This window comes from Escherichia sp. E13S3 (assembly GCF_004212325.1).
Lineage (GTDB): Bacteria > Pseudomonadota > Gammaproteobacteria > Enterobacterales > Enterobacteriaceae > Escherichia.
Genome location: NZ_RHJR01000003.1, coordinates 57672 through 115342, shown reverse-complemented (window position 1 = coordinate 115342; position 57671 = coordinate 57672). Strand labels below are relative to the sequence as shown.

The 57671-nt window shown below is 50.5% G+C and carries 52 protein-coding genes and 1 pseudogene (2 of these 53 cut by a window edge); 23 read left to right on the top strand and 30 right to left on the bottom strand.

Translation table 11 applies throughout. The annotated features are described in order from the left end of the window. From ftsZ to mutT, 5 genes are all read left to right on the top strand, one after another. A protein-coding gene (gene ftsZ / locus D9597_RS03500) for a cell division protein FtsZ (protein ID WP_064525175.1) crosses the window boundary here: on the top strand, positions 1-340 show its final stretch. The gene continues 812 nt to the left of window position 1, outside the view; 340 of the gene's 1152 nt are visible here — the last part of the coding sequence; its start codon lies off the left edge, out of view; the stop codon is at positions 338-340. A gap of 100 nt (positions 341-440) precedes the next feature. Further along, positions 441-1358, top strand: coding sequence for a UDP-3-O-acyl-N-acetylglucosamine deacetylase (lpxC, locus tag D9597_RS03495; RefSeq protein ID WP_000595482.1), 918 nt, complete (start codon positions 441-443; stop codon positions 1356-1358). A gap of 230 nt (positions 1359-1588) precedes the next feature. Next, the gene (gene secM / locus D9597_RS03490; RefSeq protein WP_130221630.1) at positions 1589-2101 is read left to right on the top strand and encodes a secA translation cis-regulator SecM; all 513 of its coding nucleotides are present in this window, start codon (positions 1589-1591) and stop codon (positions 2099-2101) included. A 61-nt stretch (positions 2102-2162) separates the two neighbouring features. Then, positions 2163-4868: a preprotein translocase subunit SecA gene (gene secA, locus D9597_RS03485; RefSeq protein ID WP_130204928.1), complete on the top strand. Its 2706-nt coding sequence runs from the start codon at positions 2163-2165 to the stop codon at positions 4866-4868. Positions 4869-4927: 59 nt separating this feature from the next. Then, positions 4928-5326 carry an 8-oxo-dGTP diphosphatase MutT gene (mutT, locus tag D9597_RS03480; protein WP_130221629.1) on the top strand — a complete coding sequence of 133 codons (399 nt, stop codon included), beginning with the start codon at positions 4928-4930 and terminating at the stop codon, positions 5324-5326. A gap of 89 nt (positions 5327-5415) precedes the next feature. Here the strand turns inward: mutT and yacG are convergent, their stop codons facing one another. From yacG to coaE, 3 genes are read right to left on the bottom strand one after another with little or no spacing between them, the layout of a single operon-like run. Continuing rightward, entirely contained in the window at positions 5416-5613 is a 198-nt protein-coding gene (gene yacG / locus D9597_RS03475; protein WP_000005046.1) for a DNA gyrase inhibitor YacG, read from the bottom strand. 9 nt (positions 5614-5622) lie between these two features. After that, positions 5623-6366 (bottom strand): cell division protein ZapD, encoded by a 744-nt coding sequence (gene zapD, locus D9597_RS03470; protein WP_130217398.1) that lies wholly within the window; start codon positions 6364-6366, stop codon positions 5623-5625. Beyond that, positions 6366-6986, bottom strand: a complete 621-nt coding sequence (coaE, locus tag D9597_RS03465; RefSeq protein WP_130221628.1) for a dephospho-CoA kinase — start codon at positions 6984-6986, stop codon at positions 6366-6368. Before coaE ends, zapD begins: the two co-directional genes overlap by 1 nt. A 224-nt stretch (positions 6987-7210) precedes the next feature. Here coaE and guaC point away from each other — a divergent pair, with 224 nt between their 5' ends. Beyond that, a complete protein-coding gene (gene guaC, locus D9597_RS03460) occupies positions 7211-8254 on the top strand; it encodes a GMP reductase (RefSeq protein WP_130204936.1) in 1044 nt (347 codons plus the stop codon). A gap of 34 nt (positions 8255-8288) precedes the next feature. On the opposite strand, the gene hofC is transcribed toward guaC, so the two are convergent. The 4 genes from hofC to nadC form a co-directional block, all read right to left on the bottom strand. Beyond that, positions 8289-9491: a protein transport protein HofC gene (gene hofC, locus D9597_RS03455; protein ID WP_130221627.1), complete on the bottom strand. Its 1203-nt coding sequence runs from the start codon at positions 9489-9491 to the stop codon at positions 8289-8291. Continuing rightward, the gene (gene gspE / locus D9597_RS03450) at positions 9481-10866 is read right to left on the bottom strand and encodes a type II secretion system protein GspE (protein WP_130221626.1); all 1386 of its coding nucleotides are present in this window, start codon (positions 10864-10866) and stop codon (positions 9481-9483) included. The genes hofC and gspE overlap by 11 nt, the downstream gene beginning before the upstream one ends. 9 nt (positions 10867-10875) lie before the next feature. Then, positions 10876-11316 (bottom strand): prepilin peptidase-dependent pilin, encoded by a 441-nt coding sequence (ppdD, locus tag D9597_RS03445; RefSeq protein ID WP_130204940.1) that lies wholly within the window; start codon positions 11314-11316, stop codon positions 10876-10878. A 202-nt stretch (positions 11317-11518) separates the two neighbouring features. After that, positions 11519-12412, bottom strand: a complete 894-nt coding sequence (nadC, locus tag D9597_RS03440; protein ID WP_130204942.1) for a carboxylating nicotinate-nucleotide diphosphorylase — start codon at positions 12410-12412, stop codon at positions 11519-11521. A gap of 87 nt (positions 12413-12499) precedes the next feature. On the opposite strand from nadC, the gene ampD reads away from it, so the two are divergent. Further along, complete coding sequence (gene ampD / locus D9597_RS03435) at positions 12500-13051, top strand: 1,6-anhydro-N-acetylmuramyl-L-alanine amidase AmpD (protein WP_130221625.1); 552 nt, start codon at positions 12500-12502, stop codon at positions 13049-13051. Continuing rightward, positions 13048-13902 (top strand): beta-lactamase regulator AmpE, encoded by an 855-nt coding sequence (gene ampE, locus D9597_RS03430; protein WP_130221624.1) that lies wholly within the window; start codon positions 13048-13050, stop codon positions 13900-13902. Before ampD ends, ampE begins: the two co-directional genes overlap by 4 nt. Before the next feature lie 42 nt (positions 13903-13944). On the opposite strand, the gene aroP is transcribed toward ampE, so the two are convergent. Next, positions 13945-15318 carry an aromatic amino acid transporter AroP gene (aroP, locus tag D9597_RS03425; protein ID WP_165383528.1) on the bottom strand — a complete coding sequence of 458 codons (1374 nt, stop codon included), beginning with the start codon at positions 15316-15318 and terminating at the stop codon, positions 13945-13947. 540 nt (positions 15319-15858) lie between these two features. Here aroP and pdhR point away from each other — a divergent pair. The 4 genes from pdhR (at position 15859) to lpdA (ending at position 22986) form a co-directional block, all read left to right on the top strand. After that, a complete protein-coding gene (pdhR, locus tag D9597_RS03420; RefSeq protein ID WP_000331776.1) occupies positions 15859-16623 on the top strand; it encodes a pyruvate dehydrogenase complex transcriptional repressor PdhR in 765 nt (254 codons plus the stop codon). Between the two features lie 160 nt (positions 16624-16783). Further along, entirely contained in the window at positions 16784-19447 is a 2664-nt protein-coding gene (gene aceE, locus D9597_RS03415) for a pyruvate dehydrogenase (acetyl-transferring), homodimeric type (RefSeq protein ID WP_000003821.1), read from the top strand. Between the two features lie 14 nt (positions 19448-19461). After that, on the top strand, positions 19462-21354 hold the full coding sequence (gene aceF, locus D9597_RS03410; RefSeq protein ID WP_130221623.1) for a pyruvate dehydrogenase complex dihydrolipoyllysine-residue acetyltransferase: 1893 nt from the start codon (positions 19462-19464) through the stop codon (positions 21352-21354). A gap of 207 nt (positions 21355-21561) precedes the next feature. Beyond that, entirely contained in the window at positions 21562-22986 is a 1425-nt protein-coding gene (lpdA, locus tag D9597_RS03405; protein WP_130205068.1) for a dihydrolipoyl dehydrogenase, read from the top strand. A gap of 69 nt (positions 22987-23055) precedes the next feature. Here lpdA and D9597_RS03400 read toward each other — a convergent pair whose 3' ends face one another. Continuing rightward, entirely contained in the window at positions 23056-24909 is a 1854-nt protein-coding gene (locus tag D9597_RS03400) for a DUF3300 domain-containing protein (RefSeq protein WP_130221622.1), read from the bottom strand. Between the two features lie 354 nt (positions 24910-25263). Between D9597_RS03400 and acnB the strand changes: the two genes are divergently transcribed. Beyond that, positions 25264-27861 carry a bifunctional aconitate hydratase 2/2-methylisocitrate dehydratase gene (acnB, locus tag D9597_RS03395; RefSeq protein WP_130221621.1) on the top strand — a complete coding sequence of 866 codons (2598 nt, stop codon included), beginning with the start codon at positions 25264-25266 and terminating at the stop codon, positions 27859-27861. 174 nt (positions 27862-28035) lie between these two features. After that, the gene (gene yacL / locus D9597_RS03390) at positions 28036-28398 is read left to right on the top strand and encodes a protein YacL (protein WP_000384306.1); all 363 of its coding nucleotides are present in this window, start codon (positions 28036-28038) and stop codon (positions 28396-28398) included. A gap of 37 nt (positions 28399-28435) precedes the next feature. Here the strand turns inward: yacL and speD are convergent, their stop codons facing one another. The 3 genes from speD to D9597_RS03375 all read right to left on the bottom strand — a co-directional run bounded on the left by speD (position 28436) and on the right by D9597_RS03375 (position 30564). Beyond that, a complete protein-coding gene (gene speD, locus D9597_RS03385; protein WP_072651535.1) occupies positions 28436-29230 on the bottom strand; it encodes an adenosylmethionine decarboxylase in 795 nt (264 codons plus the stop codon). Positions 29231-29245: 15 nt separating this feature from the next. After that, positions 29246-30112, bottom strand: a complete 867-nt coding sequence (gene speE / locus D9597_RS03380) for a polyamine aminopropyltransferase (protein WP_130221620.1) — start codon at positions 30110-30112, stop codon at positions 29246-29248. 104 nt (positions 30113-30216) lie between these two features. Further along, the gene (locus D9597_RS03375) at positions 30217-30564 is read right to left on the bottom strand and encodes a YacC family pilotin-like protein (protein ID WP_000846617.1); all 348 of its coding nucleotides are present in this window, start codon (positions 30562-30564) and stop codon (positions 30217-30219) included. Between the two features lie 164 nt (positions 30565-30728). Here D9597_RS03375 and cueO point away from each other — a divergent pair, with 164 nt between their 5' ends. Continuing rightward, the gene (gene cueO / locus D9597_RS03370; protein WP_130221619.1) at positions 30729-32279 is read left to right on the top strand and encodes a multicopper oxidase CueO; all 1551 of its coding nucleotides are present in this window, start codon (positions 30729-30731) and stop codon (positions 32277-32279) included. 194 nt (positions 32280-32473) lie between these two features. Here the strand turns inward: cueO and gcd are convergent, their stop codons facing one another. Continuing rightward, positions 32474-34864, bottom strand: coding sequence for a quinoprotein glucose dehydrogenase (gcd, locus tag D9597_RS03365; protein WP_130221618.1), 2391 nt, complete (start codon positions 34862-34864; stop codon positions 32474-32476). A gap of 205 nt (positions 34865-35069) precedes the next feature. On the opposite strand from gcd, the gene hpt reads away from it, so the two are divergent. Next, a complete protein-coding gene (gene hpt, locus D9597_RS03360; protein ID WP_000683335.1) occupies positions 35070-35606 on the top strand; it encodes a hypoxanthine phosphoribosyltransferase in 537 nt (178 codons plus the stop codon). 40 nt (positions 35607-35646) lie between these two features. Here hpt and can read toward each other — a convergent pair whose 3' ends face one another. Then, positions 35647-36309, bottom strand: coding sequence for a carbonate dehydratase (can, locus tag D9597_RS03355; protein WP_130204959.1), 663 nt, complete (start codon positions 36307-36309; stop codon positions 35647-35649). A 108-nt stretch (positions 36310-36417) separates the two neighbouring features. Between can and D9597_RS03350 the strand changes: the two genes are divergently transcribed. From D9597_RS03350 to D9597_RS03335, 4 genes are all read left to right on the top strand, one after another. Then, positions 36418-37344: an ABC transporter ATP-binding protein gene (locus D9597_RS03350; RefSeq protein WP_000150637.1), complete on the top strand. Its 927-nt coding sequence runs from the start codon at positions 36418-36420 to the stop codon at positions 37342-37344. Continuing rightward, the gene (locus D9597_RS03345) at positions 37341-38111 is read left to right on the top strand and encodes an ABC transporter permease (RefSeq protein ID WP_064525104.1); all 771 of its coding nucleotides are present in this window, start codon (positions 37341-37343) and stop codon (positions 38109-38111) included. The genes D9597_RS03350 and D9597_RS03345 overlap by 4 nt, the downstream gene beginning before the upstream one ends. A 104-nt stretch (positions 38112-38215) precedes the next feature. Next, positions 38216-38656 (top strand): PTS sugar transporter subunit IIA, encoded by a 441-nt coding sequence (locus tag D9597_RS03340; protein ID WP_130204961.1) that lies wholly within the window; start codon positions 38216-38218, stop codon positions 38654-38656. A 56-nt stretch (positions 38657-38712) separates the two neighbouring features. Then, positions 38713-39939 (top strand): polysaccharide deacetylase family protein, encoded by a 1227-nt coding sequence (locus D9597_RS03335; RefSeq protein ID WP_130221617.1) that lies wholly within the window; start codon positions 38713-38715, stop codon positions 39937-39939. Positions 39940-39942: 3 nt separating this feature from the next. Here D9597_RS03335 and panD read toward each other — a convergent pair whose 3' ends face one another. Beyond that, positions 39943-40323 carry an aspartate 1-decarboxylase gene (panD, locus tag D9597_RS03330; RefSeq protein ID WP_000621508.1) on the bottom strand — a complete coding sequence of 127 codons (381 nt, stop codon included), beginning with the start codon at positions 40321-40323 and terminating at the stop codon, positions 39943-39945. Positions 40324-40596: 273 nt separating this feature from the next. Between panD and D9597_RS03325 the strand changes: the two genes are divergently transcribed. Both D9597_RS03325 and D9597_RS03320 read left to right on the top strand, forming a co-directional pair. Continuing rightward, positions 40597-41469 (top strand): Rpn family recombination-promoting nuclease/putative transposase, encoded by an 873-nt coding sequence (locus D9597_RS03325; RefSeq protein WP_130221616.1) that lies wholly within the window; start codon positions 40597-40599, stop codon positions 41467-41469. Positions 41470-41537: 68 nt separating this feature from the next. After that, positions 41538-41807: a hypothetical protein gene (locus tag D9597_RS03320; RefSeq protein WP_130221615.1), complete on the top strand. Its 270-nt coding sequence runs from the start codon at positions 41538-41540 to the stop codon at positions 41805-41807. Between the two features lie 72 nt (positions 41808-41879). On the opposite strand, the gene panC is transcribed toward D9597_RS03320, so the two are convergent. The 15 genes and pseudogenes from panC to thpR all read right to left on the bottom strand — a co-directional run bounded on the left by panC (position 41880) and on the right by thpR (position 55955). Beyond that, positions 41880-42731 (bottom strand): pantoate--beta-alanine ligase, encoded by an 852-nt coding sequence (gene panC / locus D9597_RS03315; protein ID WP_000905368.1) that lies wholly within the window; start codon positions 42729-42731, stop codon positions 41880-41882. Between the two features lie 11 nt (positions 42732-42742). Further along, positions 42743-43537 (bottom strand): 3-methyl-2-oxobutanoate hydroxymethyltransferase, encoded by a 795-nt coding sequence (gene panB / locus D9597_RS03310; protein WP_130221614.1) that lies wholly within the window; start codon positions 43535-43537, stop codon positions 42743-42745. Positions 43538-43649: 112 nt separating this feature from the next. Continuing rightward, positions 43650-44891, bottom strand: a pseudogene (locus D9597_RS03305) (fimbrial-like adhesin); the annotation flags it as partial. 46 nt (positions 44892-44937) lie between these two features. After that, on the bottom strand, positions 44938-45534 hold the full coding sequence (locus D9597_RS03300) for a fimbrial-like protein (protein WP_130217362.1): 597 nt from the start codon (positions 45532-45534) through the stop codon (positions 44938-44940). A gap of 26 nt (positions 45535-45560) precedes the next feature. Further along, positions 45561-46166 carry a fimbrial-like protein YadL gene (gene yadL / locus D9597_RS03295; protein ID WP_130217360.1) on the bottom strand — a complete coding sequence of 202 codons (606 nt, stop codon included), beginning with the start codon at positions 46164-46166 and terminating at the stop codon, positions 45561-45563. A 14-nt stretch (positions 46167-46180) separates the two neighbouring features. Further along, positions 46181-46750, bottom strand: coding sequence for a fimbrial protein (locus D9597_RS03290; RefSeq protein ID WP_130221613.1), 570 nt, complete (start codon positions 46748-46750; stop codon positions 46181-46183). A gap of 16 nt (positions 46751-46766) precedes the next feature. Continuing rightward, the gene (gene htrE / locus D9597_RS03285; RefSeq protein ID WP_130221612.1) at positions 46767-49367 is read right to left on the bottom strand and encodes a Yad fimbria usher protein HtrE; all 2601 of its coding nucleotides are present in this window, start codon (positions 49365-49367) and stop codon (positions 46767-46769) included. Positions 49368-49401: 34 nt separating this feature from the next. Beyond that, entirely contained in the window at positions 49402-50142 is a 741-nt protein-coding gene (locus D9597_RS03280) for a fimbrial chaperone (RefSeq protein WP_130221611.1), read from the bottom strand. Between the two features lie 104 nt (positions 50143-50246). Then, a complete protein-coding gene (locus tag D9597_RS03275) occupies positions 50247-50831 on the bottom strand; it encodes a fimbrial protein (RefSeq protein WP_130217352.1) in 585 nt (194 codons plus the stop codon). A 345-nt stretch (positions 50832-51176) separates the two neighbouring features. After that, positions 51177-51656: a 2-amino-4-hydroxy-6-hydroxymethyldihydropteridine diphosphokinase gene (folK, locus tag D9597_RS03270; RefSeq protein ID WP_130221610.1), complete on the bottom strand. Its 480-nt coding sequence runs from the start codon at positions 51654-51656 to the stop codon at positions 51177-51179. Beyond that, a complete protein-coding gene (gene pcnB, locus D9597_RS03265) occupies positions 51653-53050 on the bottom strand; it encodes a polynucleotide adenylyltransferase PcnB (protein ID WP_205712856.1) in 1398 nt (465 codons plus the stop codon). The genes folK and pcnB overlap by 4 nt, the downstream gene beginning before the upstream one ends. Before the next feature lie 59 nt (positions 53051-53109). Then, positions 53110-54006 carry a tRNA glutamyl-Q(34) synthetase GluQRS gene (gluQRS, locus tag D9597_RS03260; RefSeq protein ID WP_205712903.1) on the bottom strand — a complete coding sequence of 299 codons (897 nt, stop codon included), beginning with the start codon at positions 54004-54006 and terminating at the stop codon, positions 53110-53112. Between the two features lie 66 nt (positions 54007-54072). Further along, the gene (dksA, locus tag D9597_RS03255) at positions 54073-54528 is read right to left on the bottom strand and encodes an RNA polymerase-binding protein DksA (protein ID WP_001155227.1); all 456 of its coding nucleotides are present in this window, start codon (positions 54526-54528) and stop codon (positions 54073-54075) included. A gap of 177 nt (positions 54529-54705) precedes the next feature. Beyond that, positions 54706-55410: a DNA/RNA nuclease SfsA gene (gene sfsA, locus D9597_RS03250; protein WP_130204989.1), complete on the bottom strand. Its 705-nt coding sequence runs from the start codon at positions 55408-55410 to the stop codon at positions 54706-54708. Between the two features lie 14 nt (positions 55411-55424). Next, entirely contained in the window at positions 55425-55955 is a 531-nt protein-coding gene (thpR, locus tag D9597_RS03245) for an RNA 2',3'-cyclic phosphodiesterase (protein ID WP_130221608.1), read from the bottom strand. A gap of 73 nt (positions 55956-56028) precedes the next feature. On the opposite strand from thpR, the gene hrpB reads away from it, so the two are divergent. Next, positions 56029-57671 carry the 5' portion of an ATP-dependent helicase HrpB gene (gene hrpB / locus D9597_RS03240; RefSeq protein WP_130221607.1) on the top strand. Its footprint extends 787 nt past the window's final position, so the window shows 1643 of its 2430 coding nt (coding positions 1-1643); it begins with the start codon at positions 56029-56031; the stop codon falls past the right edge of the window.

The following is a 57671-nucleotide window of genomic DNA, read 5'->3' as shown; positions in this document are numbered from 1 at the left end:
TCTGGATGAATTCGAAACCGTAGGTAACACCATCCGTGCATTTGCTTCGGACAACGCGACCGTGGTTATCGGTACTTCTCTTGACCCGGATATGAACGATGAACTGCGTGTAACCGTGGTTGCGACAGGTATCGGTATGGACAAACGTCCTGAAATCACCCTCGTGACCAATAAGCAAGTTCAACAGCCAGTGATGGACCGCTACCAGCAGCATGGTATGGCGCCGCTGACGCAAGAGCAGAAGCCCGTGGCCAAAGTGGTGAACGACAATACGCCACAAACCGTGAAAGAGCCGGATTATCTGGATATCCCGGCATTCCTGCGTAAGCAAGCTGACTAAGAATTAGCTGGAATTTGGGTTGCGAGGCTCTTTGTGCTAAACTGGCCTGCCGAATGTATAGTACACTTCGGTTGGATAGATAATTTGGCGAGATAATACGATGATCAAACAAAGGACACTTAAACGTATCGTTCAGGCGACGGGTGTCGGTTTACATACCGGCAAGAAAGTCACTCTGACCTTACGCCCTGCGCCGGCCAACACCGGGGTCATCTATCGTCGCACCGACTTGAATCCACCGGTAGATTTCCCGGCCGATGCCAAATCTGTGCGTGATACCATGCTCTGTACGTGTCTGGTCAACGAGCATGATGTACGGATTTCAACTGTTGAGCACCTGAACGCAGCGCTCGCGGGCTTAGGCATCGATAACATTGTTATCGAAGTTAACGCGCCGGAAATCCCAATCATGGACGGCAGTGCCGCTCCGTTTGTTTACCTGCTGCTTGATGCTGGTATCGACGAGCTGAACTGCGCCAAGAAATTTGTTCGCATCAAAGAGACTGTTCGCGTCGAAGATGGCGATAAGTGGGCTGAATTTAAGCCGTACAATGGTTTTTCGCTGGACTTCACCATCGATTTCAACCATCCGGCAATCGATTCCAGCAATCAACGCTATGCGATGAACTTCTCTGCTGATGCGTTTATGCGCCAGATCAGCCGTGCGCGTACGTTTGGTTTCATGCGTGATATCGAATATCTGCAGTCCCGTGGCCTGTGCCTGGGCGGCAGCTTCGATTGTGCCATCGTTGTTGACGATTATCGCGTACTGAACGAAGACGGCCTGCGTTTTGAAGACGAGTTTGTGCGTCACAAAATGCTCGACGCGATCGGTGATTTGTTCATGTGTGGTCACAACATTATCGGCGCATTTACCGCTTATAAATCCGGTCATGCACTGAATAACAAACTGTTGCAGGCTGTCCTGGCAAAACAGGAAGCCTGGGAATATGTGACCTTCCAGGACGACGCAGAACTGCCGTTGGCCTTCAAAGCGCCTTCAGCCGTACTGGCATAACGACATCTATACTGTCGTATAAAATTCGACTGGCAAATCTGGCACTCTCTCCGGCCAGGTGACCCAGTCGTTTTTTTTTGAGTTTTTACAGCGTCGTAAGAAATCGGTGCGAACGCTGTTTTCTTAAGCACTTTTACGTGTTACTTATCTTGAATACTGCTGTGGACTTCTGGCTTTAATGATAAGATTTGTGCGCTAAAAACGTTGAATACGATCGGGATGGCAATAACGTGAGTGGAATACTGACGCGCTGGCGACAGTTAGGTAGACGCTACTTCTGGCCGCATCTCTTATTAGGGATGGTCGCGGCGAGTTTAGGTTTGCCTGCGCTCAGCAACGCCGCCGAGCCAAACGCGCCCGCAAAAGCGACAACGCGCAATCACGAGCCTTCCGCCAAAGTTAACTTTAGTCAGTTGGCCTTGCTGGAAGCAAACACGCGCCGCCTGAACTCTAACTATTCCGTTGATTACTGGCATCAACATGCTATTCGCACGGTAATTCGCCATCTCTCCTTTGCAATGGCGCCGCAAACGCTGCCCGTTGCCGAGGAATCTTTACCGCTTCAGGCGCAACATCTTGCTTTACTGGATACGCTCAGCGCGCTGCTGACCCAGGAAGGCACGCGGTCTGAAAATGGTTATCGCATTGATTATGCGCATTTTACCCCTCAAGCAAACTTCAGCACGCCCGTCTGGATAAGCCAGGCGCAGGGCATCCGTGCTGGCCCTCAACGCCTCAGCTAACAACGGAAAACCTTTACTTCATTTTATTTACTCCGCAATGCGGGGTGTTTGAGATTTTATTATGCTAATCAAATTATTAACTAAAGTTTTCGGTAGTCGTAACGATCGTACCCTGCGCCGGATGCGCAAAGTCGTCAACATTATCAATGCCATGGAACCGGAGATTGAAAAACTCTCCGACGAAGAACTGAAAGGAAAAACGGCAGAGTTCCGCGCGCGTCTGGAAAAAGGCGAAGTGCTGGAAAACTTGATTCCGGAAGCCTTCGCTGTCGTGCGTGAAGCCAGTAAGCGTGTTTTTGGCATGCGCCACTTCGACGTACAGCTGCTCGGCGGTATGGTTCTTAATGAACGTTGCATCGCGGAAATGCGTACAGGTGAAGGTAAAACCCTGACCGCAACGCTGCCTGCTTACCTGAACGCATTAACCGGTAAAGGTGTGCACGTTGTTACCGTCAACGATTATCTGGCGCAACGTGACGCCGAAAACAACCGTCCGCTGTTTGAATTCCTCGGCTTGACCGTCGGCATCAACCTGCCGGGCATGCCAGCACCGGCAAAGCGTGAAGCTTACGCGGCTGACATTACTTACGGTACTAACAACGAATACGGCTTTGACTACCTGCGCGACAACATGGCGTTCAGCCCTGAAGAACGTGTACAGCGTAAACTGCACTATGCGCTGGTGGACGAAGTGGACTCCATCCTGATCGATGAAGCGCGTACACCGCTGATCATTTCCGGCCCGGCGGAAGACAGTTCGGAAATGTATAAGCGCGTAAACAAAATCATTCCGTACCTGATCCGTCAGGAAAAAGAAGACTCCGAAACCTTCCAGGGCGAAGGCCACTTCTCGGTGGATGAAAAATCTCGCCAGGTGAACCTGACCGAACGTGGTCTGGTGCTTATTGAAGAGCTGCTGGTGAAAGAAGGCATTATGGATGAAGGTGAGTCGCTGTACTCTCCGGCCAATATTATGCTGATGCACCACGTAACGGCGGCGCTGCGTGCTCACGCGCTGTTTACTCGCGATGTCGATTACATCGTTAAAGATGGTGAAGTTATCATCGTTGACGAACATACCGGTCGTACCATGCAGGGCCGTCGCTGGTCTGATGGTCTGCACCAGGCTGTGGAAGCGAAAGAAGGTGTACAGATCCAGAACGAAAACCAGACACTGGCTTCGATCACCTTCCAGAACTACTTCCGTCTGTATGAAAAACTGGCGGGGATGACCGGTACGGCTGATACCGAAGCCTTCGAATTCAGTTCCATCTACAAGCTGGATACTGTAGTCGTTCCGACCAACCGCCCGATGATTCGTAAAGATCTGCCAGATCTGGTCTACATGACCGAAGCGGAAAAAATTCAGGCGATCATTGAAGATATCAAAGAACGTACTGCGAAAGGCCAGCCAGTGCTGGTGGGTACTATTTCAATCGAGAAATCGGAACTGGTATCAAACGAGCTGACCAAAGCCGGTATCAAACATAACGTTCTGAACGCTAAATTCCACGCCAACGAAGCGGCAATCGTTGCTCAGGCGGGCTATCCGGCTGCGGTGACCATCGCGACCAACATGGCGGGTCGTGGTACTGACATCGTGCTTGGTGGTAGCTGGCAGGCAGAAGTTGCCGCGCTGGAAAACCCGACCGCAGAGCAAATTGAAAAAATTAAAGCCGACTGGCAGGTGCGTCACGACGCGGTACTGGAAGCAGGTGGCCTGCATATCATCGGCACTGAGCGTCACGAATCTCGTCGTATCGATAACCAGCTGCGTGGCCGTTCTGGTCGTCAGGGTGATGCCGGTTCTTCCCGTTTCTACCTGTCGATGGAAGATGCGCTGATGCGTATTTTTGCCTCTGACCGCGTATCAGGGATGATGCGTAAACTGGGTATGAAACCCGGCGAAGCCATTGAGCATCCGTGGGTAACTAAAGCAATTGCCAATGCTCAGCGTAAAGTTGAAAGCCGTAACTTCGACATTCGTAAACAGCTGCTGGAATACGATGACGTAGCTAACGATCAGCGTCGTGCCATTTACTCCCAGCGTAACGAACTGCTGGATGTCAGCGATGTGAGCGAAACCATCAACAGCATTCGTGAAGATGTGTTCAAAGCAACCATCGATGCCTACATTCCACCACAGTCACTGGAAGAAATGTGGGACATTCCCGGTTTGCAAGAACGTCTGAAAAACGACTTCGACCTTGATTTGCCGATTGCCGAGTGGCTGGACAAAGAGCCAGAACTGCATGAAGAGACGCTGCGTGAGCGTATCCTGGAGCAGTCCATCGAAGTGTATCACCGTAAAGAAGAAGTGGTTGGCGCTGAGATGATGCGTCACTTCGAGAAAGGGGTGATGCTGCAAACGCTGGACTCCCTGTGGAAAGAGCACCTGGCGGCGATGGATTATCTGCGTCAGGGTATCCACCTGCGTGGCTATGCACAGAAAGATCCGAAGCAGGAGTACAAACGTGAATCGTTCTCCATGTTTGCGGCGATGCTTGAATCGTTGAAATATGAAGTCATCAGCACGTTAAGCAAAGTACAAGTACGCATGCCGGAAGAAGTTGAAGAACTGGAGCAGCAGCGTCGTATGGAAGCTGAGCGTTTAGCGCAAATGCAGCAGCTTAGCCATCAGGATGACGACTCTGCAGCTGCGGCTGCGCTGGCAGCGCAAACCGGCGATCGTAAAGTTGGACGTAACGATCCTTGCCCATGCGGTTCTGGTAAAAAATACAAGCAGTGCCATGGTCGCCTGCAATAAAAGCTAAGTGTTGAAATAAAAGGCGCAGGATTCTGCGCCTTTTTTATAGGCTTAAGACAATGAAAAAACTGCAAATCGCGGTAGGTATTATTCGCAACGAAAACAACGAAATCTTTATAACCCGTCGCGCCGCAGATGCGCACATGGCAAATAAGCTGGAGTTTCCGGGCGGTAAAATAGAAACGGGAGAAACGGCAGAACAAGCGATGGTACGGGAGCTTCAGGAAGAAGTCGGGGTTACCCCGCAACGTTATTCGCTGTTTGAAAAGCTGGAATATCAGTTCTCTGACAGGCATATCACACTGTGGTTCTGGTTGGTCGAAAGCTGGGAAGGGGAACCGTGGGGGAAAGAGGGACAGCCCGGTGAGTGGATGGCGCTGGCCAGCCTCAATGCAGAAGATTTTCCGCCAGCCAATGAACCGGTAATTGCGAAGCTTAAGTGTCTGGAGGTCGGATAAGGCGTTTATGCCGCATCCGACATTTGCACAAGATGCCTGATGCGACGCTGGCGCGTCTTATCAGGCCTACGTGCGGCATCAGACAAATGTCACTGCTTTGGCTCTTCGCTCCAGTCATCGCTCTCAGAAAGATCGCCACTGCTGGGGATTCGTTTTTCTTCCGCAGCCCATTCTCCGAGGTCGATCAACTGGCAGCGTTTGGAACAAAATGGCCGAAATGGGCTGACTTCACCCCACACCACCGTTTTCCCGCAGGTGGGACAATTCACCGTAATAGTTTCTGACATTTTTACTCCTTAGCAACAAGCCAGTTCGAAATCCAGACGTTCCGGTACTTGTCCATTTTCACTGTCCAGCGGCATAAAGCGAATGGCAAAACGGCTCTTATGACCGGATATTTGCGGATAAAGCTGTGAATCGAGTGCCAGATTCAGCCGTAACAAATCGGCGTCTTCGCCGTTATCCTGATAAAAACCGTTCAGACTGGTCAGTTTGCGGAACGGTGCCGACTGACGAATCAAATCCAACACCATTGTAAGTGCCTGTGTCAGCGGGCTCAGGCTGGCAATCCAGGTTTCTACCTGACTGTCGCGCTGCGACTGGGGTAAATGCAACCAGATATGCAACGTAGGTAAATCAAAGCTGCAACAACCACCGGGAATGCTCAGACGCTGGCGCACCAGGGCAATCATCCTGTCTTCACGCAGAAATTGCCCGATACGCGGCGCGGAAATCAGCACGCTACCTGCGGCCTTCAACTGCTGAATTAATGCTTCAATACGGGTCTGGTCCACGCCAGGCACACCAATCCAGGTCTGGAGTTTACGCTGTTGACGTTCCAGCTCTTTCAGTAGTTCGGTACGAACTTCTCCACGCTCGAACACATCCAGCAATTCACTAACATTACGGAAGAAATGCAGAGCACCAGCGTAGTCAGCAATAGGCAAATTTACGGTGAGTTGTTGAATTAAAAACTCAATGCGCAGCCATGTACGCATTTTTTCATTTAGTGGATGTTCAAAAAGGACCTGGGTCTGCATTAAGTTTTTTCCTGTGAGACAAACTGCGACGCGAGCTGCAAATAGTGTGCGTGCAGGCGGGCAACATCTGATGCAATAGCATCTGGTGTGCCGTTATTATCAATGACGTCATCTGCCACCGCAAGACGGGCTTCGCGCGTTGCCTGGGCAGCAAGAATTTGTTCGACATGCTCGCGAGTAACATCATCGCGCTGCATGGTGCGCTTAAGCTGCGTTTCTGGGCTGACATCCACCACCAGCACTCGATTCGCTTTTTTATACAGTGAGTTTTCTACCAGCAATGGCACAACCCATAACACATAAGGTGAAGTTGCTTGCTGGATCTGGCGTTGCGTCTCCTGCTGAATCAGAGGATGCAGCAGGGCATTAAGCCAGTTTTTCTCTTCCGGATAGGCAAAGATCCGCTCGCGCAAGGCGCGACGTTGCAATGTTCCATCAGCAGCAATCATATCCGCGCCAAAGTGTTCAGCAATGGCACGCAGTGCAGGTGTACCCGGTTCAACCACCTGACGCGCAATAATATCGGCATCAATGACATTAATTCCGAGGTCAGCAAATGCATTTGCAACGGTACTCTTGCCACTGCCAATGCCGCCTGTTAAGGCAACTGTATACCTCATAATCTATATTCCTGGGAATTCATCATGATTATCAAAATGTTAATAAAGAGCGCGCGAAAGCGAAATTGATGAAACGTTCGCCCACTATTTACCAGGTAAATTTATGGGATTGTAGCGTAAAAAAAGACAATTTCGCAGTCTTGCGCCATATCGATTAGTGCGTATGATAGCGTCACTGGAGTTGCGCTCTTACCCTTATAGCCATTAACCCCAGGAATCTGCACATGCGTATCGAAGAAGATCTGAAGTTAGGTTTTAAAGACGTCCTCATCCGCCCTAAACGCTCTACTCTTAAAAGCCGTTCCGATGTTGAACTGGAACGTCAATTCACCTTCAAACATTCAGGTCAAAGCTGGTCCGGCGTGCCGATTATCGCCGCAAATATGGACACCGTAGGCACTTTTAGTATGGCTACGGCACTGGCTTCTTTCGATATTTTGACCGCTGTACATAAACATTACTCTGTTGAAGAGTGGCAAGCGTTTATCAACAATTCTTCTGCTGATGTGCTGAAACATGTGATGGTTTCTACCGGTACGTCGGATGCCGATTTCGAAAAAACTAAACAAATTCTCGACCTGAACCCGGCATTAAACTTCGTTTGTATTGATGTTGCGAATGGATATTCTGAGCACTTCGTGCAGTTTGTTGCGAAGGCGCGTGAAGCGTGGCCGACCAAAACTATTTGTGCAGGCAATGTGGTAACTGGCGAAATGTGTGAGGAGCTTATCCTCTCCGGTGCCGATATCGTTAAAGTTGGCATTGGTCCTGGCTCTGTTTGTACAACTCGCGTGAAAACGGGCGTCGGTTATCCGCAGCTTTCTGCGGTGATCGAATGCGCCGATGCCGCGCACGGTCTGGGCGGGATGATCGTCAGCGATGGCGGCTGTACCACACCGGGCGATGTCGCGAAAGCTTTTGGTGGCGGTGCCGATTTCGTAATGCTTGGCGGAATGCTGGCTGGTCACGAAGAGAGCGGCGGCCGTATTGTTGAAGAGAACGGCGAGAAATTTATGCTGTTCTACGGTATGAGCTCCGAGTCTGCGATGAAACGTCACGTTGGCGGCGTTGCGGAATATCGCGCTGCAGAAGGTAAAACCGTTAAGCTTCCTCTGCGCGGTCCGGTTGAAAATACCGCGCGTGATATTTTAGGCGGTCTGCGTTCAGCCTGCACTTACGTTGGGGCTTCACGCCTGAAAGAGCTGACCAAACGCACCACGTTTATCCGCGTACTGGAACAAGAAAACCGCATCTTCAATAATCTGTAATCTCCCAATGCTGGCGTGGAGCAACACGCCAGCATTATCCCACCCCACTCATCGCATCGCCCAGATGGAAAATTGGCAGATACATTGCCACCACCAATGTACCGATAATTCCTCCAGTAATGACCAGCAACGCCGGTTCCAGTAAGGCGGCAAGGTTATCTGCCAGCGCCAGCGTGTTATCCCGATGATGATGGGCAAGATTCTCCAGCATGAGATCCAGCGACCCGGATGTCTCTCCTGTCCTCACTAACTGCAAACAGAGCGGGCTAAACTCCCCGGCATTTTTTAGCGCCAGCCAGATGGGGTGACCGTTACTGATATCATGCTGAATTTGTGTCAGAAGTTGCGCCCAGTACGGGCAGCGCATCGTCTCCCTGACGCTCTCCACTCCCTGCAAAAAAGTAATCCCTGCACTTTGTGTCAGCGCCAGAATCGTAAAGATCTGCGTGAGTTTTTGTCCCCGCATCAGGGCTCCCATTATCGGGATGCGTAATAACCATTTCTGCCGCGCAATAAGCCAGGTATGGCGACGCATCAGCAGTTTGTTGGCTATCGCTAGCAGAAAGCCGAGCACTATCAGCAGCCAGCCCCATTTGCCACTAAAGTCTGCCAGCGTCATGATCCCCTGCGTTAGCGCCGGTAGTGGGGTGTTGAAGGTCTTATAGATAGCGGCAAACTCCGGCAGCACAAAATGCAGCATTGCCACAACCACCATGATTGCCATCGCTAAAATGATGATGGGATAACGCAACGCTGATTTCACTTTGTCGGCCAACTGGCGCTGGGCTTTTTGCTGACGCGCCAGTTCAAAGCAGCATTCATCCAGCTTACCGGTCACTTCCCCCGTACGGATCATCGACTGGTAAAGCGGCGGAAAAACCTCTGACCAGGGCGATAAGGCACTGGAAAAGGCCACGCCCTGTTCGAGATCGTGCGCCAGCGATTGCAACAATGCCTGCCATTGCTTACTTGGATGCTGTTCCGCCAGCAGTGCCAGCCCTTCAGAAAGCGTTAACCCGGCTTTGAGTAGCGTCGCCAGTTGATGAATGACTTCCGCGCTTTTATCTCCTCGCCAATGCGCAGAATTGATGGCGATTCGCTTCAGGCTTAGTGGGGTAACCCTTTGCTGCTGTAGAGCCAAAAGTAGCAAAGCACGGCTCTCTGACCATTGCATCCCATCTTGCGCATTGCCGTCGCCGGTTATGCCATGCCATCGCCAGAGTTGCTTATTCGCCATGTGGCATCCCCAGCACGCGGATTAACTCTTCAAAGGTGGTTAAGCCCTGTTCCACGGCCAGGCAGCCGTTTTCAAAAAGTGTGCGCATACCTGTCCGCCTGGCGTGCGTTTCCAGCGATTCAACTTCAGTATTAGAGGAAATAAGCTGGCGTATGGCTGGTGTAATGGGCAGGACTTCAAACAAGGCGGTACGACCATAAAAACCGTGGTAGCAATGTTCACAACCCGGTGCCTGCCAGCGGGACAGCGGAGATGACCATACATTGTCCGGAAGGCGGATCGGTTCCCCTTGCCGCTGGCGGCAATGCGGACAAAGTTTACGTACCAGGCGCTGGGCTATTACCAGAGTGAGGGCCGACGAGAGCATCCAGCGAGCAACGCCCATTTGCTGTAAACGCACCAGCGTTTCGCAGGTGGAGTTGGTGTGTAGCGTGGACAATACCAGATGACCCGTTTGCGCGGCTTTAATGGCAATTTCTGCCGTTTCGCCATCGCGGATCTCTCCGATCATGATGACGTCAGGATCCTGGCGCAATAACGCACGCAAAACGCCCTGAAAGGTGAGTCCGGCACGCGGATGGATTTGTGTCTGGTTTAGCCCAGCGATGGGGATCTCAACCGGATCTTCCACGCTGCAAAAATTAATATCGGCGGTATTCAGCGTTTGCAGTGCGCTATACAGCGTGACTGTTTTGCCGCTGCCGGTAGGGCCAGTTACCAGCACCAGTCCCTGTGGTTGCTGCAAGGCGTGGGTAAAGTCCGTCAGTTGTGATGGTTGCATTCCCAGCGTGTTGACATCCAGCGCCTGGTCCACCTGCTGTAACAACCGTAATACCACCTTTTCACCGCCGCGACATGGCAAGGTAGCAATACGAAATGAGACGGCGTTCCCGGCCAGTTCGACAGTGAATTGCCCGTCCTGCGGCAGGCGATGTTCCGCAATATCCAGGCTTCCAAGCACTTTTAACCTGGCGGTTAAAGCGACTCCGGCATCCAGTGAAACATCAGGTAAAGGATGCAGCACGCCGTCGATACGTAAGCGGATACGATAGCTATTGTCCGCTGGTTCGATATGAATATCTGACGCGCGTTGTTCCAGTGCAGATTGCAACGTATGAGCCAGCAATTCTGCTTTAGGCTGATGTTTCTCCTGAACGGCTACGGGCAATGTCTGTTGTGTGCGACTGGCGTGACCTTCCATCTGTTGGCGCGTCCAGCAGGTGATCTCAATACGTTTGGTGGTAGCGAAATGCAATGCGTCCAGCAACTCATGTGAGGGGGCATCGACCACCGCAACATGAACCACTTCTTCGCTGGCATCCAGTAAGACCCCCTGGTAACGCAAACACAGGGCGGTGAGCTGTGAAATATTCATCGCCGCTCCTTAGTTGGCGTCATCAAAGCGGAAGACATCTTCGCAGGCTTGCTGCAATGCGCTGTCACTTTGAATATTGCAGTTGCGCGTCCAGCCGGTGACACCGTTAGCGTTATCCCAACCGGGTGTCATAACGATGCTTAGCCCATTGAGACTCTCTTGCCCGGTCAGTGACACCACGCCCTTTGCCACACTCATGGCTGAAACATAGCGGGTGGTGGTAGGCGAGGGGATGCCATTGCTGCCGCCGTCGCAGGTGTCCAGTCCGCCATGTTCCAGCGCGCACAATTCTACGGCGGTACGGTAAGGCACAAAGGTTTGTAGCATGTCGGTAAGTGCGGCTTTGCGCAGGTAGTTTTGATAAGCGGGAATACCAATGGCGCTTAAAATGGCAATGATGCCAATAACCACCATCAGTTCGATAAGTGTAAAACCGCGTTGCTTGTCCATCTGTTTCGCTCCTTGATTTGGTTGGCGCTACTTTGGCAAACGCCATCAGCACAGGCGAGGGGCAAAAAACGAAACGGGAAGGCGGCTTCCGAGGTTTTTTATTACGTTGCAGCGAAAGACAAGAAATTTGCGAGGCGTTACGAAGAAAGTTGGGGAAGGGGAAATTATCCGCCCGCGATGGAGCGGATAAATCTGTCAGCAATTAGCGAAAACGCATTGAAAGGTCGAGTGCCTGTACGTGTTTAGTTAGCGCACCGACGGAGATAAAGTCCACGCCCGTTTCAGCAAACTCGCGCAGCGTTTTGTCGGTGACGTTGCCAGACACTTCCAGCAGCGCCTTGCCGTTGGTGCGTTTAACGGCTTTGCGCATCTGTTCTGTGTCGAAGTTATCCAGCATGATGATATCGGCACCTGCTTTCAGTGCTTCATCAAGTTCTTCCAGATTCTCGACTTCAACTTCTACTGGCGCATCCGGGTGCAGCCAGGACGCTTTTTCGACCGCCTGGCGCACTGAGCCGGAGGCAATAATATGGTTTTCTTTGATCAGGAAGGCGTCAGAAAGCCCCAGACGATGGTTAGCCCCGCCGCCGCAAAGTACCGCGTATTTCAGGGCAGAACGCAGGCCGGGTAAGGTTTTTCGCGTATCCAGCAACTGCGTATCGGTGCCTTCCAGCAACTCAACATAGTGGCGAACCTTACTGGCTACGCCAGAAAGAGTTTGTACAAAATTAAGCGCAGTACGTTCGCCGGTTAACAGCACGCGAGATGGGCCTTCGAGTTCGAAAAGGAGTTGATTGGCGTTAATGACATCACCGTCATCCACATGCCAGGTAATGGTGACATCGTCGCCTGCCAGTTGAATAAACACTTCTTCAACCCAGCGTTTACCACAAAATACGCCCTCTTCGCGGGTGATCACCGTGGCATGAGAGCGTGAATTTTCCGGTAAAAGTTTTGCCGTAATGTCGTTGTTGGCATCGACTGTTCCGCCTAAATCTTCTCGCAGCGCCTGGGCCACCGCGCCGGGGATATCGAGATTAATGCGTTCCAGCAGCTCGTCACGTCGGGTGTCAGGGTTATAGCGGCGAGGCGGCATGTTAAAACTCCAGATAGCTAACGAATCATAAGGTAGAAACATGCTACTCTGAACCGGGTATTAGCACCACATATAAGGAGATCCTGCATGTTGTTAGAACAGGGGTGGCTGGTCGGCGCGCGCCGCGTTCCCTCACCACATTACGATTGTCGCCCGGATGACGAAACTCCCACCTTGCTGGTGGTGCACAATATTAGCCTGCCGCCAGGCGAGTTTGGCGGTCCGTGGATTGATGCATTATTCACCGGAACTATTGATCCGCAGGCACATCCCTTCTTTGCAGAGATTGCCCATTTGCGCGTCTCCGCTCACTGTTTGATTCGCCGTGATGGTGAAATTGTCCAGTATGTTCCTTTCGATAAACGCGCCTGGCATGCGGGTGTTTCCATGTATCAGGGGCGCGAACGCTGTAATGATTTCTCCATTGGGATTGAGCTGGAAGGCACTGATACGCTGGCGTATACCGATGCGCAGTATCAGCAACTGGCGGCGGTCACGCGGGCATTGATTCATCGCTATCCAGCCATTGCCAGTAATATGACGGGACATTGTGATATTGCGCCGGAGCGTAAAACCGATCCCGGCCCTGCCTTTGATTGGGCACGGTTTCGCGCCCTGGTCAGCAAGGAGACAACATGACGCTGTTTACAACCTTACTGGTGTTAATTTTCGAGCGCCTGTTTAAGTTGGGCGAGCACTGGCAGCTTGATCACCGCCTCGAGGCGTTTTTCCGTCGGGTGAAACATTTCTCGCTGGGGCGCACATTAGGAATGACCATTATCGCGATGGGAGCGACCTTTTTACTGTTGCGCGCGTTGCATGGGCTATTGTTCAACGTCCCGACGCTGGTGGTGTGGCTGTTGATTGGTTTGTTGTGTATTGGCGCAGGAAAAGTTCGTCTCCATTATCATGCTTATCTGACCGCAGCTTCTCGTAACGACAGCCATGCCCGTTCCACGATGGCTGGCGAGTTAACCATGATTCATGGCGTCCCCGCAGGCTGCGATGAGCGTGAGTTTTTGCGTGAACTGCAAAATGCCCTGCTGTGGATTAACTTTCGTTTTTACCTTGCGCCACTGTTCTGGCTAATTGTAGGCGGTATCTGGGGACCCGTTACCCTGATGGGCTATGCATTCTTGCGTGCATGGCAATACTGGCTGGCGCGCTACCAGACGCCGTATCATCGTTTACAGTCGGGGGTTGATGCCGTGCTTCATGTAGTGGATTGGGTGCCAGTTCGCCTTGCGGGCGTAGTTTATGCCTTGATTGGTCACGGTGAGAAAGCGTTACCAGCCTGGTTTGCTTCACTGACCGATTTCCATACATCGCAATACCAGGTGTTAACGCGTCTGGCACAGTTCTCACTGGCGCGTGAACCGCATGTCGATAAGGTTGAGACACCGAAAGCAGCGGTTTCAATGGCGAAGAAAACCTCGTTCGTGGTTGTGGTGGTGATTGCGCTACTGACGATTTATGGGACATTGGTGTAAATATTGCTGCCCTCACCCAGAACGGGTGAGGGCGTAGAGAGATTAATGTGCTTTTATGGCTTTTGCGGTTTTCTCTTTGAACAGATAACCGATACCTAACACAACCAGCCATACCGGGATCAGGTAAACCGAAATCGCCATCCCCGGCGTCATCAGCATTATCACCAGTACCGCCGCCATAAACAGCAGGCAGATCCAGTTACCCAGCGGATAGAGCAGGGCAGGGAAACGAGTTGCCACACCTTGTTCTTGCTTAGCGCGACGGAACTTCATATGTGCCAGGCTAATCATCGCCCAGTTAATAACCAGTGCAGAAACCACCAGCGCCATTAACAGTCCGAAAGCGGACTCTGGGGCAAGGTAGTTAATCAGTACGCACAATGCCGTAACCAGCGCAGATACCAGAATGGTATTTACTGGTACGCCGCGTTTATCGACGGAAGCGAGCATTTTCGGTGCGTTACCCTGTTGTGCCAGACCGAACAGCATACGGCTGTTGCAATATACGCAGCTGTTGTACACGGAGAGCGCAGCCGTCAGTACCACGATGTTCAGCGCATTTGCCACAAAGGTATCGCCTAACTCGTGGAAGATCAGCACAAACGGGCTGGTGTCAGCGGTAACGCGTGTCCACGGCATCAGTGAGAGCAGAACGGCTAACGAACCAATGTAGAAAATCAGGATGCGGTAGATAACCTGATTAGTTGCTTTCGGGATGCTTTGCTCCGGGTTATCAGCTTCTGCAGCGGTGATCCCCACCAGTTCCAGACCACCGAACGAGAACATGATAATCGCCATCATCATCACCAGCCCGGTGAAGCCGTGCGGCAGGAAGCCACCCTGATCCCACAGGTTACTAACACTTGCCTGCGGGCCACCGTTGCCGCTGAACAGCAGCCAGCCGCCGAAGATGATCATCGCTACCACCGCGATAACTTTGATAATGGCAAACCAGAACTCCATCTCACCAAACACTTTAACGTTAGTCAGGTTGATGGCGTTAATCACCACAAAGAATACGGCGGCAGAAGCCCAGGTGGGGATTTCCGGATACCAGAACTGAATGTATTTGCCGACAGCCGTAAGTTCTGCCATGGCAACTAAAACGTACAGTACCCAATAGTTCCAGCCAGAAGCGAATCCGGCAAAGCTGCCCCAGTATTTATAAGCAAAGTGGCTAAAGGAGCCTGCGACAGGTTCTTCGACCACCATTTCACCCAGCTGACGCATGATCAGAAAGGCGATAAAACCAGCAATGGCATAACCCAGGATAATCCCTGGCCCTGCGGACTGAATTACGGAGGCGCTACCCAGGAATAGCCCTGTCCCTATCGCGCCACCCAGCGCGATAAGCTGAATATGGCGGTTTTTAAGGCCGCGCTTTAGCTGCTCGCCGTGCTGTTGACCTTCCATCATGAAACCTCGTGCGGTGATTGTTTTTTTGATCTACGCAATGATGCGTGTGTAAGTTTGCAATTCCGTTTGTTGTATTAATTTGTTTACATCAAAGACGTTTGAATTGTTACAAAAAGACTTCCGTCAGATCAAGAATAATGGTATGCGGCGGCGAATGCACCCGCTTTATGCATGGTTGAAGATGAGTTGCTTAAAAAGGAATCGTTTGTAAAGATCAGCCTCAAATCCACTCAATATATAAAATGAATATAAATTCATTATTTTTGAATTAAAAACCGATAAATTGGTAAGTGAATCGGTTCAACTCGGATTTTTATAGTTTAATAATCGTTAAAAAATCCCTTTCTTACGTAAAGTCTACATTTGTGCATAGTTACAACTTTGAAACGTTATATATGTCAAGTTGTTAAAATGTGCACAGTTTCATGATTTCAATCAAAACCTGTATGGACATAAGGTGAATACTTTGTTACTTTAGCGTCACAGACATGAAATTGGTAAGACCAATTGACTTCGGCAAGTGGCTTAAGACAGGAACTCATGGCCTACAGCAAAATCCGCCAACCAAAACTCTCCGATGTGATTGAGCAGCAACTGGAGTTTTTGATCCTCGAAGGCACTCTCCGCCCGGGCGAAAAACTCCCACCGGAACGCGAACTGGCAAAACAGTTCGATGTATCCCGTCCCTCATTGCGTGAGGCGATTCAACGTCTCGAAGCGAAGGGCTTGTTGCTTCGTCGCCAGGGTGGCGGCACGTTTGTTCAGAGCAGCCTCTGGCAAAGCTTCAGCGATCCGCTGGTGGAGCTGCTCTCCGACCATCCTGAATCACAGTATGACTTGCTCGAAACACGACACGCCCTGGAAGGTATCGCCGCTTATTACGCCGCGCTGCGTAGTACCGATGAAGACAAGGAACGCATCCGTGAACTCCACCACGCCATAGAACTGGCGCAGCAGTCTGGCGATCTGGACGCGGAATCAAACGCCGTACTCCAGTATCAGATTGCCGTCACCGAAGCGGCCCACAATGTGGTTTTGCTTCATCTGCTAAGGTGTATGGAGCCGATGTTGGCCCAGAATGTCCGTCAGAACTTCGAATTGCTCTATTCGCGTCGCGAGATGCTGCCGCTGGTGAGTAGTCACCGCACCCGCATATTCGAAGCGATTATGGCCGGTAAGCCGGAAGAAGCGCGCGAAGCATCGCATCGCCATCTGGCCTTTATCGAAGAAATTTTGCTCGACAGAAGCCGTGAAGAGAGTCGCCGTGAGCGTTCTCTGCGCCGTCTGGAGCAACGAAAGAATTAGTGATTTTTCTGGTAAAAATTATCCAGAAGATGTTGTAAATCAAGCGCATATAAAAGCGCGGCAACTAAACGTAGAACCTGTCTTATTGAGCTTTCCGGCGAGAGTTCAATGGGACAGGTTCCAGAAAACTCAACGTTATTAGATAGATAAGGAATAACCCATGTCAGAACGTTTCCCAAATGACGTGGATCCGATCGAAACTCGCGACTGGCTCCAGGCGATCGAATCGGTCATCCGTGAAGAAGGTGTTGAGCGTGCTCAGTATCTGATCGACCAACTGCTTGCTGAAGCCCGCAAAGGCGGTGTCAACGTAGCCGCAGGCACCGGTATCAGCAACTACATCAACACCATCCCCGTTGAAGAACAACCGGAGTATCCGGGTAATCTGGAACTGGAACGCCGTATTCGTTCAGCTATCCGCTGGAACGCCATCATGACGGTTCTGCGTGCGTCGAAAAAAGACCTCGAACTGGGCGGCCACATGGCGTCCTTCCAGTCTTCCGCAACCATTTATGATGTGTGCTTTAACCACTTCTTCCGTGCACGCAACGAGCAGGATGGCGGCGACCTGGTTTACTTCCAGGGCCACATCTCCCCGGGCGTTTACGCACGTGCTTTCCTGGAAGGTCGTCTGACTCAGGAGCAGCTGGATAACTTCCGTCAGGAAGTTCACGGCAATGGTCTCTCTTCCTATCCGCACCCGAAACTGATGCCGGAATTCTGGCAGTTCCCGACCGTATCTATGGGTCTGGGTCCGATTGGTGCTATTTACCAGGCTAAATTCCTGAAATATCTGGAACACCGTGGCCTGAAAGATACCTCTAAACAGACCGTTTACGCGTTCCTCGGCGACGGTGAAATGGACGAACCGGAATCCAAAGGTGCGATCACTATCGCTACCCGTGAAAAACTGGATAACCTGGTCTTCGTTATCAACTGTAACCTGCAGCGTCTTGACGGCCCGGTCACCGGTAACGGCAAGATCATCAACGAACTGGAAGGCATCTTCGAAGGTGCTGGCTGGAACGTGATCAAAGTAATGTGGGGTAGCCGTTGGGATGAACTGCTGCGTAAAGATACCAGCGGTAAACTGATCCAGCTGATGAACGAAACCGTTGACGGCGACTACCAGACCTTCAAATCGAAAGATGGCGCGTACGTTCGTGAACACTTCTTCGGTAAATATCCTGAAACCGCAGCACTGGTTGCAGACTGGACTGACGAGCAGATCTGGGCACTGAACCGTGGTGGTCACGATCCGAAGAAAATCTACGCTGCATTCAAGAAAGCGCAGGAAACCAAAGGCAAAGCGACGGTAATCCTTGCTCATACCATTAAAGGTTATGGCATGGGCGACGCGGCTGAAGGTAAAAACATCGCGCACCAGGTTAAGAAAATGAACATGGACGGCGTGCGTCACATCCGCGACCGTTTCAATGTGCCGGTGTCTGATGCAGATATTGAAAAACTGCCGTACATCACCTTCCCGGAAGGTTCTGAAGAGCATACCTATCTGCACGCTCAGCGTCAGAAACTGCACGGTTATCTGCCAAGCCGTCAGCCGAACTTCACCGAGAAGCTTGAGCTGCCGAGCCTGCAAGACTTCGGCGCGCTGCTGGAAGAGCAGAGCAAAGAGATCTCTACCACTATCGCTTTCGTTCGTGCCCTGAACGTGATGCTGAAGAACAAGTCGATCAAAGACAGACTGGTACCGATCATCGCCGACGAAGCGCGTACTTTCGGTATGGAAGGTCTGTTCCGTCAGATTGGTATTTACAGCCCGAACGGTCAGCAGTACACCCCGCAGGACCGCGAGCAGGTTGCTTACTATAAAGAAGACGAGAAAGGTCAGATTCTGCAGGAAGGGATCAACGAGCTGGGTGCAGGTTGTTCCTGGCTGGCAGCGGCGACCTCTTACAGCACCAACAATCTGCCGATGATTCCGTTCTACATCTATTACTCGATGTTCGGCTTCCAGCGTATCGGCGATCTGTGCTGGGCAGCTGGCGACCAGCAAGCGCGTGGCTTCCTGATCGGCGGTACTTCCGGTCGTACCACCCTGAACGGTGAAGGTCTGCAGCACGAAGATGGTCACAGCCATATTCAGTCGCTGACTATCCCGAACTGTATCTCTTACGACCCGGCTTACGCTTACGAAGTTGCTGTCATCATGCATGACGGTCTGGAGCGTATGTACGGTGAAAAACAAGAGAACGTTTACTACTACATCACTACGCTGAACGAAAACTACCACATGCCGGCAATGCCGGAAGGTGCTGAGGAAGGTATCCGTAAAGGTATCTACAAACTCGAAACCATTGAAGGTAGCAAAGGTAAAGTTCAGCTGCTGGGCTCCGGTTCTATCCTGCGTCACGTCCGTGAAGCGGCAGAGATCCTGGCGAAAGATTACGGCGTAGGTTCTGACGTTTATAGCGTGACCTCCTTCACCGAGCTGGCGCGTGATGGTCAGGATTGTGAACGCTGGAACATGCTGCACCCGCTGGAAACTCCGCGCGTTCCATACATCGCTCAGGTGATGAACGACGCTCCGGCAGTGGCATCTACCGACTATATGAAACTGTTCGCTGAGCAGGTCCGTACTTACGTACCGGCTGACGACTACCGCGTACTGGGTACTGATGGCTTCGGTCGTTCCGACAGCCGTGAGAACCTGCGTCACCACTTCGAAGTTGATGCTTCCTACGTGGTTGTAGCGGCGCTGGGCGAACTGGCTAAACGTGGCGAAATCGATAAGAAAGTGGTTGCTGATGCAATCGCCAAATTCAACATCGATGCAGAAAAAGTTAACCCGCGTCTGGCGTAAGAGGTAAAAGAATAATGGCTATCGAAATCAAAGTACCGGACATCGGGGCTGATGAAGTTGAAATCACCGAGATCCTGGTCAAAGTGGGCGACAAAGTTGAAGCCGAACAGTCGCTGATCACCGTAGAAGGCGACAAAGCCTCTATGGAAGTTCCGTCTCCGCAGGCGGGTATCGTTAAAGAGATCAAAGTCTCTGTTGGCGATAAAACCCAGACCGGCGCACTGATTATGATTTTCGATTCCGCCGACGGTGCAGCAGACGCTGCACCTGCTCAGGCAGAAGAGAAGAAAGAAGCAGCTCCGGCAGCAGCACCCGCGGCTGCGGCGGCAAAAGACGTTAACGTTCCGGATATCGGCAGCGACGAAGCTGAAGTGACCGAAATCCTGGTGAAAGTTGGCGACAAAGTTGAAGCTGAGCAGTCGCTGATCACCGTAGAAGGCGATAAAGCTTCTATGGAAGTTCCTGCTCCGTTTGCAGGCACCGTGAAAGAGATCAAAGTGAACGTGGGTGACAAAGTGTCTACCGGCTCGCTGATTATGGTCTTCGAAGTCGCGGGTGAAGCAGGCGCGGCAGCTCCGGCGGCTAAACAGGAAGCGGCTCCGGCAGCGGCCCCTGCACCAGCCGCTGGCGTGAAAGAAGTTAACGTTCCGGATATCGGCGGTGACGAAGTTGAAGTGACTGAAGTGATGGTGAAAGTGGGCGACAAAGTTGCCGCTGAACAGTCACTGATCACCGTAGAAGGTGACAAAGCTTCTATGGAAGTTCCGGCTCCGTTTGCAGGCGTCGTGAAGGAACTGAAAGTCAACGTTGGCGATAAAGTGAAAACTGGCTCGCTGATTATGATCTTCGAAGTTGAAGGCGCAGCGCCTGCGGCAGCTCCTGCGAAACAGGAAGCGGCAGCCCCGGCTCCGGCAGCAAAAGCTGAAGCCCCGGCAGCAGCTCCGGCTGCGAAAGCTGAAGGCAAATCTGAATTTGCTGAAAACGACGCTTACGTTCACGCGACTCCGCTGATCCGCCGTCTGGCACGCGAGTTTGGTGTTAACCTGGCGAAAGTGAAGGGCACTGGCCGTAAAGGTCGTATCCTGCGCGAAGACGTTCAGGCTTACGTGAAAGAAGCTATCAAACGTGCAGAAGCGGCTCCGGCGGCGACTGGCGGCGGTATCCCGGGCATGTTGCCGTGGCCGAAGGTGGACTTCAGCAAGTTTGGTGAAATCGAAGAAGTGGAACTGGGCCGCATTCAGAAAATCTCTGGTGCTAACCTGAGCCGTAACTGGGTGATGATCCCGCACGTTACCCACTTCGACAAAACTGATATCACCGAGCTGGAAGCGTTCCGTAAACAGCAGAACGAAGAAGCTGCGAAACGTAAGCTGGATGTGAAGATAACCCCAGTTGTCTTCATCATGAAAGCCGTTGCTGCGGCGCTTGAGCAGATGCCTCGCTTCAACAGTTCGCTGTCGGAAGACGGTCAGCGTCTGACCCTGAAGAAATACATCAACATCGGTGTGGCGGTGGATACCCCGAACGGTCTGGTAGTTCCGGTATTCAAAGACGTCAATAAGAAAGGCATCATCGAGCTGTCTCGCGAGCTGATGACTATTTCTAAGAAAGCGCGTGACGGTAAGCTGACTGCGGGCGAAATGCAGGGCGGTTGCTTCACCATCTCCAGCATCGGCGGCCTGGGTACTACCCACTTCGCGCCGATTGTGAACGCGCCGGAAGTGGCTATCCTCGGCGTTTCCAAGTCCGCGATGGAGCCGGTGTGGAATGGTAAAGAGTTCGTGCCGCGTCTGATGCTGCCGATTTCTCTCTCCTTCGACCACCGCGTGATCGACGGTGCTGATGGTGCCCGTTTCATTACCATCATTAACAACACGCTGTCTGATATTCGCCGTCTGGTGATGTAAATAAAAGAGCCGGCCCAACGGCCGGCTTTTTTCTGGTAATCTCATGAATGTATTGAGATTATTAGCGAATAGACAAATCGGTTGCCGTTTGTTGTTTAAAAATTGTTAACAATTTTGTAAAATACCGACGGATAGAACGACCCGGTGGATAATGGGCGTCATAAAAAAAACGTCAGACCCGCCGGAGATAAATATATAGAGGTCATGATGAGTACTGAAATCAAAACTCAGGTCGTGGTACTTGGGGCAGGCCCCGCAGGTTACTCCGCTGCCTTCCGTTGCGCTGATTTAGGTCTGGAAACCGTAATCGTAGAACGTTACAACACCCTTGGCGGTGTTTGCCTGAACGTCGGCTGTATCCCTTCTAAAGCACTGCTGCACGTAGCAAAAGTCATCGAAGAAGCCAAAGCGCTGGCTGAACACGGTATCGTCTTCGGCGAACCGAAAACCGATATCGACAAGATTCGTACCTGGAAAGAGAAAGTGATCAATCAGCTGACCGGTGGTCTGGCTGGTATGGCGAAAGGCCGCAAAGTCAAAGTGGTCAACGGTCTGGGTAAATTCACCGGGGCTAACACCCTGGAAGTTGAAGGTGAGAACGGTAAAACCGTGATCAACTTCGACAACGCGATCATTGCAGCGGGTTCTCGCCCGATTCAACTGCCGTTTATTCCGCATGAAGATCCGCGTATCTGGGACTCCACTGACGCGCTGGAACTGAAAGAAGTACCAGAACGCCTGCTGGTAATGGGCGGCGGTATCATCGGTCTGGAAATGGGTACCGTATACCACGCGCTGGGTTCACAGATTGACGTGGTTGAAATGTTCGACCAGGTTATCCCGGCGGCGGACAAAGACATCGTTAAAGTCTTCACCAAGCGTATCAGCAAGAAATTCAACCTGATGCTGGAAACCAAAGTTACCGCCGTTGAAGCGAAAGAAGACGGTATTTATGTGACGATGGAAGGCAAAAAAGCACCCGCTGAACCGCAGCGTTACGACGCCGTGCTGGTAGCGATTGGTCGTGTGCCGAACGGTAAAAACCTCGACGCAGGCAAAGCTGGCGTGGAAGTGGACGACCGTGGTTTCATCCGCGTTGACAAACAGCTGCGCACTAACGTGCCGCACATCTTTGCTATCGGCGATATCGTCGGTCAGCCGATGCTGGCACACAAAGGTGTTCACGAAGGTCACGTTGCCGCTGAAGTTATCGCAGGTCAAAAACACTACTTCGATCCGAAAGTTATCCCGTCCATCGCCTATACCGAACCAGAAGTTGCATGGGTAGGTCTGACTGAGAAAGAAGCGAAAGAGAAAGGCATCAGCTACGAAACCGCCACCTTCCCGTGGGCTGCTTCTGGTCGTGCGATCGCTTCCGACTGCGCAGACGGTATGACCAAGCTGATTTTCGACAAAGAATCTCACCGTGTGATCGGTGGTGCGATTGTCGGTACCAACGGCGGCGAGCTGCTGGGCGAAATCGGTCTGGCAATCGAAATGGGTTGTGACGCTGAAGACATCGCGCTGACCATCCACGCGCACCCGACTCTGCACGAGTCTGTGGGCCTGGCAGCAGAAGTGTTCGAAGGTAGCATCACCGACCTGCCGAACCCGAAAGCGAAGAAGAAGTAATTTTCGTTTGCCGGAACATCCGGCAATTAAAAAAGCGGCTAACTACGCCGCTTTTTTTATGCCTGCAATTTACCTTTCCAGTCTCCTTGCTCCACGCTCAGACAACCGTTCGCGTACCGCTGACCGTTGCTCATTATTCAATCGGGCAGTATGGTTATTGTCGTTCAGACGTTGCGGGCGGCTCTCCTGAATTTTCTCCCGCGCAACCTGACGCTGCTCAGGCGAGGCAGACTGGATACGCTGACGTGCTGCATCTCTTTGCTGTTGATTCTGCGGGCTAGTCTGCATTTTCTCGCGGGCCGCCTGGCGCTGCTCAGGAGAGGCAGACTGGATACGCTGACGCGCTGCCTCTCTTCGCTGCTGGTTCTGCGGGTTAGTCTGCATTTTCTCGCGAGCCGCCTGGCGCTGTTCAGGCGAGGCAGATTGATAACGCTGACGCGCCGCCTCTCTTCGCTGCTGGTTGTGCGAGTTAGTCTGCATTTTCTCGCGGGCCGCCTGGCGCTGCTCAGGCGAGGCAGACTGATAACGCTGGCGAGCGGCGTCCTTTTGCTGCTGGGTCAGTGGTTGGTGGCGGCTGAACTCGCGGAAGTCGTCATAATTACCATAGTGTTCCGCTTCATTAAACCGCTGTGCCGCAGCCTGACGCTGGGTATCTCGCGTAGTGACTGGTGCTGCGTGTGTTCGTTGCTGAAACTGGCTTGCTGCCGCCTGGCGCTGGCTGTCGCGCGTTGGGGCAGGTAACTGTGTGGCACTCATGCCACCTTTAACATCGGTTTGGTGAAACCGTTTTGCCATATCCTGATCATGATAAGGCACACCATCGCGGTAATTCGGATTGTGCCGCCATGCCATATTCTTGTCAGTAAGATGCTCACCAGTAATGCGGTTGAAATTGTTGACGTCGATATTGATGTTGTCGCCGTTGTGTTGCCAGCCATTACCGTCACGATGACCGCCATCGTGGTGAATATAATCATCATCGTCATGATGATGATGGTCATGATCGTCGTCATCCCAGTCTATGCTGCTGAATAGTGCGTACGTGGTAGCAACGCCCATGCTATAGCCGAATCCACGCACAAAGCTGTCAACAAACGGTTCCCCGGCTGGCGGCGGCAGGTAAACCGGCGGGTAAGCGGTATTGGCCCAACTGCCGTAAACCACGGTGGGGTTGTAGTTGGGAATATAAACTACATCCGGATTGGCGGGCTCAATGGTTATTACGGTCGGCGCAGGTTCTGCGACGACGGGGCTGGACGTTGAAACGGTATTTGATTGTGTGACAGGGGCGCTGGCGGGCTGATTTGCCGGTACGACTTTTTTCGTTGTCGTGATGACCTTTTGTTCAGTTGATGACTTCAGTGACCCGGTTTGTTGCGCCAGTTGCCGCAAACGTTGTACCGAGTCCATCACATCCTGCGGCTGCGCCAGAAATGCGTCGCCAAGATTTTGTACCCATTGCGGGTTTTCCCCCATCAACGCCATCAATTGCGGAAAAGCCACCAGCGATTTGACGCTGGCATCCCACGGCTGGTCGGATACTGCCTGAATAGCGGCATCACCTTGCTTGAGCGGGTTGTCGTGCGACCACTGCACGGCCTGGGCGACATTTGCCGGATAGGTCGATGCCATCAGCACCTGCGAAAGCAGGGCGTCGGGATATAGCGCGACGGGCGCGACCCATTGATCGATTTGTGCAGTGCTGAATGCGGATTTGACGACGGCAGGCGTTACGGGGGGCGCGGAAACCGTTGCAGGAAGCGTAACTGCGGTGATGTCAGGCGCAGTCTGTTGTGTCGATTGCGCTTCCACAGGCGCTTCCACTGTGCGGCTTTTTATATATAGCCCGGCAGAGGCGGCACAAAGCCCGGCACTGCAAATTAGCGCCAGCACATGGGGTTTAAACGGCAAAGTCATTTTCATAATTCGGATCTCAAGGAAATCGCAATGGTCGGCGAACTGCCACCCGCAGGTGCTGTAAATCTGAGTATAAAGAGGCGGTAGTTTAAATTTTGACTAATCTTGGGATTCGTTGAGAAAGGTGATTATCACTATGCGAATTAACGAAGTTTTTACGGAGGGAAACAATCTCTAGACCATCCTTAACGATTCAGCCACTTTTTTATGTTGCTTTTTTGTAAACAGATTAACACATCGTCAAAATCCTGCTATTCTGCCCGTTGCGGTACTGGGCATTTACCCTACAAACTGCTGTCTCACAGGAGCGTGAAGAGAATCGCCTGCCGCACTATGACAATGAGAGCGAGGAGAACCGTCGTGCTAGAAGAATACCGTAAGCACGTAGCTGAGCGTGCCGCTGAGGGGATTGCGCCCAAACCCCTGGATGCAAACCAAATGGCCGCGCTTGTAGAGCTGCTGAAAAACCCGCCCGCGGGCGAAGAAGAATTCCTGTTAGATCTGTTAACCAACCGTGTTCCCCCTGGCGTCGATGAAGCCGCCTATGTCAAAGCAGGCTTCCTGGCTGCTGTCGCCAAAGGCGAAGCCAAATCCCCACTGCTGACTCCGGAAAAAGCCATCGAACTGCTGGGTACCATGCAGGGTGGTTACAACATTCATCCGCTGATCGACGCGCTGGATGATGCCAAACTGGCACCGATCGCTGCCAAAGCACTGTCCCACACGCTGCTGATGTTCGATAACTTCTATGACGTAGAAGAGAAAGCCAAAGCAGGCAACGAATATGCGAAGCAGGTAATGCAGTCCTGGGCGGATGCCGAATGGTTCCTGAATCGCCCGGCGCTGGCTGAAAAACTGACCGTTACCGTCTTCAAAGTCACTGGCGAAACCAACACCGATGACCTTTCTCCGGCACCGGATGCGTGGTCACGCCCGGATATCCCATTGCACGCGCTGGCGATGCTGAAAAACGCCCGTGAAGGTATTGAGCCAGATCAGCCAGGCGTTGTTGGTCCGATCAAGCAAATCGAAGCTCTGCAACAGAAAGGTTTCCCGCTGGCGTACGTCGGTGACGTTGTGGGTACGGGTTCTTCGCGTAAATCCGCCACCAACTCCGTTCTGTGGTTTATGGGTGATGATATTCCACATGTGCCGAACAAACGCGGCGGTGGTTTGTGCCTCGGCGGCAAAATTGCGCCAATCTTCTTTAACACGATGGAAGACGCAGGTGCACTGCCAATCGAAGTCGACGTTTCTAACCTGAATATGGGCGATGTGATTGACGTTTACCCGTACAAAGGTGAAGTGCGTAACCACGAAACCAACGAGCTGCTGGCAACCTTCGAACTGAAAACCGACGTGCTGATTGATGAAGTGCGTGCTGGCGGTCGTATTCCGCTGATTATCGGTCGTGGCCTGACCACCAAAGCGCGTGAAGCACTTGGTCTGCCGCAGAGCGATGTGTTCCGTCAGGCGAAAGATGTCGCTGAAAGCGACCGTGGCTTCTCGCTGGCGCAGAAAATGGTAGGTCGCGCCTGTGGTGTGAAAGGTATTCGTCCAGGCGCGTACTGTGAACCGAAAATGACTTCTGTAGGTTCTCAGGATACCACTGGCCCGATGACCCGTGATGAACTGAAAGACCTGGCGTGCCTGGGCTTCTCGGCTGACCTGGTGATGCAGTCTTTCTGTCACACAGCTGCTTATCCGAAGCCAGTTGACGTTAACACGCACCACACGCTGCCGGACTTCATTATGAACCGTGGTGGTGTGTCGCTGCGTCCGGGTGACGGCGTAATCCACTCCTGGCTGAACCGTATGCTGCTGCCGGATACCGTGGGTACGGGTGGTGACTCCCATACCCGTTTCCCTATCGGTATCTCTTTCCCGGCGGGTTCTGGTCTGGTGGCGTTTGCTGCTGCCACTGGCGTAATGCCGCTGGATATGCCGGAATCCGTTCTGGTGCGCTTCAAAGGCAAGATGCAGCCAGGCATTACCCTGCGCGATCTGGTACACGCCATTCCGCTGTATGCGATCAAACAAGGTCTGCTGACCGTTGAGAAGAAAGGCAAGAAAAACATCTTCTCTGGCCGCATTCTGGAAATTGAAGGTCTGCCGGATCTGAAAGTTGAGCAGGCCTTTGAGCTGACCGATGCGTCCGCCGAGCGTTCTGCCGCTGGTTGTACCATCAAGCTGAACAAAGAGCCGATCATCGAATACCTGAACTCCAACATCGTCCTGCTGAAGTGGATGATCGCGGAAGGTTACGGCGATCGTCGCACCCTGGAACGTCGTATTCAGGGCATGGAAAAATGGCTGGCGAATCCTGAGCTGCTGGAAGCCGATGCAGATGCGGAATACGCGGCAGTGATCGACATCGATCTGGCGGATATTAAAGAGCCAATCCTGTGTGCTCCGAACGACCCGGATGACGCGCGTCCGCTGTCTGCGGTACAGGGTGAGAAGATCGACGAAGTGTTTATCGGTTCCTGCATGACCAACATCGGTCACTTCCGTGCTGCGGGTAAACTGCTGGATGCGCATAAAGGCCAGTTGCCGACCCGCCTGTGGGTGGCACCGCCAACCCGTATGGACGCCGCACAGTTGACTGAAGAAGGCTACTACAGCGTCTTCGGTAAGAGCGGTGCTCGTATCGAGATCCCGGGCTGTTCCCTGTGTATGGGTAACCAGGCGCGTGTGGCAGACGGTGCGACGGTGGTTTCCACCTCTACCCGTAACTTCCCGAACCGTCTGGGTACTGGTGCGAACGTCTTCCTGGCTTCTGCGGAACTGGCTGCTGTTGCGGCGCTGATTGGCAAACTGCCGACGCCGGAAGAGTACCAGACCTACGTTGCGCAGGTGGATAAAACTGCCGTTGATACTTACCGTTATCTGAACTTCAACCAGCTATCTCAGTACACCGAAAAAGCCGATGGGGTGATTTTCCAGACTGCGGTTTAATAAGTAAGCGCACGCGCTGCGTATAAACGACACAATGCCCGGTGAATGAGATTCCCGGGCATTTTTTATTTCTAAACCATCGCCGTTCCGCTGTTTTTCTCCGGTAAGGCTGCGATAATTACATCAATGGCGCAATGCGATTTCGGCGCATTGCCGGGAGCAGAGGAACACACTATGGATTACGAATTTCTGCGCGATATTACCGGAGTGGTAAAGGTGCGCATGTCCATGGGGCATGAAGTGGTCGGGCACTGGTTTAATGAAGAGGTGAAAGAAAACCTGGCCTTGCTTGATGAAGTGGAACAAGCAGCGCACGCACTGAAAGGTAGCGAACGGTCCTGGCAACGGGCAGGGCATGAATACACCCTGTGGATGGACGGTGAAGAGGTGATGGTTCGCGCCAATCAACTGGAATTCGCTGGCGATGAAATGGAAGAGGGGATGAACTACTACGACGAAGAAAGCCTGTCGCTATGCGGCGTTGAGGATTTTCTGCAGGTCGTGGCGGCTTACCGCAATTTCGTGCAGCAGAAGTAAATAAATCTGGCGGAGCCTGGGAGCTCCGCCAGAGCCGTTAAACAGCTGGCATATTGCGCCCGTAATAAATCTCGCGCATTTCTTTCCACAGCGCAGCGGTAATTTCCTGGCGCTCGCTGTCGGTTAAATCTTCCGGTTTGGTGTGGAACATGTAGTGCTTAAGGTCGAACTCTTTAAGCAACATCTTGGTATGGAAGATATTTTCCTGATAGACGTTTACATCCACCATGTCATACAGCGCCTTCATATCGTCAGACATAAAGTTCTGAATCGAATTAATCTCATGGTCGATAAAGTGCTTCATACCGTTAATGTCGCGGGTAAAACCGCGCACGCGATAATCAATGGTTACGATATCGGACTCAAGCTGGTGGATCAGGTAATTCAGCGCCTTCAGCGGAGAAATCACGCCGCAGGTAGAGACTTCAATATCGGCGCGGAAGGTACATAAACCGCCTTCAGGATGACTTTCCGGGTAGGTATGTACGCAAATATGACTTTTATCGAGATGGGCAACGACCGTTTCTGGCAGTGGGCCGGGGTGTTCTGTTTTGTCGATGAGTTTCGGGTCGATCGGTTCTTCACTCACCAGGATAGTGACGCTGGCACCCTGTGGTTCGTAATCCTGGCGGGCGATGTTAAGAATATTGGCCCCGATAATGGAACAGGTTTCTGACAGGATTTCGGTCAGACGGTTGGCATTATAGAGTTCATCGATATAAGCAATATAACCGTCGCGCTCTTCGGCAGTTTTGGCGTAGCAGATATCGTAAATACAAAAACTCAGACTTTTGGTCAGATTATTAAAGCCATGCAGTTTCAGTTTTTTCAATTTCTTATCTTCTCCTTAGGACGGCTGTGAAGCCAGAGCGTCTTGCAGATACTGAGGTAAGGCAAAAGCTGCCGTATGGACTGCCGGATTGTAATAACGGCATTTCAGGCCAGAGGCGAGAAAACGCGCCTGAATAATTTCGGTTGAGAGATGGCGTAAGGCGTCGTTATCTGTTGCCCATGCAAAGGTCATGATGCCGCCGTAATAGGTCGGGATCGCGGCCTGATAAAAGCCAACGTCGCTGAAGTAATGGCTGAGTTTGCGATGACTGTCGATAGCTTCTTCCTGCTGTAAAAAGCAGACGCCGTTTTGTGCGACGAAGATACCGCCAGGATTCAGGCAACGTTTGCAGCCTTCATAAAATGCTGAGGTGAACAGACTTTCGCCGGGGCCGATAGGATCGGTGCAGTCGGAGATAATGACATCAAAGGTCTGGCTGGTTTGATTCACGAAATTGACGCCATCGTCGATCACCAGCTTAAAGCGCGGATCGTCGTAGCTACCGGCGTTATGGTTGGGCAAATACTGACGGCAGAACGATACGACACCCGCATCGATTTCCACCATCGTGATTGACTCAACGCTTTTGTGCCGGGTCACTTCACGCAGCATGGCACCATCACCGCCGCCGATAATCAGCACATGTTTCGCGTGACCGTGGGCCAGTAGCGGAACATGGGTCATCATCTCATGATAGATAAACTCGTCGCGCTCGGTGGTTTGTACTACGCCATCCAGCGCCATCACGCGACCAAATGCGGCGTTCTCAAAAATGATCAGATCCTGGTGATCGGTCTTTTCATGATACAGAACGTTATCTACAGCAAAGTACTGCCCAAACTGGTCGTGTAGCGTTTCATGCCACAGTTTATTTTCGGCCACGGGTTGATACCTCCTTTGTTAACACTCGTAAAAAAAGAGCGCAACATAATAGCTAACATTGACCGTGGTTGCACGGTCAATATTTCTACAAAAAGGAGCTGTGATTATTTAACGTAGGCAAGCAGGCTTAAGGAATCGCGGGCCAGGGCTTTGCACTTTTTCGCGACGGGAATGCCGATACCGCTGAGATCGCGGTAGCTGTCTTCACCGAGAGATTTCATGTCGAAGGTGTCGTAGTTGCTGAGATCCCACTGGTTTTGCTGGGCGAAAAAGACCAGTGCGCGACGAATTTGTCCATTAGGTAAGTTCTGGTAACCACAATCGTTCTTCAGAAAAACAAAAACTGCCGTTAAATCGGCCATATCTTCGGCTTCAGACTCGCTGAGCGCGTAACTGTTTGCGCAAACGGCCATCAGGCTGCCGAATAACACTGTTCTGAAAAACGTCTTCATTGCTTCTACCAGGACTTAAAGAAGATAAACGTTAGCACACTGTGAGCGAGGCGACGACCATTATTGTCGATTAAATTGTGTCTGCGGCTTGACCTTCCCGTAAGGGGAAGGACTATGCTCAACGTTTGATTTTGTTTCGCCTGCTTGAGAATAAGGAAATAACTATGCAACGCCGTGATTTCTTAAAATATTCCGTCGCGCTGGGCGTGGCTTCGGCTTTGCCGCTGTGGAGTCGAACAGTTTTTGCCGCCGAACGTCCAACACTGCCGATCCCCGAACTCCTCACTTCTGATGTTCGTGGCCGCATAAAATTATCGATAATGCCAGGTCAGTCCACCTTTGCCGGGAAAACGGCGACCACCTGGGGCTATAACGGTAATCTGTTAGGGCCTGCGGTGAAGTTACAGCGTGGCAAAGCGGTAACGGTTGATATCTATAACCAACTGACGGAAGAGACGACGTTGCACTGGCACGGGCTGGAAGTACCGGGTGAAGTGGACGGCGGCCCGCAGGGGATTATTCCGCCAGGCGGTCAACGCACGGTGACGCTGAACGTCGATCAACCTGCCGCTACCTGCTGGTTCCATCCGCATCAGCACGGCAAAACTGGGCGTCAGGTGGCGATGGGGTTGGCTGGTCTGGTGGTGATTGAAGATGACGAGATCCTGAAATTAATGCTGCCAAAACAGTGGGGTATCGATGATGTTCCGGTGATCGTTCAGGATAAAAAATTTAACGCCGACGGACAGATTGATTATCAACTGGATGTGATGACCGCCGCCGTGGGCTGGTTTGGCGATACGTTGCTGACCAACGGTGCAATCTACCCGCAACATGCTGCCCCCCGTGGTTGGCTGCGCCTGCGTTTGCTCAATGGCTGTAACGCCCGCTCGCTCAATTTCGCCACCAGCGACAATCGCCCGCTTTATGTGATTGCCAGCGATGGTGGTCTGCTGCCTGAACCGGTGAAGGTGAGCGAGCTTCCCGTGCTGATGGGTGAGCGTTTCGAAGTGCTGGTGGAGGTTAACGACAACAAACCGTTTGACCTGGTGACGCTGCCAGTCAGCCAGATGGGGATGGCGATCGCGCCGTTTGATAAGCCGCATCCGGTAATGCGGATTCAGCCGATTGCTATTAGTGCCTCCGGTGCTTTGCCAGATACGTTAAGTAGCCTGCCTGCTTTACCTTCGCTGGAAGGTTTGACGGTACGCAAGCTGCAACTTTCTATGGACCCGATGCTCGATATGATGGGGATGCAGATGCTGATGGAGAAATATGGCGATCAGGCGATGGCCGGGATGGATCATAGCCAGATGATGGGCCATATGGGGCATGGCAATATGAATCATATGAACCACGGCGGGAAGTTCGATTTCCACCATGCCAATAAAATCAACGGTCAGGCGTTTGATATGAACAAGCCGATGTTTGCGGCGGCGAAAGGGCAGTACGAACGTTGGGTTATTTCTGGCGTGGGCGACATGATGCTGCATCCGTTCCATATTCACGGCACGCAGTTCCGTATCTTGTCAGAAAATGGCAAACCGCCAGCGACGCATCGCGCGGGCTGGAAAGATACCGTTAAGGTAGAAGGTAATGTCAGTGAAGTGCTGGTGAAGTTTAATCACGACGCACCGAAAGAACATGCTTATATGGCGCACTGCCATCTGCTGGAGCATGAAGATACGGGGATGATGTTAGGGTTTACGGTATAAAAAGACCATATTCGGAAATATGCCCGGATCTCTCCGGGCATTAAACTGATGACAAACGCAAATCTGCCTGATGCGCTACGCTTATCGGGTCTACGTGAACTCCGCAATCTACTGAATTTGCAGGGTTTTGTAGGCCGGATAAGGCGTTCACGCCGCATCCGGCATGAACAACGCGCACGCAATCTGAGCGAATCTTACTTCATATCATCCGGCAACGCATAAGCCACAATATAGTCGCCCATCTTCGTACCAAATGAACCGTGACCGCCTGCGGAGATCACCACATACTGCTTGCCATTCACTTCATAGGTCATTGGTGTAGCCTGACCACCCGCCGGTAAACGGCCCTGCCACAGTTTTTCACCGTTGCTCATGTTGTAAGCGCGCAGGTAGTTATCTGCCGTAGCAGCGATAAACAGCACGTTACCCGCTGTGGAGATTGGCCCGCCCAGCATCGGCATACCCATATTGAACGGCACCGGAACAGGCATCGGGAACGGCATGCTGTCCTGCGGCGTACCAATACGTTTCTTCCACACCACTTCGTTGGTTTTCAGATCCAGCGCCGAGATATAACCCCATGCTGGCTGTTTACACGGCAGACCAAACGGTGAAAGGAATGGATTGAGCGTGACGCCATACGGTACACCGTACTGCGGCTGAATGCCGGATTCTGTACCCGTGCCTTTGGCATCTTTCGGCTGCTCCATCGGGTTGCCAGGACCGCGTGGGATCAGTTTCGAAACAAACGGCAGTGCCATTGGGTTGGCAATCGCCACTTCACGATTCGGATCAACGGAAATCCCGCCCCATTCGAACATCCCCAGGTTACCCGGGAAGACCAGCGTACCCTGTTCAGATGGCGGGGTGAAAATGCCTTCATAGCGCATCTGGTGGAACATCACGCGGCACACCAGCTGGTCAAACATGGTGGCGCCCCACATATCCGCACCGCTCAAATCTTTTGTCGGACGGAAGCTCAGTTCAGAGAACGGTTGAGTAGGGGTAACGTAATCGCCTTTCGCTGCACCTTGGGGAACCGGTTTTTCCGGGGCCGGAACCACCAGTTCACCATTACGACGATCGAGCACAAAAATGTTGCCGGTTTTCGCCGGAGCGTAAATAACCGGCACTTTCTGACCATTAACGGTGATATCCGCCAGCGTCGGCTGTGCCGGAAGATCCATATCCCACAGGTCGTGGTGAACGGTCTGGTAGCTCCACGCCAGTTTCCCGGTAGTGGCATTCAGCGCCAGAATCGAGCTGGCATAACGTTCCTGTTCCGGTGTGCGGTTACCACCCCAGATATCCGGCGTGGTCACGCCCATCGGCAGATAGACCAGATCCAGCTTCGCGTCATAGGCCGCAGGAGCCCACGAATTTGGCGAGTTAAAGGTAAAGGTGTGCTCGTCAGACGGGATCGCGTTCGGATCTTTTGCGCCCGGATCAAAGGCCCACAGCAGCTCACCAGTGTTGACATCAAAACCACGGATCACGCCAGACGTTTCGCGGGTTGAGAAGTTGTCGGTAACTGAACCGGCCATCACGATGGTTTTATCGGTGATAATCGGCGGCGAAGTCGGTTCATACAGACCCGGTTTGGTGTCCGGCATATTGCTTTGCAGATTGAGCACGCCTTTATTGGCGAAGGTTTCGCACAGTTTGCCGTTTTCAGCGTTAATCGCAATCAGGCGACCATCATTCACCGGAAGAATGATACGACGCGGGCAATCCGCCATCACTTCTGGCGAAGCGGTTTCTGCTTTGGCTTCATGATAAGAGACGCCACGACAGGTTACGTGCTGGAAGGACTCGTTGGTTTTCAGCTCAGGATCGTAATGCCATTTCTCTTTGCCGCTGGCGGCATCAAGCGCAAACAGACGCTGGTGAGCGGTACACAGGTAAAGGGTGTCGCCCACTTTAATTGGCGTCACTTCATTGGTGATTTCGCCCGGATCGTTCGGCTGTTTCACATCGCCTGTACGGAACACCCAGACTTCTTTCAGGTTGTGGACGTTATCGGCGTTAATTTGTTTCAGTGGTGAAAAGCGTTGACCTTCCTGATTGCGGCCATAGGCAGGCCAGTCCTGATCGGCAACGGGTGAGATAGCTTCGGCAGGTGTGGCATCGGCGCTTAAAGTGCCATTGATTTCCTGCGGATCGTTAAATCCGGCCCAGGTCAGGATACCGCCACTAATCAGCAGTGCCACCACCAGTGCGGCAACTGCGCCGCTGGCAGGAATAACCAGGCGACGCCAGACAAACGGCAGGATCAGCCAGATGCCGAAGAAGACCAGAATGTCGCTGCGCGGAGTCAGCGCCCAGAAGTCGAAACCAACTTCCCAGACGCCCCAAATCATGGTGCCGAGCAGCAGGGCGGCGTACAGCCAAAGCGCGGCACGTTTACTGCGCCACAGCATCCAGGCGACGCCGAGCATCACAAGGCCAGCGATAGGGTAATACCAGGAGCCGCCAATCGCGACCAGCCAGCCTCCGCCAATAAGTAGATACAGCCCGCAAAGCGCTGCAAATAGGGCTGTTAGCGTGACGAGTAATCGTCGCGAGCCTGTATTGTTAATTGCCATAAAGAAACACCATTTCAATTCATTAATATTTTAGTAGCAATTAATTATAGGTTTTAACATGTGTGATCGTCATCACAATTTGAGCTTTATTAACAGATTCCGCCAATGAATAGTTTTACTGGTATACTGCATGTCTTGCGCTTTGTTGCGGTGCTGAATCCCGCCCGTGCGAAGTGATTTGTTTTTAAATCATATGGTTAGAGATATGAAACATACTGTAGAAGTAATGATCCCCGAAGCGGAGATTAAAGCGCGTATCGCCGAACTGGGTCGTCAGATTACTGAGCGTTACAAAGACAGCGGCAGCGATATGGTGCTGGTAGGTCTGCTGCGTGGCTCATTTATGTTTATGGCGGACCTGTGCCGTGAAGTTCAGGTATCTCATGAAGTCGATTTTATGACCGCCTCCAGCTACGGTAGCGGCATGTCCACCACCCGTGATGTGAAAATCCTCAAAGATCTGGATGAAGATATCCGTGGCAAGGACGTGCTGATTGTTGAAGATATCATCGACTCGGGGAATACACTGTCGAAAGTGCGTGAGATCTTAAGCCTGCGCGAACCGAAGTCGCTGGCGATTTGTACGCTGCTCGATAAACCGTCCCGTCGTGAAGTGAACGTCCCGGTAGAATTTATCGGTTTCTCGATCCCGGATGAGTTTGTGGTGGGTTACGGCATTGATTACGCACAGCGTTACCGTCATCTGCCATATATCGGCAAAGTGATTCTGCTGGACGAGTAAGTGTGAAGTTGCCGGATGTATTGCATCCGGCATGGCATTTTTATTTGTGGTTGGCGTGTTTCAGCTTGAGGTTGGAAATCCCGTGACGGTAACGTTGCTCAAGGGTTTCGCGGTTGGTGGCGGTAACATCCAGATCACGCAGCAAGCCGTCGTGAATGCCGTAGGCCCAGCCGTGAATGGTCACTTTCTGCCCGCGTTTCCACGCTGATTGCATAATGGTGGAGTGGCCCAGGTTATACACCTGTTCCATTACGTTCAGTTCACACAAGGTATCCAGACGGCGCTCTGGCGGCATTTCGCCGAGCAATGAGCTATGTTTGAACCAGATATCGCGGATGTGCAGCAGCCAGTTGTTGATAAGCCCCAGTTCCGGGTTTTCAACTGCGGCTTGTACGCCGCCGCAACCGTAGTGGCCACAGATAATAATGTGTTCAACTTCGAGAACATCCACTGCATACTGAACCACGGAAAGGCAGTTCAGGTCGGTGTGAATGACCAGGTTAGCAACATTACGGTGAACAAAGAGTTCGCCCGGCTCAAGACCGGTTAAACGTTCTGCAGGAACGCGACTGTCGGAACATCCAATCCATAGAAAGCGCGGTTTTTGCGCTTGTGCCAGTTTCTCAAAAAACCCGGGATCCTCTTCCACCAGCATTTTTGACCATAGTGCATTATTGCTGATGAGTGTATCTATGTCTTTCATGGAGGTTAACGACCTGTAACCAAATAATTACGTTTGGCTAATATAGGGCAACTCCGGGACGATTTAAACCACAGATAAAGTGTAAGAACGTAAGGTAAGTAAAAATTTATGACCATTGCACTGGAACTTCAACAGCTTAAAAAAACCTATCCAGGCGGCGTTCAGGCGCTTCGTGGGATAGATTTGCAAGTCGAAGCGGGTGATTTTTATGCGCTTCTCGGGCCGAACGGGGCCGGAAAATCAACCACTATCGGTATTATCAGCTCTCTGGTAAATAAAACCTCCGGGCGGGTCAGCGTATTTGGTTACGATCTTGAAAAAGATGTCGTCAACGCTAAACGTCAGTTAGGACTGGTGCCACAGGAATTTAACTTCAACCCGTTTGAAACCGTACAGCAAATTGTGGTGAATCAGGCGGGGTACTACGGTGTAGAGCGCAAAGAAGCGTACATCCGCAGCGAAAAGTATCTTAAGCAACTCGATTTGTGGGGAAAACGCAACGAACGTGCGCGCATGTTATCGGGCGGGATGAAACGTCGTTTAATGATTGCCCGCGCGCTGATGCACGAACCTAAACTGCTGATTCTTGATGAACCGACCGCAGGCGTGGATATCGAACTTCGCCGTTCAATGTGGGGCTTTTTGAAGGATTTAAACGACAAAGGCACCACCATCATTCTTACCACGCATTACCTGGAAGAAGCAGAAATGCTGTGCCGCAATATCGGCATTATTCAACACGGTGAGCTGGTGGAAAATACCTCGATGAAGGCACTGCTGGCGAAGCTGAAATCAGAAACCTTTATTCTCGATCTCGCACCGAAAAGCCCGTTACCGAAACTCGATGGCTATCAGTATCGACTGGTGGATACCGCCACGCTGGAAGTTGAAGTGCTGCGTGAGCAGGGGATCAACAGCGTATTTACGCAGCTAAGTGAGCAGGGCATTCAGGTATTAAGTATGCGTAACAAAGCTAACCGTCTGGAAGAGCTGTTTGTTTCACTGGTTAATGAAAAACAAGGAGATCGCGCATGATGCATCTTTACTGGGTGGCGTTAAAAAGCATCTGGGCGAAAGAGATCCATCGCTTTATGCGTATCTGGATACAGACGCTGGTGCCACCGGTCATCACCATGACCCTTTACTTTATCATCTTCGGTAACCTGATTGGTTCGCGTATTGGTGATATGCATGGCTTCAGCTATATGCAGTTCATTGTTCCGGGGCTGATCATGATGTCGGTAATCACCAATGCCTACGCCAACGTCGCTTCATCATTTTTTGGCGCCAAGTTCCAGCGTAATATTGAAGAACTGCTGGTCGCTCCGGTTCCGACTCACGTCATTATTGCCGGATATGTCGGCGGTGGCGTAGCGCGCGGACTGCTTGTTGGTATGCTGGTGACAGCAATTTCGCTGTTCTTTGTACCGTTTCAGGTGCATTCGTGGGTATTTGTCGCTTTAACGCTGGTGCTCACGGCGGTGTTGTTCTCTCTTGCCGGATTGCTTAATGGTGTGTTTGCCAAAACGTTTGATGACATCAGCCTGGTGCCAACCTTTGTGTTAACGCCACTCACGTATTTGGGCGGGGTGTTTTACTCACTGACCTTGTTGCCACCGTTCTGGCAGGGGCTGTCGCATCTCAACCCAATCGTTTATATGATCAGTGGATTCCGCTACGGCTTCCTCGGCATTAATGATGTACCGCTGGTTACTACTTTTGGTGTGCTGGTTATTTTTATTATTGCGTTTTATCTGATCTGCTGGTCGCTGATCCAGCGCGGACGCGGTCTGCGCAGCTAAGGCTATTTCCTCTCCTCTGGATTCGGGGGAGAGGAGTTTTGACGACTATCACCCTTTATCAACAATGGTCAGGGTAGACTGATTTTCAGCTAAGGAGGAAGGTGATGTTAGGTTGGGTAATTACCTGTCACGACGACCGGGCGCAAGAGATGTTGGATGCGCTGGAAAAAAAACATGGCGCACTTATTCAGTGCCGGGCGGTGAATTTCTGGCGCGGATTAAGTTCCAATATGCTCAGCCGCATGATGTGCGATGCCCTGCATGAAACAGATTCTGGCGATGGGGTTATCTTTTTAACCGATATTGCAGGTGCTGCGCCTTATCGTGTTGCATCGTTATTAAGCCACAAACATTCCCGTTGCGAAGTGATTTCTGGTGTCACGTTACCGTTAATTGAGCAGATGATGGCCTACCGTGAAACGTTATCCAGCGCGGAGTTTCGCGAGCGAATTGTCGAACTGGGTGGGCCTGAAGTCAGTAGTCTCTGGCACCAACAACAAAAAAATCCCCCCTTTGTCCTCAAGCATAATTGGTTCGAGTATTAAATCGCATTCCGATTTTGCTACACTAACGGCGCTGTTTCTCGCCTGGTAGTTTTCTCATGATTAAAAAGATTATTTTTTTACTGCTGCTGGTTTCATTTGGTGTCGGCGCAGCGCTTCCCGCGCGTTATATGCAAACCACTCAGGATGCAGCTATCTGGGGAAAAATTGGCGACAAAACGGTAACCGTCGGCAACATTCGCGCCGGGCAGATTATTTCGGTCATCCCAACCGCTGCCGATTATTATGAATTCAATTTTGGTTTTGCTACGGGGTATATTGATAAAGGGCATCTGGAACCTGTACAAGGGCGGCAAAAAGTTGAAGATGCTCTGGGGGATCTGAATAAGCCACTGAGTAACCAAAATCTTATTACATGGAAAGATACTCCGATATACAACGCGCCTGATGCGGGTAGTGCGCCATTTGGCGTGCTGGCCGATAATTTACGTTATCCCATTATTAATAAATTAAAAGATCGCCTGAATCAAACCTGGTATCAAATTCGTATCGGCGAACGACTGGCCTATATCAGTGCACTGGATGCGCAGCAGGATAACGGTATTCCTGTATTGACCTACCATCATATTTTACGCGATGAAGAGAACACCCGTTTTCGTCATACTTCGACCACGACGTCGGTGCGAGCTTTCAATAACCAGATGACCTGGTTGCGCGATCGTGGATATTCCACGTTAACCTTGTATCAACTGGAAGGGTATCTGCGTAATTCGATGAATCTTCCGGCTCGCGCGGTGGTGCTGACATTTGATGATGGCTTGAAATCAGTGAGTCGCTATGCATATCCCATTCTGAAACAATACGGTATGAAGGCGACGGCGTTTATTATTACCTCTCGCATCAAACGTTATCCACAGAAATGGAATCCGCAGTCATTACAGTTTATGAGTGTTTCTGAACTGCTTGATGTCAGCGATGTTTTTGATTTCCAGTCACATACTCATTTTTTGCATCGGGTAGATGGATATCGTCGACCCATATTACTCAGCCGCAGTGAGCATAATATTCTGTTTGATTTCGAACGCTCTCGCCGGGCGCTAAACCAATTTAATCCTCGAGTCTTGTATCTTTCGTATCCATTTGGTGGATTTAATGACAAAGCAGTGAAGGCAGCAAATGAAGCCGGGTTTCATCTGGCGGTGACCACCATGAAAGGGAAAGTTAAACCGGGGGACAATCCGTATTTATTAAAGCGGCTGTATATTTTAAGAACAGATTCGCTGGAGACGATGTCGCGGCTGGTGAGTAACCAGCCGCAGGGGTGATTTTCAGGCAACCTGTACCGGAATCGCTTTCGCGGTACGTTTCATTTCATTGTCGCCTTCAAAGTAGGCAACGTTGGGGCGCCAGGTACGGGCTTCTGCATCTGGCATAGTGACGAAGCTGGCGATGATGACAATATCGCCGACGCTGGCACAGTGGGCCGCCGCACCGTTGACAGAAATAATTCTCGAACCGCGTTCTGCCGCGATGGCATAGGTGGAGAAACGCTTGCCGTTGGTAACATTCCAGATATCAATGGCTTCGTTTTCGAGAATACCGGCTGCGTCAAGAAAATCCTGGTCAATGGCGCAAGAACCTTCATAGTGCAGGTCCGCATGAGTCACTTTCACGCGGTGGAGTTTGCCCTGCAGCATCGTGCGAATCATAACTTCTACCTTTCTACCCTGTCGTTAACGAAGCAGGCGGTGCCTGCTTTGAGAAAATTCTCACGCAGTATTGCCCGATTTTTGATAAGTGTCTACTGATCTGATGGCATTTGCACCAGCAGTTTGCGTACCGCGCCGAAGCGTGCCATGTAACGCCTGTAACCAATTGAAATTTCTCTGAACGCTGCTCGGTAAACAACAAAGAGGTGGCTGACGACGGCACGCCTTGACTGGATACTGCCTTCACACAGGGCCACACGGAAGGCAGGGAAGATGGACGCACCGAGTACCACACCGCATGACGCGGTATTTAAACAATTTTTAATGCATGCGGAGACGGCTCGCGACTTCCTGGATATCCATTTGCCAGTGGAATTACGCGAACTTTGTGACCTCAACACGCTTCATTTAGAGTCGGGGAGTTTCATTGAAGAGAGCCTGAAAGGACACAGCACGGACGTGCTCTATTCCGTACAGATGCAGGGTAGTACGGGTTATCTGCATGTTGTGATTGAACACCAAAGCAAGCCGGATAAGAAAATGGCCTTTCGCATGATGCGTTATTCTATTGCTGCCATGCACCGGCATCTGGAGGCGGATCACGATAAGCTACCGCTGGTGGTGCCGATTCTGTTTTATCAGGGCGAGGCCACACCTTATCCGCTCTCAATGTGCTGGTTTGATATGTTTTACTCGCCGGAGCTGGCGCGACGCGTTTATAACAGTCCATTCCCGCTGGTGGACATCACCATTACGCCGGATGACGAAATCATGCAACATCGGCGGATTGCGATTCTCGAACTGCTGCAAAAACATATTCGCCAACGCGACTTAATGTTATTGCTGGAGCAACTGGTCACGCTGATTGACGAAGGGTACACTAGCGGAAGTCAGTTAGTTGCCATGCAAAACTATATGCTGCAACGTGGTCATACTGAACAAGCGGATTTGTTTTACGGTGTATTGAGGGACAGGGAAACGGGAGGGGAGTCTATGATGACGCTGGCGCAGTGGTTTGAAGAGAGGGGAAGACAGGAGGAAAGGCAGGAATTCGCCCTTCGTCTTCTGAATAAAGGAATGTCTCGGGAAGACGTTGCAGAGATGGCAAATTTACCTCTTGCTGAGGTTGATAAGTTGATTAACTAAGTTGTCTGTATTATCAGTTATAGCCAGATAATTGTTATTGTTAACTGGTCACATAATTAAGGGAACATATGGAAATAAAGACACGGAGAGAAACCAGGCAGACGTTGGCGCAGTGGTTTGAAGAGAAGGGATTTCAGAAGGCATATCAGGAAGCGTATCAAGAGGCGTATCAGGAAGTAAGACAGGAAGTAAGACAGGAAGTAAGACAGGAAGTAAGACAGGAAGTAAGACAGGAATGCGCCCAACGTCTTCTGAGGAAAGGAATACTTCGTGAGGATGTTGCAGAGTTGGCAAATTTATCTCTTGCAGAGGTAGATAAGCTAATTAACCTTAATTAAGTTACCTGTGTTATGACAGATGACGTGGGGCAATAAATAACTGGCGCCATCAGCCGTAGCGCCAGTTAAGTATTACGCCAGCTCGACGATTTTGTTGTCGATCAGGCGAGCATCGCCAAGCCAGGCGGCTACCAGAATCACGGCCCGTTTGCTGTTTTCAGAGACTTCCAGCAGCGTATCGGCATCACGAATCTGAATATCATCGGCGCGGAAGCCTTTTTCATTCAGTTCTTGCCCTGCAATGGCAATAATCTCATCGAGATCCCGCTCTCCAGCCTGCAATTTGTCGGCAATCGAACTTAAAACTTTGTACAGACCTGGCGCAATTTTGCGTTGTTCCGCCGTCAGATAACCGTTACGGGAACTCAGCGCCAGACCGTCTTTCGCACGCATAATCGGTACGCCGACAATCTCAATATCGAAGCCCATATCAGCAACCATTTTGCGGATCAGCGCCAGTTGCTGAAAGTCCTTTTCGCCGAAGCAGGCGATGTCCGGCTGGACCAGGTTAAACAGCTTGCTGACGATGGTCGACACGCCGCGAAAATGTCCCGGACGGCTGGCACCTTCCAGCATGGTCGAAAGGCCAGGAACATCAACATAGGTGTGGGTTTCGGTACCGTTCGGGTAGATCTCTTTTACCGAGGGCGCGAAAACTAAATCCACTTTACGTTTGTTTAGCTTTTCGCAGTCCTCTTGCAAGGTCCGTGGATAACGTGCCAGATCTTCCGGGCGGTCGAACTGCATCGGGTTAACGAAAATACTGACCACCACCACATCGGCGCGGGCTTTGGCTTCGTCGACCAGTTTCATATGGCCATCGTGCAGGTTACCCATGGTTGGCACCAGCGCCACGCGCTTACCTTCCATACGCAGGCGGCGAATTTGCTGACGCAGCAGCGGCAGGGTTTCGATAATTAACACAACGTGACTCCTTAATGGAAACTGTGTTCTTCGCCCGGATAAACGCCGGACTCCACTTCAGCCATATACTGCCGCACAGCCGCGCGGATGTCGCCCGTTTCGGCGAGGAAATTTTTAGCGAATTTAGGAATGTGACCGCCGGTAATACCAAAGGCGTCGTGCATCACCAGGATCTGCCCATCGGTGACGTTACCCGCACCAATACCGATAACCGGGATCGCCAGCGCTTCGGTAATGCGTTTTGCCAGCTCAACCGGCACGCATTCCAGCACCAGCAATTGTGCACCAGCGGCTTCTAAGGCTAATGCATCGCTGAGCAGTCGATCGCCCGCTTCATCGCCGCGCCCCTGGACTTTGTAGCCGCCGAAAATATTCACTGACTGTGGCGTTAAACCTAAGTGACCACATACAGGAACCGCGCGCTCGGTCAGCATTTGTACGGTTTCTACCAACCACGCACCGCCTTCGATTTTGACCATATTGGCACCGGCACGCATAACCGTTGCGGCATTTTCAAAGGCTTGTTCCGGCGTGGCATATGCCATAAACGGCAGGTCAGCCAGCAGCAGGCAGTTTGGTGCACCGCGACGTACGGCGGCAGTGTGGTAGACGATATCGGCAACGGTTACTGGCAGAGTGGAGTCGTGGCCCTGAACGGTCATGCCCAGCGAATCACCCACCAGCATCACGTTAAGCCCTTCATCGGCAAACAGTTTAGCGAAGCTGTAGTCGTAAGCGGTGATGGTCGCGAAACGCTTTTTATCCTGCTTACATTTCTGAAGTGAAGCAATGGTGGTTGGTTTCATAACGTATCCTGATAAATGATGTCGTGTTGCCTGGCATTTTATCAGTCACATTGGTGGGGGCAATGATTTATCCGTAGCAGCACTGCCAGAAGCTGGCAGTGCTGCTACGTTATCAGGGATAGGTTACCTGGAAAGTACTGGTAGCTTTAAATTCCCCAGGTTCGATAGTAATATTCCCGTCTTGCTTTAATGTAGCCTGGAAATGAAGAGGCTGTGATGTGCCCTTACCTTGATTAGGGTAAACCCCATCGGATGTGTCATCTTCGGTTTCATAATCTTTATAAACAGAGGTCGTATCATTAGGTTTTAATGTCATTAGCGGATTTTTACTGGTTGCTAAACCTTCAATGAGTACGCCAACACCTTTGGCTGCAGTGCTTCCAGTAAGCGTATTGCCAAGCAGTAGTGTATTTTCAGTACCTACTTTTCCAGTGACAAGTTTTGTTTCAATATTACGCACACGAATACAATTCTGAAGCGAGATATCAAAGGGAACAGGTGACGCACCATTTTTAATTGCCCCAGAACTATATTCTCCCATTCTAACCGTTGAGCCATTGACTGATGGTCCGGTAAGCATGGATATAAAACATGTTGGTAAGGTTAATTTCACATTATTCAGTGTGAAATTGACATAAATGTGGTTGCTATGAGGTTTGATTTTAGTACCAGGATTGAAGGCCTTAAACGAATAAAGATAATTTGATGAGCTGGATAACTGGACTTGTTGATTAGATGTAGGGTCGAAATTAACATCTGTATAAAATTCAACAGTTATGTTGTGTAAAATACCACCAATAGCCCAAAATTTATTGTCGCTGTTTGCTCTGTTGCAACCCTTGGTTTGTAGATCGTTGTCTGTTACGGAAAAGAAAAATTCTTGGTTTGAAGGATCTCCGATATATATTCCTGGTGATTGAATATCAGTTATTGTATTGTATGCAGACCAGACATTTGATATTAACAAAGTGTAATACAGGCCAGGAACTGATGTCTTAAATAGTTTATGCCCGCCATAATCTTTACCTGAATAGACCATGGCATTTTCAATGGTTATTGGCCCAGCAATCGCTCCGCCAGATGTATTGCAGTAAAGAATACCACCACCGATACCTGTGTCCAGATATGACCAGTACAGTTTTACCCCTGTCGGGCCGAACTGCGTGGGTTTATAAAAAACCAAGTTGCTTGATGTTGATGTGTAATTAAAGGTCATCTGTGCGGCAGTGGAGGGGCCTTTAAAATTATCAACGCCTGATTTATCTCCCACAATAAAACTTGTAGTTGCGCTAACTGTATAACAACAAAAATATAGTGCCAGAAAAAGAAAATATTTGAAGAGTGTTTTCATTTTTACTCCATTGTTGCGTTTTTATTAGAGTTTGTGCTATTTTTATTAGTTATTCGTAGTAAATATCAACTAACACATGGCTCATAAGTTGACCAGATGTAACACTCAATGCAGGATCGATTTTTTGCATTCGAGTGCTAAATTTCCAGGATGAACCATTCATGTCATCCGACATCACTGGATAAATGGAACGTGAGCTGCCTGAAGCATTAAGAACATTGAATGTATTCGCCGGATCCTGGATAGAAAATATAACCACTCCTACATTACTCGCCCCTGACGAAACTTCATTGGAAAATATTTGTCGGGAACCATTAGCCATTGCACCACTTTGTGCTCTAAAGTCTATGTGTAGTTGATTTAATACATTTCCTGTTCCCTGAAATGCACAGTCTGAGACAGTGACAGTGAACTCTTTTCCACCTGGTTGATAACTTTCAGGAGTAACATTACCTGAAAAATATCCCACACCAACGACGCCAAGATCAATATTACCCTGGTTACTGATTCCGCTTTTGCAAGTGCTGTTTTTTACATTGGCAACAAGGTCGATATCCTGTCCAGCGATGGCTGGACAGGTAATGGGAAACAGTAATGACAGAAACAGAATTATTCTATTCATCAGCTTACGTTGAGTGGGATGCATATATAGTTCCTGAATCTGTCAGTCTGTTAGTTATAGGTGATAGTAAATGTTGCAGGGGCGAAAAAATCACCTGCCGTAACATTATTGACAGTTTTATCCTTATCTACCACAAGGACTGCACTCATATCAAAGTTCACAACATTAGTACCTGTTGCACCCACAATACTCTTTTCTTTCGCTTGAGGAGTAGCGCAGCTAAATTGTTTATTTTTATCTGCTCGATCTGGTGTTATGGCACCCCAGACTTCAACCACAACCGCATTTGCTTTTTCTGTGGATGTAGATGCATTGGCAAATCCATCACCATTATTGGCATTTCCTTCACATGTGCCAACTTTGGTTAATGTTATATATGCTTTCTTTCCTGGAATCCCTGCACAATCTTTAAACTGTAGTTTGAATGTTTTAATTTTGGTTTTAGCATTTATTTCAGATATATATACATCACCAAAATTAACCGTGGAGATTTTATTATTACCATCCATAAGTGTTGCTGTGCAGGTACCCATTTCCACAGTGGTAATAACAGTCAGTCCAATGCTGTCTGTTGCAGCATAAGACGGGACACTGAATAATGAGGCTACCAGAACCAGACTGCTGGATAATCCATAACGTAAATTTTTAAATGTCATCTTAATTATCCTTATTATTGATAGATGAAATTAAACGTCGCCAGAGCGCGGAAATTCCCCGGCACATCAGCGCCTTGAGATGTTTCACGTAGCGCAACAGTCATTTCAAGACCTTTGTCGGACGGTATTTCGTTTGTGTCCCAGCTTATCTTTTCCGCACTGTTGGGTTTAAGAAAAGTGGCATCATCAGCACCCCGTCTCTTGAAACCCATACCGATATAACTTGTCGTAGAATTTGTATCACCAGACAGCGGTATAATAAGCTTGGGTGAACTTGATGAGGCGTTTCCGGTCAGAGTGGTATCGATCCAGCTAATGCCACTGCTGCACCCACTGGCAACCAGTTTAAAATCAGCCTGAGATTCTGCAGTTTTATTCGCGATCTTATCCAGCCCCATTTTGGGGATTTTCAATGTGTAGTTATTATTGCCATCATTCGTGACATTATTACCAGTAAGAGTGATATTACAGGTTGTCGCTTTGACAGTAGCTGTAAACTCTACATTAATATCCGTTGCTAATACTGAGGGGGATAATAATATTCCCATCAGTGTCGCTATTTTATATGGCGTTATTTTTATCATTTGACGTCCCTTGTAGTTACTGAATCTGACACCGAATTCCATTCAGAATAATAGATTGCGCTATTTTTTCTGCTTCTGAACTTTGTTGATAATGCGCAAGGCAACTAACGGGTTTACTTTCTTCTATCCACTTAATGCTGATATTTCCCTGCTGTTCAATACCACGAACAAAAGCCTGTCCACCTTGTCCAACATTACCAATGACATTTCCTTGCTCATCATAAATATCTGCAGCAAATGGAATATTTTTACCATCACTTCGTGTGATGTTCATAATGGCTGATTGCCCTTGCACGGTTTCAAAATCAGCAAAGACGACTGACCCCTGACGCGGAACAGCTACTGCACTGGTACTTTTTAATTCAACATCGTTCTCGAGATCGTTGATATCCAGCGCGATACGGTTTTCATGATAAGGAGAAAGTGCACTGGTGACACCATACCCCCATCGATCGATAGTACTGTTGCCATAATTTATTCGCGCTCCTTGAGCACCTGGAGCCTGAACTATCGCCAGTGTATCGGAGTCGCTAAAACTGTCATTGCTGAAGGTCAGGCCGCCGCTATGCAATACAAAGCCACCGTCGGTGCTGAGAGAAACTTGACGGTTGTTATCGCTATTTGCAGAAACTGAACCTGCCAGGGTTCCCCACGGTGACTCATAGCTGGCATAACCCCCAACATAACTCAAATCTTTGCTGGCTTTATTCATCGTATAGCCAGTATTCACGCTATAACTGACGCGAGCGTTATCGCTATAGCCACTGCTACTGACGTTGAGTTGGTTATTACCCTTAAAGTCACTGCTCATCTGAGTATCAATACTCTGGAAACCTGAATTACGTTGTTCAGTGCCGAGTAGTTTTTCAATAGGAATAGTGAAACTGAGATAAATGCTATCTTCAGTGTCACCGTCTTCATTCCATGAACGCTGTGCACTGACACTGTAGCTGCCCCAGGATGCACTGTTACTGTAGCCAATAGAATAATTGCTACGATTTTGCCCTGAAGCCCAGTAATCGGACCAACTTCCGGAAAGATAAAATGAACCGTAATCTTTTTTCTCAAATTTCAACGGTTGGTTAATACTGACCGTAACCTGATTTTTCATGCGCGAGTAATTACGCATGGATTTCGGTTCAAGATCTTGTTCGGGATGTTTCACTTCATCAATTAGAGTTAGTGCATCATTAAGACCAAGATAATTCTGTGTCGAATAGCGATAGGCCGCGATATTCAGTGAAGTACTTGTTTCTTCGAATAACTTGTTCCAGGAAACACGATAACTTTGCCCCTGATATGTTTTATCATCCGGGATACGAACATTGGAGTGAGTCACATCTAAAGAAAATGCACCGACTGAGGTATTCAGGCCAAGACCTAACAAACCGGCGGTATAGTTATTATCGGTAATCTGAATACCGGTATAACCCGTCAGATAGTTATTCAGACCGTAGTAGTAGCTGGCCTGAAATAAATTAGGCTCATCCTGAATATCATCTTTTAAGACCTGACCGCCGCTAATGTCCCAGCGTCCAACGCCAGGGCGTAACATTTGAACAACCGATGAGAAAGGTTGCGAGAATGTCCGCTTTGAGCCATCGGATTCTTCGACAGTAACAATAAGATCGCTGCCGTACCCTGACGGACTCAGATCATCAATGACGAAAGCGCCTGGCGGCACAGTCGTTTCATAAATCTTATAGCCACCTTGCGTAATAGTGACTTTGGCGTTGGTATTGGCAACACCATGAATGATAGGCGCAAAACTGGCTAATGTCGGAGGCAACATGCGGCTGTCACTGTATAAGCGAATGCCTCGGATACTGACGGAATCAAAGGTTTCGCCCGTAGTATAAGACTCACCAATAATGAGTTGAGATCGCAGCGAGGCGATATCACGTTGAACATACCGATTCTTAAAATCATAATTACTGCCAGAATCGGTCATCCAGTTGTAGTTGCCTGAGGCACGCAGTCGCCATGCACCTAAATTCATCCCACCGTTAAAAGCAGCATAAATGCTGTCATTTCTTCGACCAGGGGTTTCACTATGATATCCATTGAGGTTGTATGACAACATGGCCGCATTAATGCCGTTTTCCCATAACGATGGATCAACATAGTTTTGGTAATTTTTCATTACCCAGGCTTGAGGAACGTCTATATCCAGACGTTGATCGTTAACATCATAACGAACGGAAGCCTGAGGGATAATTTCCGTCAAATTGAGGCAATTGCCGAGAGCTTCATCCCGGGCAAGCAGAACGGCTTTTTCGCTGTTTATATCGGGAGAATTAATATGAAACTGCAATAAATTTTTAAGTGTGATACAGGCTTGTGCGTTCTTTTTTCCTTCAATCTCAACAAATGTAATGCTTTGGTTAATAATAGGTTGATCGTTGACATAAACACTGACGTCGTAAACACCCGGTATAGCAGGGTTACCTTCACTATACCGGCTGAGATCAATATTTGAGGCATTCTGCCCCATCAGGAAGGTATGGTCATATTCAACGAGTTCAGCACTGAAAGCACTATTGCAATACAGCAGCGCGCAAAACGTGGCGATACGGGTCAGATGATTATGATAATTTTTAGTTGGTTTTATAGTCACGTTATGCTTCCTGCGGAATTATATCCTTGCCTGATTACAGACTGGCATTACCTTCAATGGCTCCACCAAAGTCATTAATGGCGTAAAAATGCACTTTTGCAGAATTTGCTTTGCCATTAAGGCCAGTGACTTTCATGACTTCATTACTGAATGGTGCAATCATTTTCACATCAATCGGATAGCGTTTACCGCTGGCTTCTAAATCACCACTGCTAAAAGAGACGTAGTAAGGGGTTGGATTGGCCACTCGTAATGCTGCTTTACCCTCGGAACCTGACCAGGACCATTTCAGGGCTAATGGTGCTTCAGAGGGATTTCCCTTCAATGCTTCCGGGCGATAGAACAGTTTTATACGTGTGCGAAATGCCAGTTGCAGCAGGCTTTGATTTGCTACCTTTTCGGCATCTGGTTTTGGAGGAACTTCCAGTACGTTAAACCAGAACACGCTCTCTCTGTCTTTAGGCAGCGAGGTACTGGCGGTATACACCAATTTAATTGTTTGCCCACGTTTAGCATCAATACGCGATACTGGCGGCGTGGCGGTAAAGGGGACTTTAATACTGCCAGGTTCTGCGTTGTCATCGCCAGTATCTAACCAGCTCTGAACAAGCAATGGGTTATTCCCTTTATTTTCCAGACGTACGTTGACGCTTTTTTGATCGCCTTTGTATATTACGCGAGTACCAGAAATGACGATATCCGCAATAGTCGATGAGCTAAAAGCCATACAGGTTACGAAGCATAAAGCTGCTGTATGTTTGGTGTTAAAAAACATAAACCATCCCTGACAGAGTTAATTAAGACAGGGAATAATATAAAAATAGTAATTATTAATACTATTCCCTGTATATTCATTCAATCAATTTAATTGGTGAATACTTACTGATAAGTAATGGTGTATGCAGTGTTAGTTTTTACATAACCAGCAGTTGCTGTCTGACTTGCTTCAGCACGAACGTAAGACGCTTTAAAATCATAAACTGCAGATTTTGTCGTCGCATCCATGGTTTTAGTGTACACATCGCCAGGATTGTTAATTTGAACTTGTTTGATAGTGGAACCATCAATATTGTGCAGAGCGATATTTACGCCATCAGACGGGTTGTTAATAGACATGTCGTTGTTCAGCGTTCCTTTGCTATTACCAAAGAAAACAGAACCGAAGGTCATTTTAGCTGTGCTACCTGGATTCGGGTTCGCTTTGCTACAGTCAACGGTGATGCTGAAAGGTTTAGCTTTAGCACCAACGGTATCATTCAGTACGCCGTCAGTGATTTCACCAACAGTTGCAGTTTGCAGCAGGATTAGACCATCTTTGTTACCACCGTCTACACGGGTTTCACAGGTGTTATCAACAACCAGACCGCTGATATTTAACTGACCACCGTCCATATCTGCAGAAGCAGTACCTGCAACCATTGTCAGCATAAGACCAGACAGGGCAAAACCTAATTTTTTAGACATAAAAATCCTTGAATTATATTCCATGAGTTTAACTTCAATCGGGAGTCCGCACATGGGGAGGCCCGATAGACTAGGAAGATTGGTTTGTTAATGATGAGGACTTGAATTTACCGAATGTTACATCTGCTCATCATTAGGGGGGATATTGTGCATAATAAAAATTATATATCCACTTAATTCATCTTTAAGTAAAACTAAATATCTAAAGTTGAAAAAATAGTGTATGGGGTGGGAAGGTTAAGAGGGGGGATATATTATTAATTGTGGTTGTAACTTAAAAATGCATTGATTGCAATTGTTGGGGAGTATTTTTCAGAATTTATTTATATTCAAGTGGCTATTTAATTACCACTTGTCTAATTCATCGTATTTATTTATTTGTAATAAGTTGTCTAATGTTGTTCCATCAGGAAAAACCAGCTCCGGCGCAATCTCAAACAGCGGCCACAGCATAAATCCACGATTCTTTATATCGTAGTGCGGAACGGTGAGTCGTTCGGTATTAATTGTTTCATTACCAAATAACATAATGTCGAGGTCCAGCGTGCGTGGTCCCCAGCGTTCAGCTTTGCGGACGCGACCTTGCTGCAACTCAATACGCTGTGTGTGATTGAGGAGCTCTTCAGGTGCAAGAGAGGTTTCCAGCGCCACGGCTGCGTTTAAGTAATCGGGTTGATCTTGCGGTCCTAGCGGTGGGGTGCGGTAAAACGAGGAGACGGCGAGGATATGGCTTGCGGGGATGTTGCTTAAAGCGTTCACGGCAGCATTGACCTGCTCCAGCGGAGAGGCCAGATTGCTGCCTATGGCAATATACGCCACCGTCATGCGGTACCCTCGCGACGCGGCGCGCGTTTGCGTGGACGGCGAGTACGGCGGCGCGGTGTTGGATCTTCATCCAGCTCGTTGAGCATCCCTTTTTGATCGGGTGGCGCAGAAACCTGGAACTCACCCCACCATTTCGCCAGACGTTGCAGCTCGGCGTTGCGTTCCACTTCAGCACGCAGAGCCAGCAGGTCGTAGGCGGCGCGGAATTTCGGATGCTCCAGCAGTTTCCATGCACGTTTGCCCTGACGACGGGACATACGCAGCTGCAACTGCCAGATATCGCGAGTTAGCGTAGTCAGACGTTTCGGGATCGCCAGTGAACGGCAGGCTTCGTCCAGCACATCGTTCATCGCCAGCGCGAAGGCGTCGTGATAGGTCAGGCCGCTTTCCTGAGCAATTTTCTGTGCTGTTTCCAGCAGTGGATACCAGAACATGGCGGCAAACAAAAACGCCGGGTTAACGCGCATATCGTTATGAATACGCGTATCGGTATTCTTCAGTACCTGCTCAATGATCCGCTCCATTGGGCTGTCGCCATTTTCCGTGAAGTAACGGGTAATGGTCGGGAACAGCGGCTGGAACAGATTATATTCACACAGCAGTTTATAGGTTTCGTAACCGTAGCCCGCTTGCAACAGTTTAAGAGACTCTTCAAACAGGCGTGCTGGCGGAATATCGTTGAGCAGAGTAGCAAGGCGTGGGATCGGCTCGGCGGTTTCTGGGCTGATGCGCATCCCCAGTTTCGCGGCAAAACGTACTGCGCGCAGCATACGTACCGGATCTTCACGGTAGCGCGTTTCCGGGTTACCAATCAGGCGGATTACACCGTCTTTCAGATCCTGCATGCCACCAACGTAATCACGGACGGTAAAATCCGCGACGCTGTAATACAGACTATTAATAGTGAAATCGCGGCGCTGGGCGTCTTCTTCGATGGAACCGAAAATGTTGTCGCGTAGCAACATGCCGTTTTGCCCGCGCTGAGAAGTCGTGCGGTCGCTGACGTTGCCTTCGTGGTGACCACGGAAGGTGGCGACTTCGATAATTTCCGGGCCAAACATCACATGAGCCAGACGGAAACGGCGACCTACCAGGCGGCAATTACGGAACAGTTTGCGCACTTGCTCAGGCGTGGCGTTGGTGGTCACGTCAAAATCTTTCGGCTTTTTGCCAAGTAACAGGTCGCGTACGCCGCCGCCAACCAGCCAGGCTTCGTATCCCGCTTTATTGAGCCTGTACATTACCTTCAGGGCATTTTCACTGATATCTTTGCGGGAAATAGCATGCTGCTCGCGCGGGATCACCGTCACCTGTGGACGGGCGACTGCCTGTTCAGCTTCGCTCTCCTCGCGGCTCAACACCTTGCGGCAAAAATTAGCGACTCGGGTAAAAATAATACACCTCGGTAGTGTCAAACATCATTCAGGACAAAAAAATAGCGGCTAATCATAGCTCAGCATGACGCATTTGAGAATGTTGAATTTACAATTGCCGACTCTGGCACGGCGGTCAGCGTCCAGTTTTTGACGGCTGACTGAAGGATTTGCTCTACGCTGTAATCCTGCCAGTGCGCTTCTGCCTGCTGACCCAGAAAATGAAGTGCCGCGATTAACACCGGGCGCGGATCGCCTTTCGGTAACGCAGGCGCATGATTCTGCTTGGAAAGTTTAGCGCCTTGTGCGTTTAGCGCCAGCGGTAAATGAATGTAATCTGGCACCCGCCAGCCAAAAAGCTGGTACAGCGAGATTTGCCGCACTGTCGGTTCAATTAAATCTGCCCCACGAACAATTTCTGTGACGCCCTGGAAGTGATCATCGACCACCACCGCCAGGTTATAGGCAAACAAACCATCACGACGATGAATAATAAAATCTTCTCGTGCCAGTTTTTCGTCGGCGTGAATAATTCCGCGTAGTTGATCAGTAAACTGCATGACCGGATACAACTGCCGAATACGCACAGCCGCGTTGTCTGGTCCATGATGCAATGCTCGGCAATGACCGTCGTAAATACCGCCAATGCTTTGAATACGCGCACGCGTGCAGGTGCAGTAATAACTTAGTCCTTGCTCATGTAACCAGGCGAGTGCTTCGCGATAGGCGTCGTGACGTTGCGATTGCCAAAGAACATCGCCGTCCCATTGCAGGCCGTAATGTTCCAGCTGGCGCAGGATAGTTTCTGCGGCACCGGGAACTTCACGAGGCGGGTCGATATCTTCAATGCGTACCAGCCAGCGACCTTGCCGGGCGCGAGCCTGCAAATAGCTGCCAAGCGCGGCAATCAGAGAACCAAAATGAAGCTCGCCGGAAGGAGAGGGGGCGAAGCGACCAATATACTGTGTGTCTGTCATCTCTTTGAACAAAAAATAAGGCGGGAGTATTTCCCGCCTGTGGTAAACGTGATGGAACGGCTGTAATTAGCCAGCCATCTGTTTTTCGCGAATTTCAGCCAGCGTTTTGCAGTCGATGCACAGATCGGCTGTCGGGCGCGCTTCCAGACGACGAATACCAATTTCAACACCGCAAGATTCGCAGTAGCCGAAATCTTCGTCTTCCACTTTTTTCAGCGTCTTCTCGATCTTTTTGATCAGCTTACGCTCGCGATCGCGGTTACGCAGTTCGAGGCTGAACTCTTCTTCCTGGGCTGCACGGTCTACCGGGTCCGGGAAGTTGGCTGCTTCATCCTGCATATGTGTAACGGTGCGATCGACTTCATCCCTGAGTTGATTACGCCATGCTTCCAGAATACGACGGAAGTGCGCCAGCTGGGCTTCGTTCATATACTCTTCGCCCGGCTTCTCCTGATATGGCTCCACCCCAGCGATGGCGAGAATACTCAGGGACGATGTTTTACGGTTTTGCCCTTCTTGCATGTTGCTTCTCCTTAACACGCACTATCGATCCCCATGTTCGGGGGAAAAATGAGGCCGCTATAAATAGCAGATGCTTTTCCGGATAGCAATTATCTAAACGTAACACTTGACAACTGTGTGAGGAAAAGCGTATTTGCGCACGCGACCAGAATGTAAATTAACCAGTTACTTACACTACTACAATGTAACAGGCAGTGATTTTTTAAGAGCCATACCTTCAGCAGAAAGTTCCGCTTTATAAGCCAGAATTTCTACTCCCCTCTGTTGTGCTTCTGACAATAGTTGCGCGTATTTCTCATCGATGTGGCGCGCGGGTGAAAACCGTGTAATGGCTGAATGCAGTACAGCGAAAAAAATCACCGCACGTTGGCCTTCAGCCGCTACGCTCATCAACTCCCGAAGGTGTTTCTGCCCACGTTGGGTAACGGCATCGGGAAAGTAACCTTGCTCATTTTCCGCTAACGTAACCGATTTCACTTCAATATAGCAGTCAGGTCGAAACCTCGCCTGTAACATGAGGTCAATACGACTGCGCTCGGCACCGTATTTTACTTCGCTTTTCAGCGAGCTATAGCCTGATAGCTCCGAAATTTCCCCATTAAGGATAGCCTCTTTCGTCAATCTATTCGCCCAAAGCGTATTAACGCAAATAAATGCGCCGCTTTGGCTTTGGGTTAATTCCCAGGTGTGCGGGTATTTCCGTTTTGTATTGTCGGAAGTCGAATACCAGACGGTATCGCCAGGCGTTGCACAACCGGTCATCGCGCCAGTGTTGGGGCAGTGTAGCGTCAATTCACGACCATCAGGTGTGATCACATCGGCTAAAAAGCGTTTATAACGCTGAATTAGCGTGGCGCGCTGTAAAGGAGGAGAAAATTCCATTATGACAATCCTTGTTATTGCGTCAGCGTCCAGCGTTTGAGCGGTGTGTAACGTGTACGCCCACGGGCAAACGAGGAAGCATAAAGAGTGAACTCCTTCACCTCATATGACCAGTTAAAACCAGGCGGTGGGATTGTTACCGCCTCGCTGGCGTCGCGCAATAAGGTGATATGCGGATGAAACGGTCGATTGCTTTGAAAACAACCACTGCGTGCTGCCTGCGAACGAAGCATATTCGCCAGTTGGATTAAGCCGCGCGGCGGCTGGCGCATACCCAACCATATCACGCGTGAACGCAGCCACTGACCTGCGTCATCAAGCGTGAGTGTAAAACCGGGTTGACGAATTCGCCCGGCCAGCAGTGAGAGCGCCTTCTCTTTGTCTGCGCTTACTTCGCCTAAAAACGCCAACGTCAGATGCAAATTCTCAGCAGCAACCGGGCGACCCGCTTCAGGTGGAAACTGTGCGGCGCGCCAGTGAATAATCTGTTCGCGGATTTCAGCAGGTAGGTCAATGGCAAAGAACAGCCGTTGCGGTTCAGACATGTCAGGCACTCGGTTATGAATTACCGCGATGCTACAATGTGGCGCGAAGAATGTTAACCCTCTGGAGCGTTTTGTGTCGTCGTTACCCGTTGCAGCCGTCTTACCTGAATTACTTGCCGCCCTCGATTATGCGCCGCAGGTGTTATTAAGTGCGCCGACCGGAGCCGGAAAATCGACCTGGCTACCGCTGCAACTGCTGGCGCATTCAGGGATTCACGGGAAAATCATCCTGCTGGAGCCACGTCGACTGGCGGCGCGTAACGTTGCGCAACGCCTGGCGGAGCTGCTGAACGAAAAGCCTGGCGACACAGTTGGCTACCGGATGCGTGCGCAAAACTGCGTCGGGCCGAATACTCGTCTGGAAGTGGTCACCGAAGGCGTGTTGACGCGCATGATCCAGCGCGACCCGGAACTGAACGGCGTGGGGCTGGTGATCCTCGATGAATTTCATGAACGCAGTTTGCAGGCGGATTTGGCGCTGGCGTTGTTACTCGATGTGCAACAAGGTCTGCGCGATGACTTAAAGCTGCTAATTATGTCGGCTACGCTGGATAACGATCGCTTGCAGCAGATGCTGCCAGAAGCGCCCGTTGTTGTTTCCGAAGGGCGCTCGTATCCGGTGGAACGCCGCTATTTGCCGTTGCCTGCGCACCAACGCTTTGACGAAGCAGTAGCTGCCGCTACCGCCGAATTGCTGCGCCAGGAAACTGGGTCATTACTGTTATTTTTACCTGGCGTCGGAGAAATTCAGCGCGTGCAGGAACAACTGGCGTCACGCATCGGCAGTGATGTGTTGCTCTGCCCACTGTATGGCGCGTTGTCGCTGAACGATCAGCGAAAAGCTATCCTCCCTGCGCCGCAAGGAATGCGCAAAGTGGTGCTGGCGACCAACATCGCTGAAACCAGTCTAACCATCGAAGGTATCCGTCTGGTGGTGGATTGCGCCCAGGAAAGGGTAGCGCGCTTTGATCCGCGTACGGGTCTTACTCGGTTGATCACTCAGCGCGTTAGTCAGGCGTCGATGACGCAACGTGCCGGGCGTGCCGGGCGTCTGGAGCCGGGTATTTGCCTGCATTTAATCGCTAAAGAGCAGGCGGAACGCGCCGCAGCGCAAAGTGAACCGGAGATCTTACAAAGCGATCTCTCCGGTTTGTTGATGGAATTACTGCAATGGGGATGTAGCGATCCGGCACAGATGAACTGGCTGGATCACCCGCCAGCGGTGAATCTACAGGCGGCGAAACGTCTGTTACACATGCTGGGGGCGCTGGACGGTGAACGGCTTAGTGCGCAAGGGCAAAAAATGGCGGCGCTGGGTAACGATCCGCGTTTAGCGGCAATGCTGGTGAGCGCGAAGAGCGACGATGAAGCGGCTACCGCCGCAAAAATTGCCGCCATACTCGAAGAACCGCCACGGATGGGGAATGGCGATCTTGGCGTGGCGTTCTCGCGTAATCAACCAGCCTGGCAGCAACGTAGTCAGCAACTGTTGAAACGCTTAAACGTTCGCGGCGGTGAGGAGGACAGTTCGCTTATTGCGCCGCTACTCACCCGAGCGTTTGCCGATCGTATTGCTCGTCGGCGTGGGCAAGATGGTCGCTATCAACTGGCGAACGGCATGGGGGCGATGCTGGATGCCGACGACGCGTTAAACCGCCACGAATGGCTGATCGCACCGTTATTATTGCAGGGCAGCGCCTCGCCGGATGCGCGGAT

Excerpts from the sequence above, each read along its gene's own strand:
- lpxC (WP_000595482.1), top strand. The coding sequence starts at position 441 with ATGATCAAACAAAGGACACTTAAACGTATCGTTCAGGCGACGGGTGTC.
- secA (WP_130204928.1), top strand. The coding sequence starts at position 2,163 with ATGCTAATCAAATTATTAACTAAAGTTTTCGGTAGTCGTAACGATCGT.
- mutT (WP_130221629.1), top strand. The coding sequence starts at position 4,928 with ATGAAAAAACTGCAAATCGCGGTAGGTATTATTCGCAACGAAAACAAC.
- yacG (WP_000005046.1), bottom strand. The coding sequence starts at position 5,613 with ATGTCAGAAACTATTACGGTGAATTGTCCCACCTGCGGGAAAACGGTG.
- zapD (WP_130217398.1), bottom strand. The coding sequence starts at position 6,366 with ATGCAGACCCAGGTCCTTTTTGAACATCCACTAAATGAAAAAATGCGT.
- coaE (WP_130221628.1), bottom strand. The coding sequence starts at position 6,986 with ATGAGGTATACAGTTGCCTTAACAGGCGGCATTGGCAGTGGCAAGAGT.
- guaC (WP_130204936.1), top strand. The coding sequence starts at position 7,211 with ATGCGTATCGAAGAAGATCTGAAGTTAGGTTTTAAAGACGTCCTCATC.
- hofC (WP_130221627.1), bottom strand. The coding sequence starts at position 9,491 with ATGGCGAATAAGCAACTCTGGCGATGGCATGGCATAACCGGCGACGGC.
- gspE (WP_130221626.1), bottom strand. The coding sequence starts at position 10,866 with ATGAATATTTCACAGCTCACCGCCCTGTGTTTGCGTTACCAGGGGGTC.
- ppdD (WP_130204940.1), bottom strand. The coding sequence starts at position 11,316 with ATGGACAAGCAACGCGGTTTTACACTTATCGAACTGATGGTGGTTATT.
- nadC (WP_130204942.1), bottom strand. The coding sequence starts at position 12,412 with ATGCCGCCTCGCCGCTATAACCCTGACACCCGACGTGACGAGCTGCTG.
- ampD (WP_130221625.1), top strand. The coding sequence starts at position 12,500 with ATGTTGTTAGAACAGGGGTGGCTGGTCGGCGCGCGCCGCGTTCCCTCA.
- ampE (WP_130221624.1), top strand. The coding sequence starts at position 13,048 with ATGACGCTGTTTACAACCTTACTGGTGTTAATTTTCGAGCGCCTGTTT.
- aroP (WP_165383528.1), bottom strand. The coding sequence starts at position 15,318 with ATGATGGAAGGTCAACAGCACGGCGAGCAGCTAAAGCGCGGCCTTAAA.
- pdhR (WP_000331776.1), top strand. The coding sequence starts at position 15,859 with ATGGCCTACAGCAAAATCCGCCAACCAAAACTCTCCGATGTGATTGAG.
- aceE (WP_000003821.1), top strand. The coding sequence starts at position 16,784 with ATGTCAGAACGTTTCCCAAATGACGTGGATCCGATCGAAACTCGCGAC.
- aceF (WP_130221623.1), top strand. The coding sequence starts at position 19,462 with ATGGCTATCGAAATCAAAGTACCGGACATCGGGGCTGATGAAGTTGAA.
- lpdA (WP_130205068.1), top strand. The coding sequence starts at position 21,562 with ATGAGTACTGAAATCAAAACTCAGGTCGTGGTACTTGGGGCAGGCCCC.
- D9597_RS03400 (WP_130221622.1), bottom strand. The coding sequence starts at position 24,909 with ATGAAAATGACTTTGCCGTTTAAACCCCATGTGCTGGCGCTAATTTGC.
- yacL (WP_000384306.1), top strand. The coding sequence starts at position 28,036 with ATGGATTACGAATTTCTGCGCGATATTACCGGAGTGGTAAAGGTGCGC.
- D9597_RS03375 (WP_000846617.1), bottom strand. The coding sequence starts at position 30,564 with ATGAAGACGTTTTTCAGAACAGTGTTATTCGGCAGCCTGATGGCCGTT.
- cueO (WP_130221619.1), top strand. The coding sequence starts at position 30,729 with ATGCAACGCCGTGATTTCTTAAAATATTCCGTCGCGCTGGGCGTGGCT.
- gcd (WP_130221618.1), bottom strand. The coding sequence starts at position 34,864 with ATGGCAATTAACAATACAGGCTCGCGACGATTACTCGTCACGCTAACA.
- hpt (WP_000683335.1), top strand. The coding sequence starts at position 35,070 with ATGAAACATACTGTAGAAGTAATGATCCCCGAAGCGGAGATTAAAGCG.
- can (WP_130204959.1), bottom strand. The coding sequence starts at position 36,309 with ATGAAAGACATAGATACACTCATCAGCAATAATGCACTATGGTCAAAA.
- D9597_RS03350 (WP_000150637.1), top strand. The coding sequence starts at position 36,418 with ATGACCATTGCACTGGAACTTCAACAGCTTAAAAAAACCTATCCAGGC.
- D9597_RS03345 (WP_064525104.1), top strand. The coding sequence starts at position 37,341 with ATGATGCATCTTTACTGGGTGGCGTTAAAAAGCATCTGGGCGAAAGAG.
- D9597_RS03340 (WP_130204961.1), top strand. The coding sequence starts at position 38,216 with ATGTTAGGTTGGGTAATTACCTGTCACGACGACCGGGCGCAAGAGATG.
- D9597_RS03335 (WP_130221617.1), top strand. The coding sequence starts at position 38,713 with ATGATTAAAAAGATTATTTTTTTACTGCTGCTGGTTTCATTTGGTGTC.
- panD (WP_000621508.1), bottom strand. The coding sequence starts at position 40,323 with ATGATTCGCACGATGCTGCAGGGCAAACTCCACCGCGTGAAAGTGACT.
- D9597_RS03325 (WP_130221616.1), top strand. The coding sequence starts at position 40,597 with ATGGACGCACCGAGTACCACACCGCATGACGCGGTATTTAAACAATTT.
- D9597_RS03320 (WP_130221615.1), top strand. The coding sequence starts at position 41,538 with ATGGAAATAAAGACACGGAGAGAAACCAGGCAGACGTTGGCGCAGTGG.
- panB (WP_130221614.1), bottom strand. The coding sequence starts at position 43,537 with ATGAAACCAACCACCATTGCTTCACTTCAGAAATGTAAGCAGGATAAA.
- D9597_RS03300 (WP_130217362.1), bottom strand. The coding sequence starts at position 45,534 with ATGCATCCCACTCAACGTAAGCTGATGAATAGAATAATTCTGTTTCTG.
- yadL (WP_130217360.1), bottom strand. The coding sequence starts at position 46,166 with ATGACATTTAAAAATTTACGTTATGGATTATCCAGCAGTCTGGTTCTG.
- D9597_RS03290 (WP_130221613.1), bottom strand. The coding sequence starts at position 46,750 with ATGATAAAAATAACGCCATATAAAATAGCGACACTGATGGGAATATTA.
- D9597_RS03280 (WP_130221611.1), bottom strand. The coding sequence starts at position 50,142 with ATGTTTTTTAACACCAAACATACAGCAGCTTTATGCTTCGTAACCTGT.
- D9597_RS03275 (WP_130217352.1), bottom strand. The coding sequence starts at position 50,831 with ATGTCTAAAAAATTAGGTTTTGCCCTGTCTGGTCTTATGCTGACAATG.
- folK (WP_130221610.1), bottom strand. The coding sequence starts at position 51,656 with ATGACGGTGGCGTATATTGCCATAGGCAGCAATCTGGCCTCTCCGCTG.
- gluQRS (WP_205712903.1), bottom strand. The coding sequence starts at position 54,006 with ATGACAGACACACAGTATATTGGTCGCTTCGCCCCCTCTCCTTCCGGC.
- dksA (WP_001155227.1), bottom strand. The coding sequence starts at position 54,528 with ATGCAAGAAGGGCAAAACCGTAAAACATCGTCCCTGAGTATTCTCGCC.
- sfsA (WP_130204989.1), bottom strand. The coding sequence starts at position 55,410 with ATGGAATTTTCTCCTCCTTTACAGCGCGCCACGCTAATTCAGCGTTAT.
- thpR (WP_130221608.1), bottom strand. The coding sequence starts at position 55,955 with ATGTCTGAACCGCAACGGCTGTTCTTTGCCATTGACCTACCTGCTGAA.